The organism is Lentzea sp. NPDC051838 (genome assembly GCF_040681245.1).
Classification (GTDB): domain Bacteria; phylum Actinomycetota; class Actinomycetes; order Mycobacteriales; family Pseudonocardiaceae; genus Lentzea.
This window is the reverse complement of sequence record NZ_JBFAYI010000031.1, coordinates 1-55,556: the sequence shown is the minus strand read 5'-3', so window position 1 is coordinate 55,556 and position 55,556 is coordinate 1. Positions and strand designations below refer to the sequence as shown.

The window sequence follows — 55,556 nt, the reverse complement described above, 5'->3', positions numbered from 1 at the left end:
ACTTCGAGGGTGCTGCCGAGGCCGGCTCGATGCTCGGCACGACGGCGCTGCAGATCTTCAACGAGACCGTGTCCGTGCCTTGGGCCGTCATGAAGTGGACGGAGTTCTACAAGCACGAGTCGTGCGGCAAGTGCACGCCGTGCCGCGAGGGCACGTACTGGTTGGTGCAGATCCTGCAGCGGATGGTGGCGGGCAACGGCACGGCGAGCGACATCGACACGTTGCTCGACGTCTGCGACAACATCCTCGGCCGTTCGTTCTGCGCGCTGGGTGACGGTGCCGTCAGCCCGATCACCAGTGGCATCAAGTACTTCAAGGACGAGTTCCTCGCCCTGTGCGACACGAACTCCAAGGTTCTGGCTGGAGCGAACGCATGACCATCGCCCCTGACAAGCCCACCGCCGAGCTCGTCGTACCCGAGGGTCACGTCAAGCTGATCATCGACGGCGTCGAGGTCGTCGCGCCCAAGGGTGAGCTGCTGATCCGCACGGCCGAGCGCCTCGGCACGGAGATCCCGCGCTTCTGCGACCACCCGCTGCTGGAGCCCGCGGGCGCCTGCCGCCAGTGCCTCGTCGAGGTCGAGATGGGCGGCCGGCCGATGCCGAAGCCGCAGGCCTCCTGCACGATGACGGTCGCGGACGGCATGGTCGTGAAGACCCAGCTGACGTCGCCGGTCGCGGACAAGGCCCAGCAGGGTGTGATGGAGCTGCTGCTCATCAACCACCCGCTGGACTGCCCGATCTGCGACAAGGGCGGTGAGTGCCCCCTGCAGAACCAGGCGCTCGCCCACGGCCGCAGCGACTCCCGCTTCCACGAGCACAAGCGGACGTTCCCGAAGCCGATCAACATCTCCACGCAGGTGCTGCTCGACCGCGAACGCTGCGTGCTCTGCCAGCGCTGCACCCGGTTCTCCGCGCAGATCGCCGGCGACCCGTTCATCGAGCTGCTCGAACGCGGTGCGCACCAGCAGATCGGCATTGCCGAGGAGAAGCCGTTCCAGAGCTACTTCTCCGGCAACACGATCCAGATCTGCCCGGTCGGCGCGCTGACGTCGGCGGCTTACCGCTTCCGCGCCCGGCCGTTCGACCTCGTGTCGACGCCGAGCGTGTGCGAGCACTGCTCCTCCGGTTGCGCCGAGCGCACCGACTGGCGGCGCGGCAAGGTGCAGCGCAAGCTCGCCGGTGACGACCCGCAGGTCAACGAGGAGTGGATCTGCGACAAGGGCCGGTTCGCCTTCCGCTACGCCACCGCTGACGACCGCATCACGCGGCCGTTGGTGCGCGACGCCGAGACCGGTGAGCTGCGCGAGTCCTCGTGGACCGAGGCGCTGCAGGTCGCGGCGGCTGGTCTGACGGCGGCGCGCGACGCGAACGGCGTCGGCGTGCTGACCGGTGGCCGGCTGACCGTCGAGGACGCCTACGCGTACTCGAAGTTCGCCCGGATCGCGTTGCACACCAACGACATCGACTTCCGCGCCCGGCCGCACAGCGCCGAGGAGCTGGAGTTCCTGTCGAGCACGACGGTGTTCACGAACCCGGACAACGGCGTCACCTTCCAGGGCATCGAGAAGGCACCGGCCGCGTTGCTGGTCGCGTTCGAGCCCGAGGAAGAGGCTCCGATCGTCTTCCTGCGCCTGCGCAAGGCCGCTCGCACCGGCAAGACCAAGGTCTTCCACCTCGGCCAGTTCACCACCCCGGCCGTCGAGAAGACCCTCGGCACGCTGCTCGCCTGCGTGCCCGGTGCCGAGGCGAACGCGCTGAACGCGTTGGCGGAGCACGCTTCCGACGTCGTCGAGCTGCTGGGCAAGCCGGGTGCGGTGATCCTCGTCGGCGAGCGCGCCGCCGAGATCCCCGGCGCGTTCACCGCGGTCGCGAGGCTGGCGGAGCGCACGGGTGCCCAGGTCGCGTGGATCCCGCGCCGTGCCGGTGAGCGCGGTGCGCTCGCGGTCGGTGCCGTCCCGAACCTGCTGCCCGGCGGTCGCCACGTCGCGAACGCGTCGGCGCGCACCGAGGTCGAGCGCACCTGGGGCGTCGAGGAGGGCTCGCTGCCCGCGACGCCCGGCCGCGACACCACCGGAATCCTGGAGGCGGCCGCGAACGGTCAGCTGTCCGGCCTGGTGGTCGGCGGCGTCGACCCGTTCGACCTGCCCGACCCCGCGCTCGCCGAGAAGGCGTTGGCGGAGGCCGGTTTCGTGGTGAGCCTGGAGCTGCGGCCGAGCGCGGTCACCGCGCACGCGGACGTCGTGCTCCCGATCGCCCCGGCGGTCGAGAAGTCCGGCAGCTACCTCAACTGGGAGGGCCGCCGCCGCGACTTCGGCACCACGCTCGAAGGCACCGGCGCGCTGCCGGACTGCCGCGTGCTCGACACCCTCGCGGTGGAGATGGACGCGGACCTGTTCACGCAGACCGCTGCCGCTTCGGCTGCCGACCTGGCCCGTCTCGGAGAAGGCGCACCGAGCGGTTCCTCGCTCAACGTCGCCGCGCCGCTGCAGTCGCCGGCCGGTGCCGGCAAGGCAGTGCTCGCCACGTGGCACCGCCTGATCGGCAACGGCTCGCTGCAGGCCGACGAGCCGCACCTCGCCGGCACGGCTCGCCCGGTCGTCGCCAAGGTCGCGGAGGCCACCGCGCAGCAGTTCGGTCTGAACGGCACGGTCACCGTGTCCACCGACCGCGGCGCGATCACGCTGCCGGTCGAGACCGACGACCTGCCCGAGGGCGTCATCTGGCTGCCCACCAACTCGGGTGACGTGACCGTCCGCGCCACGCTCGGTGCGGGCCACGGCTCGATCGTCTCCGTCAGCGGAGGGAAGTCATGACGTCGTACTTCTTGGCGGACAACGGCGACACCGCCAAGCTCCTCGCGGACGACCCGATCTGGCTGGTCCTGATCAAGGTCGTCGGGATCTTCGCGTTCCTCGTGGTCATGACCCTGTTCATGATCAACTGGGAACGCAAGGTCGTCGCGCGGATGCAGCACCGCCCCGGCCCGAACCGCGTCGGCCCCAACGGCTGGCTGCAGTCGCTCGCGGACGGTCTGAAGCTCGCGTTCAAGGAGGACATCCGCCCGGTCCTCGCGGACAAGTGGGTGTTCTTCCTCGCGCCGGTGATCTCGTGCATCCCCGCGTTCCTCGCGTTCTCGGTGATCCCGCTCGCGGGTGAGGTCAACCTGTTCGGCCAGCAGACCGCGCTGCAGCTCGTCGACCTCCCCGTCGGCGTGCTGGTGGTGCTGGCCTGTTCGTCGCTCGGCGTCTACGGCATCGTGCTGTCCGGCTGGGCCTCCGGCTCGCCGTACCCGCTGCTCGGCGCACTGCGGTCGGCCGCGCAGGTGATCTCCTACGAGATCGCGATGGGCCTGTCGATCGTCGCGGTGATCATGTTCACCGGCTCGATGTCGACCGGTGACATCGTGAACGCGCAGGCGAACATGGTGCTCGGCGGCGCGATTCCCGGCTGGTTCGGCATCCTGCTGTTCCCCAGCTTCGTGATCTACGCGGTGTCGATGGTCGGCGAGACCAACCGCGCCCCGTTCGACCTCCCCGAGGCCGAGTCGGAGCTCGTCGGTGGTTTCCACACGGAGTACAGCTCGCTGAAGTTCGCGCTGTTCTTCCTCGCCGAGTACGTCAACATGGTCACCGTCTCGGCGCTCGCGACCACGCTCTTCCTCGGCGGCTACAAGGCACCGTGGAGCGGCGAGTTCATGAACACCGGCTGGTGGGGCCTGCTCTGGTTCATCGGCAAGACGCTGTTCTTCCTGTTCATCTTCATCTGGCTGCGCGGCACGCTTCCCCGCCTGCGCTACGACCAGTTCATGAAGCTGGGCTGGAAGGTGCTCGTGCCGACCAGCCTCGTGTGGATCATGGCCGTCGCGGTCATCCGCACCGGTGCGATCCAGCAGCTCTCCACGGCACAACGGCTCATCGCGCTCGGCGTGATCGTCGGCCTCGTGCTGCTGGTCTCGTTCCTGCTGCCGGACAAGAAGGTCCAGGACACCAAGGGCGTTCCGCTCGCGGGTTCCGGCTTCCCCGTGCCGCCGCTCGATCTCGCTGTCCCCAAGGCCGCGCCCAAGCGCAAGGTCAAGGTCGCCAACATCCCCAAGGAAACGGCAGCCGTTACCACCGGTAAGGAGGCTGAGTAGGGATGTTCGAGTCCCTCAAAGGCTTCGGCGTCACCTTCGGCACCATGTTCAAGAAGGTGGTGACGGAGGAGTACCCCGAGGTCAAGAAGGTGACCGCGCCGCGGTTCCACGGCCGTCACCAGCTGAACAGGCACCCGGACGGGCTGGAGAAGTGCGTCGGCTGCGAGCTGTGCGCGTGGGCCTGCCCCGCGGACGCGATCTTCGTCGAAGGTGGCAACAACACCGACGAGGAGCGCTACTCGCCCGGTGAGCGGTACGGCGCCGACTACCAGATCAACTACCTGCGCTGCATCGGCTGCGGCCTGTGCATCGAGGCGTGCCCGACCCGTTCGCTCACGATGACGAACGAGTACGAGCTCGCCGACGACAACCGCCAGGACCTGATCTTCACGAAGGAGGACCTGCTCGCTCCACTGCTGCCCGGCATGGAGCAGCCGCCGCACCCGATGCGGCTCGGCGACCACGAGCAGGACTACTACGTGAACGGCCCGCAGCTGGCGAAGGAGGCTCAGCAGTGAGCCTCCTCGTAAGCCTTCTGGCGCAGCAGCCGGAGCCCGTGCAGAAGGTGGTCGACACCGTCACCACCGGCGAGGCCATCGCGTTCTGGGTCCTCGGCCCGCTCGCGCTGGCCGGCGCGCTCGGCATGCTCTTCGCGCGCAACGCGGTCCACTCCGCGCTGTGGCTCGTCGTGACGATGCTCAGCCTCGGTGTGCTGTACATGATCCAGCAGGCGCCGTTCCTCGGCTTCGTGCAGATCATCGTCTACACCGGCGCGATCATGATGCTGTTCCTGTTCGTGCTCATGATGGTCGGCCGCGACAGTTCGGACTCCGTGGTCGAGGTCATTCGCGGGCAACGACTCGCCGCGGCGTTGCTCGGCATCGGGTTCGCCGTCCTCATGGTCGGTTCCGTCGCCCGCGCGCTCACCTCGGTCGAGCCCGCCGGTCTCGCGGAGGCCAACACCACGAACGGCGGCAACGTCGCCAACATCGGCCAGAAGCTCTTCACGGACTACCTGTTCCCGTTCGAGCTCACCTCGGCCCTGCTGATCACCGCCGCCCTCGGCGCGATGATCCTGGCGTTCGTCGGCCGCGACGGGAAGCCCGCCCGCAAGACGCAGAAGGAACTCGTCGAGGAGCGCTTCCAGGAGTTCAAGCGGGTCGGTTCCATCCCCGGCCCCGGCGTCTTCGCCACCGCGAACTCGGTGGCCACCCCCGCACTGCTGCCCGACGGCAGCGTGTCGGAGGAGTCGCTGTTCGAGGTCATCGAGGCGACCGACAAGTCCGTGCTCTCGGACGACGTCGCCGAGGTCGCGGGCACCGCGCACGAGGCCGACGCGCACGCGCTCAAGGGAAGTGAGTCGTGACTCCCACGTACTACCTGCTGCTGTCGGCACTGCTGTTCAGCATCGGCGCCGTTGGTGTTCTCGTGCGCCGCAACGCGATCGTGGTCTTCATGTGCGTCGAGCTCATGCTCAACGCGGTCAACCTGAGCCTCGTGACGTTCGCGCGGATCAACGGCTCGCTCGACGGTCAGGTGATGGCGTTCTTCGTGATGGTCGTCGCCGCGGCGGAGGTCGTGGTCGGCCTCGCGATCATCATGTCCATCTTCCGCACGCGTCGCTCGGCCTCGGTCGACGACTCGAACCTGCTGAAGTACTGAGGGGTCACCGGTGACGGAACCTGTTGTCGCCAGCGGGGTCGCGAGCTTCGCCTGGTTGTTGTTGGCGCTGCCCGCGTTCGGCGCGGCGGTGCTGCTGGTCGGTGGCAAGCGCACCGACAAGTGGGGCCACCTGCTCGGCTGCGCGACGCTCCTGGCGTCGTTCGGCTACGGACTCGCGCTGTTCTTCTCGACCCTCGGCCACTCGAACGCCGAGGAGCGGGTGCAGAACCTGCACCTGTTCAACTGGGTCGACATCAACGCGCTGACCGTCGAGTTCGGACTGCGGATCGACCCGCTGTCGCTGACGTTCGTGCTGCTGATCACCGGTGTGGGCTCGCTGATCCACATCTACTCGATCGGCTACATGGCGCACGAGGAAGGCAGGCGGAAGTTCTTCGCCTACCTGAACCTCTTCGTCGCGGCGATGCTCCTGCTGGTGCTGGGCAACGGTTTCGTGACCCTGTACTTCGGCTGGGAGGGCGTCGGTCTCGCCTCGTACCTGCTGATCGGCTGGTACCAGTACAAGCCGGAAGCGGCGTCGGCGGCCAAGAAGGCCTTCCTGATGAACCGCGTCGGTGACCTGGGCCTCGCCATCGCGATCTTCCTGATGTTCAACCGGCTCGGGACCACGCAGTACACCGAGGTCTTCAGCCGGGTCGGCGAGTTCTCGGGTGCCGAGGTCCTCGCGATCACGCTGCTGCTGCTCCTGGGTGCCTGCGGCAAGTCCGGTCAGTTCCCGCTGCAGGCCTGGTTGCCGGACGCCATGGCCGGCCCGACCCCGGTGTCCGCCCTGATTCACGCGGCAACGATGGTCACGGCGGGCGTGTACCTGATCGCCCGCTCCAACCCGCTGTACAACCTCAGCGCGGACGGCCGCCTGGTCGTGATGATCATCGGTGGCGTCACGCTGCTGATCGGTTGCATCATCGGTTGCGCCTACGACGACTTCAAGAAAGTCCTGGCGTACTCGACGGTCTCGCAGATCGGTTACATGATCCTCGCGGTGGGCCTCGGCCCGGTCGGCTACGCGCTCGGCATCATGCACCTGCTGACGCACGGTTTCTTCAAGGCAGGGCTCTTCCTCGGTGCCGGTTCGGTCATGCACGGCATGAACGACGAGGGCAACATCCGGCGGATGGGCGGCCTGGCGAAGTACCTGCCGGTCACGTTCGTCACCTGGACGCTCGGCTACCTCGCGCTGATCGGCATCCCGCCGTTCGCGGGCTACTTCTCGAAGGACGCCATCATCGCGGCGGCGTTCACCGGTGAGGGCTGGCGGCCGTACGTCTTCGGCGGTGTCGCACTGCTCGGTGCCGCGCTGACCGCGTTCTACATGACGCGCCTGCTGATCCTCGTCTTCCTGGGCAAGCCCCGCTGGAAGGAGCTCAAGTCCGAGGACGGCCGCGAGTACCACCCGCACGAGTCCCCGCTGTCGATGACCATCCCGATGATCATCCTGGCGGTCGGCTCGATCGGTGGCGGCTGGTTCCTCTCGTCCGGTGGGCGTCTGGCCGGCTGGCTGGAGCCCTCGCTGGGTGAGCTCAAGGAAGAGCACGGCGTCGTTTCGCACGGCATGGTCGGCATCCTGACCGTGGCTCTCGCGGTGGTTGGTGCAGGCCTCGCGTTCCTGCTCTTCGCTCGCGGCAAGCAGCCGGTCGAGCGGCCGCTGCGGGTGTCGTTCCCGGTGCGCGCCGCCCGTGCGGACCTCTACGGCAACGCACTCAACGAGGCCCTCTTCGCGCGGCCGGGCACATGGCTCACCCGCGCGCTGGTGTTCCTCGACCTGAAGGGCGTCGACGGTGCCGTCAACGGCATGGCGGCGCTGCTCGGTGGTAGCTCCGGCCGGTTGCGCAGGCTGCAGACCGGGTTCGTCCGCTCCTACGCACTGTCCATGCTGCTGGGCTCGATCTTCGTGCTCGGGGCGCTCCTGGTGGTGAGGTTCTCGTGACCTGGGTTCTGATCGCACTGCTGGTGGTGCCGCTGGTCGGCGCGCTCGCGGTGACGTTCCTGCGCAAGGACGACGCGAAGGCCAAGCTCGTCGCACTGGCGTTCTCGGTCGTCGAGCTCGTGCTCGCCGTTCTGCTGTGGACTGCTTACAAGCCTTCTGGCGACCGGATCCAGCTCGCGTTCGGTGTGGACTGGATTCCGGCGTTCGGTGTTCGCCTGTCGTTCGGCATCGACGGCATCGCGCTCGTGATGATCGCGGTGATCGCGCTGCTGATCCCGCTGGTGATCGGTGCCGGCTGGACGGAGAAGCTGCCCGCCGGCCGTTCGCAGGGCGGGTACCTCGCGCTGATCCTGGTGCAGGAGGCCGTGACGGTCGCGGTGTTCGCCGCCACCGACGTCTTCCTGTTCTACGTGCTGTTCGAGGTCATGCTGATCCCGATGTACTTCCTGATCGGCGGCTACGGCGGCGCGCGCAGGCAGTACGCGGCGGTCAAGTTCTTCCTCTACTCGTTCCTCGGCGGCCTGATCATGCTGGCCTCCGCGATCGGCGCCTACGCGATGGCGTCGGACGAGCTGGGCAAGGGCACGTTCGACTGGGCGACCCTGGTGAAGGTGGTCAGCGACGCCGACGCGACGACGCAGACCTGGCTGTTCCTCGGCTTCTTCCTGGCGTTCGCGATCAAGGCGCCACTCGTGCCGTTCCACACCTGGCTGCCCGACGCGGCCGCCGAGGCGCCCATCGGCGTCACGGTGATCGTCGTCGGCATCCTGGACAAGGTCGGCACGTTCGGCATGCTGCGCTACCTGCTGCCGATGTTCCCGACGGCGTCCAAGAACCTGGCGCCGCTCGTGCTCGTGCTCGCGGTAGCCGGTGTCCTTTATGGATCGCTGCTCGCCACGGGCCAGCGGGACATGAAGCGGTTCCTGGCCTACGTCTCGATCGCCCACTTCGGCTTCATCGCGCTCGGCATCTTCTCGTTCACGTCGCAGGCAGGCGTGGGCTCGGTGTCGTACATGCTCAACCACTCGATCTCGACCGGCATGCTGATCCTGGTGATCGGCATGGTGATCGCGCGCGGTGGTTCGTCGCAGATCTCCGACTACGGCGGCATGTCGAAGGTGGCGCCGCTGCTCGCCGGCATGCTGCTGCTGTCCGGTCTGACCACGCTGTCGCTGCCGGGCACGAACTCGTTCGTCTCCGAGTTCCTGGTGCTGATCGGCTCGTTCCCGACGCAGCCGGTCGCAACGATCCTCGCGACGGTCGGCATGGTGCTCGCGGCGCTCTACGTGCTGTGGCTCTACCAGCGGATGATGACCGGCCCGCTGCGTGGCGACGCCCTCGTCGGCGCCGCCTCCGGTCCGGGTGCCGTGGGCGACCCGGAGACGAAGACCACGATCGGCGACCTGAACAAGCGCGAGATCGCGGTCCTCGCACCGCTCGTTGTCATCGTGCTGGCGCTCGGGTTCTACCCGCAGCCGGTGCTCGACGTCATCACCCCGACTGTCGGGGCGACGCTGACCGAGGTCGGCGTGACCGACCCGGTCTCCGTGCAGGAAGGCAAGTGACGTGAACCTTCTCGTCGCTCAGGCGCAGCAGTTCGAGGCGCCGGAGATCCTCTACGGTGCGATCGCGCCGGTGCTGATCGTGCTCGGCGCGGCCTGCGTCAGCGTGTTGCTGGAAGCGTTGCTGCCCAAGCACCAGCGGTGGGCGGTGCAGCTCGTGCTGTCGCTCGTCACGCTGGTCGCGGCGACCGCGGCGCTGATCTTCTACGCCACGTCGGATCGCCCGGAGCAGGGCGTGGCGACGCTGGCGGGGACGATCGCGGTCGACTCGCCGTCGCTGTTCCTGTGGGCCACGTTGCTGGTGCTGGCGTTCGGGTCGATCCTGCTGATCGCGGACCGCTCGGTGGAGCCGGGTGGCGTGTTCGTGGCCCAGGCCGCGATCCGTCCGGGCACCATCCAGGACCGCGCTCAGGCGACGAAGACCGGCATGCAGACCGAGGTCTTCCCGCTCACGCTGTTCGCGCTCGGCGGCATGATGACGTTCGTCGCGTCGAACGACCTGCTGACGATGTTCATCGCGCTGGAAGTCCTGTCGCTGCCGCTGTACCTGCTGTGCGGCCTGGCTCGCCGCCGTCGCCTGCTCTCGCAGGAAGCGGCCGTGAAGTACTTCCTGCTCGGTGCGTTCGCCTCCGCGTTCTTCCTGTACGGCATCGCCCTGCTGTACGGCTACGCGGGCTCGGTGAAGCTCTCGGCGATCGCCTCCGCGGCCGCCGGCACGGACCGCTCGGACACGCTGCTGTTCGCGGGCTTCGGCCTGCTGGTGGTGGGTCTGCTGTTCAAGGCCGCGGTCGGCCCGTTCCACGCCTGGACCCCGGACGTGTACCAGGGCGCGCCGACGCCGGTGACGGCGTTCATGGCAGCGTGCACCAAGGTCGCCGCGTTCGGCGGCATCCTGCGCGTGCTCACGGTGGCGTTCGAGAACACGCAGTGGGAGTGGCGCGGTGTGCTCTACGGCGTCGCGGTCGTGTCGATGGTGATCGGCGCGATCCTGGGTCTCACGCAGACCGACGTGAAGCGCATGATCGCGTACTCGTCGGTGGCGCACGCGGGCTTCCTGCTGATCGGTTCGATCGCGCTGGTGCCTGGTGGCGCCGGCGTGAGCGCGACCATGTTCTACCTGCTGGCGTACGGCTTCACCACGATCGCCGCGTTCGGCATCGTGTCGCTGGTCCGCAACTCGGACGGCGAGGCGACGCACCTGTCGCAGTGGGCCGGTCTCGCGAAGCGGTCGCCGATCGTGGCGGGCGTCTTCACGTTCCTGCTGCTGGCGCTGGCCGGCATCCCGCTGACGTCCGGCTTCATCGGCAAGTTCGTCGTGTTCAGCGCGGCGATCGAGGCCGGTCTGACGCCGCTCGTGGTGATCGCCCTGGTGGCCTCGGCCGTCGCGGCGTTCTTCTACCTGCGGGTGATCGTGCTGATGTACTTCAGCGACCCGGCGCCGGACGGCCCGACCGTCAGCGTGCCCGGCGCGTTCACCACGATCGCGATCACGTTGGGTGCCGTCGTGACCCTGGTGCTGGGGTTGTGGCCCACGTTCGTGCTCGATTGGGCGGGTACCGGCACCTTCCTCAGCTAGGTGTACGTAGTCTGCTGGTGTGACCAGTAGCGAGCATGAGGGACCGGGGTTCGCGTTGGTGGACCCCGTGCTCAACCAGCTAGTCCAGGACGGCCTGGCCGAGGTGGAGCGCAACCTGCACGACGTCGTGCAGAGCGAGTTCGCCCCGGTGACGGAAACCTCGCTTCACCTTGTGGAGGCGGGCGGAAAGCGGATCCGCCCGCTCTTCACACTGCTCGCCTCCCAGTTCGGTGAGGACTGGGACCGCGAGAAGGTCATCAAGGCCGCCACTGTGGTCGAGCTCACACACCTCGCCACGCTGTACCACGACGACGTCATGGACGAGGCGACCATGCGGCGCGGCGCGGCCTCCGCGAACGCCAAGTGGGACAACAGCATCGCGATCCTGACGGGTGACTTCCTGTTCGCCCACGCGTCGCGGCTGACCGCGGATCTGGGGACCGACGCGGCGCGGATCATCGCGGAGACCTTCTCGGTCCTGGTGACCGGCCAGATGCGCGAGACCGTCGGCCCGAAGCCCGGCGAGGACCCGATCTCCCACTACCTCAAGGTGATCGAGGAGAAGACGGGCGTGCTGATCGCCACCGCGGCGCGGTTCGGCGGCATGTTCTCCGACGCCACCGAGGAGCAGACGGACGCCCTGCGCCGGTACGCCGACGTGATCGGCGCGGCGTTCCAGATCTCCGACGACGTCATCGACATCGCCTCGCCGTCGATCGAGTCCGGCAAGACGCCGGGCACGGACCTGCGCGAGGGCGTGAAGACGCTGCCGATGCTCTACGCGCTCGCGGACCCGTCCGAGACGCGGCTGGCCGAGCTGCTCGCAGGCCCGATCTCCGACGACGAGCTGGTGGACGAGGCGCTGACGTTGCTGCGCAAGTCCGTGGGCATCGAGCGTTCGCGCGAGACGCTCGACGAGTACGTCGACAGGGCTCGCACGGAGCTCGGGAAGCTGCCGCCGTGCGGTGCCCGTGACGCCCTCGAAGAGCTCGCCGTCTACGTGGTGGCGCGGTCTCACTGAGCCAGTTGGACCGGCGCGAGCACCTGCTTGCGCCGGTACCGCAGCGCGTCGGTGACGAAGATCGCCAGCGCCAGCCAGACGAGCCCGAACCCGATCCACCTGCTGGGTGGCATGGGTTCGTGCACGACGAACACGCCCCAGAGGAACTGCAGGACCGGTGCGAGGTACTGCAGCATGCCCATGGTGGTCAGCGGAATCCGTTGTGCCCCAGCGCCGAACAGCAACAGCGGCACCACCGTGATGATGCCCGTGCTGAGGATCAGCAGCGTGTGGCCGGTGCCTGCCGTCGTGAACGTGTTCGCGCTGCCGAGTGTGAGCAGGTACACGAGCGCGATCGGGGCGATCACCATGTTCTCCGCGGTGAGGCTGGAGATCGCGTCGAGCGGGACTTTCTTCTTCAGCAGCCCGTAAAAGCCGAACGACACGGCCAGGATCAGCGAGATCACCGGCAGCCGTCCGTAGTCGACGGTGAGCACGATCACAGCCGCGACGACGACGCCGATCGCGATCACCTGACCGAGACGCAATCGTTCCTTGAGGAAGATCATGCCCAGTGCCACGCTCACCAACGGGTTGATGAAGTAGCCCAGCGCCGCCTCGACGACGTGCTTGGTGTTGACGGCGTAGATGTAGGTGCCCCAGTTCACCGTGATCAACACCGCCGCGGCGGTAACGATGAGCCAGCCTTTTCCTGATAAATCAAGGAAAGGACGCCACCGCCTGAGGATCACGACGGCGATGGCGAGCGTCACGAACGACCAGACGATCCGGTGTGCGAGCACCTCGACCGGCTGGGCGGGTACGAGGAGTGGCCAGTACGCCGGGAACAGGCCCCAAAGGACGTAGGCGAGTACGCCGTAGGTGACGCCTCGCCCCTGGGTGTGAACTTCTGGCGAAGAGAGCGAAGAAGTCGTCAGAGGCGGCACAAAATGCCACTCTACGCTGGCGTTTCCTCCGGATATTTGCGCCGAACGGCGTAGTGACGGAGCATCATCAAAGGCACTGTAGTTTGGCCGTGCTCACCCTTCCGAGTGAGTAGGGACCGAGTGTGGTCGTAGAAGGGGCTTACCCGTGAATGTCTTCGGGCAGGTCTGGCTGTGGAGTCTGCTGGCGTTCGCCGCGGGAGTCGGGCTCACGTGGCTGGTGTGGGTCCGACCCGCACGCAAGCAGGTAGCCGACCTCGAAGATCAACTTCTGGACGCACGCCGGTCCGCCCCGCCCATCGCGACGGTGACCCGCGACGACGACTTCGAGGTCGACGAGTGGGACGACACCCCGCCGCGGTCGTTGAGCGACGAGGTGCTGCACCCGCCGACGCCCGCGCCGTTCCCCGTTCCGGCGCCCACGCCCGCACCCGCGCCGTACTCGGAGCCTCCTGCCTACTTCGGTGAGCCGGTCGCACCCGTCGTGGCCGAAGAGCCCGAGCCGGAACCCGAGCCCGTCGTCGAAGAGCCCGTCGTGCAGGAGCCGGTCACGCCGGTCCGCCAGTACATGGAGGCGGACGAGGCGCAGCGCCGGTTCGAGGAGCAGCTCGCCGAGCAGCGCGCGCTCGCCGAGGCCGACGACGACCGCCCGCGTTCCCTCTTCGAGCGCCTGACTCCGGAGGACGTGCCGGAGGAGACCCCGGCCGAGATGACGACGGTGCTGTCGCAGTCCGGCCTGGAGGCCGCCGACTTCGACGACGAGCCCGAGCTCCCGGCCGAGCAGACGGGCGTCCTGCCCGCCATCGTGGAGCCGGTCGCCGAGGTGGCGCCGCCCGTCGTCGAGCCGACCGCGCCCGCCGAGGTCGACGAGCACGGCGACTTCATCTACCAGCCGCGCGAGGTCTGGGCGGAACAGGAGCAGGAAGCCTTCCTCGACGAGGCCGCCGAGCAGGAGGACGAGCCCACCCGCTCCGAGCAGACCACGTTCATCGCGGTCGAGCAGAGCTCCTGGCCCGCCAACGACCTCACCGGCGAGTACCCCGGCCTGCGCGACGAGATCTCAGGCCAGCTGGACGGTTTCGTCGAACCGGAGTCGCCCGCCGAGCAGACCATGGTCGAGCCGCTCGACCTGGACGCCCCGCACGTCCGCAACGGCGTCTTCGAGAGCACGCTCGCCGAGGAGCAGGGCTTCACCGAGCCCGAACCCGCCTCCGAGCCCGCGCACGCCCGTCGTGAGCCGCTCGAGCCCGAGGTCTTCGACCAGGACGACTACGCCGAGCAGGCCGAGTACGTCGAGACTCACGAAGAGCACGCCGAGTACGCCGAGCCCGAGGTCCACGCCGAAACCGCCGGTTACGCCCAGCCTGTCGAGTACGCCGAGCCCGAGCCCGCCGACCACCCGGCGCCCTCTGGCCGTCCCGACTTCGACGGCTACGCCGAGCCCGCCCGCCCCGAGTACTCCCAGCCCGTCGGGTACGTCGAGCCCTTCAGCACCCCCGGCGCCCCCGCACCGGCTCCCTTCTCCGCGTTCGGCGCCCCGCCCGAGACGGAGCTGGAGACCACGGGCCGCCAGCCCCGTGCCGTAGCCGGCGCGTTCCACCACGCCGTGGAGACGCCCGAAGCACCCAAGCCCGAGCCGGTCGCCGACCGCCCGCGCTCCCTCTTCGAGCCGCTCCTGGACGCCGACGAGCCGTTGCCCGCACTGGGCCAGACCCGCCAGCTCCCGGACACGACCAACGACCAGCCGTTCGTGCCGAAGTTCGTGCCGAGCGACGAGCCGTTGCTGGCCGCACCGCCGGAGCCCGAGCCGGAGATCTTCGAGCCGGTCCAGGCCGACCTGCCTGCGCGGGTGACCGAGGCCGGCCTGCCGATCCGCGAGGCCCGCCGCACCACCCAGCAGCGCCAGCAGAGCTTCAGCGCGTTCGCCGCCTTCGAACAGCCGAAGGAAGCCCCACCCGCCCCCGCCCCGGCCGCAGCCCTCCCGTCCCGCCCGCGTCCTGTCGGATTTTCGCCGTCCACGGGCGGCCGTCCCAACGGCGCAGCGGCTCCGGGATCGTCGAGGTTCCAGCAGCCTGAGGGCTTCAACCCGCGCTCCCCGTTCGGTCCCGGCTCGGTGCTGCCCAAGTCGGACGGCCACGCACCGGCCGCGGACTTCGCGGTGAAGGCCACGCTGACCGGCCGCCGCTATTACACGGAAGGTTCGGCCAATTTCGGCGAAACACGCGCCGATGTCTGGTTCCGCACCGAAGCCGACGCCGAAAAAGCGGGGTTCCGACCGGCACCATGACCGGGAAGACCGGGAATCGTGCCCAAATGGAACGCTGTTCTGGCGGGGTCTGACCAGCGGCGATAGCGTCGGCTCATGTCTTCCGAGCTGGCGAAATCGCAGATCTCATCGACCATTGTGGATTCGATCGAGAATCTGAAGGGCACCCACCACGGCTTCCGTCGCGCCCACGCCCGAGGCTTCGTGTACGAAGCCGTCTTCACGCCGAGCGGGGCCGCGGCACCGTTCACGACGGCCCCGCACCTGCAGGGCGAACCGGTGCGCGCCACCGTCCGGTTCTCGCACACCGACGCCAACCCGCACGCGGCGGACGCCGACCGCGCGGTGCGAGGCTTCGCGACCAAGTTCCACCTCGCCGACGGCACCAACACCGACCTGGTGATGGTGAGCGTGGAGCGCTTCGTAGCCGCCACCCCCGAGGAGTTCGTGGAGTTCATCAAGGCGGCCAAAGCGGACACCGACGCCCAAGACCCGTCCGTCCCGCACATCAAGTCGTTCGTAGGAGCCCATCCCTCCGTGGGCCCCGCGCTGGTAGCGGCCAAGACCATCGCCATCCCGGTCTCGTACGCCACGACGCAGTACTGGGCGATCCACGCCTTCCTGTGGCGGGACGCCTCAGGTGTCGTGCGTCCGATCCGCTACTCGTGGATCCCGGAAGCGGGCATCGTCAACGCCGACGACTCCGCCTCGTGGACCCCGCACCACCTGACCGAGGAACTGCGCGACCGCCTGCCCATCGCCTTCACACTCCAGGTGACGTTCGGCGAGCCAGGCGACCCGACCCACGACTCGACCGTCGCCTGGCCGGCCGACCGCAAGACGATCGACGCCGGCCGCATCGAGATCACCAAGGAGTCGCCGGACCAGGACCACTGGCAGTCCCAGGTGTTCGACCCGACCTCGCTGGTGGACGGCATCGAGCCGTCGGACGACCCGGTCCTGGCCGCGCGCAGCACGATCTACGCGGTCTCCTACGACCGCCGCTCGCACCAGCGCTGACGCCAAAGGCTGCAGACACGGTCATGTGAAGGAGCCCCCCGGGCGATGTTCTCGCCGCCGGGGGCCTCTTCTCGTTCCACATATGTTCCAGAGGCAGCCGCAGACGGTCGCAGTCAGTGACCTGTCGATGAACCTGACACATCCTTCGCGAAGGCGGAATCCTTACCCGCAATCAGCGGTGGGCCGCTGACTGAAACTGTGCCATTACGCGCGAGGGTTCCGTCCTCGTCCTCGGTATTCGATGATGTCGAACGTGTCCGACTGAGTCGAAACCACGACCCCCGAACACCGAGAAAGTCGCTGAACAGGCGGAGAAAATCTGGAGTCAGGTAAGAAACGGTAACAACAAGGGCGGATAGAAATAGTGCCGCGAAGAAGCTTGAGGTAAAGTCGTTTCCGCGGTCTTTCAACGAGACGACAAGGCTCATGCCTGTGTTTGCGGATATGGCAAATGCGGCAACCTGGAGCAAGCTCTGCTTCCGAACTGCCGCAACCGCAGCGAAGAGTGCGATAACCAAAGCGGCGCAGACACCGTAACCGTGAGCGTTGCTGAGGTTCTCGTTCAGGCGGTAGTAGTAGCCATCACGGTCGACGGTGAACCATCCAGGTCCCGTTGAAGGGGATGGGCTTGCTACAAAATCGGAGACAGACGGCAAGCGGATCATGACATCTTGAAAGATCGGCATGATCCACAGCCCGCCGATCACGGCCCCAAGAATCAGGGAGGCTAGGCAGAATCGAACCAGCGGCATCGTAACGCTTGAGTTCGCGCCAACGGTCATGTTCTCAACGACTACGAGCACAAGCAGGGCAATCAGCGAACCGATCAGCACGATCGGAGCGGATATGGTCAGCAGATCTGAGATCTTGTTGATCGCTATGCCGCCAACCAGGATTGCCATCACCTTGAGCCCGGTTGCCTGCTGTGGGCTCAATCACCTTTTCTCCTGCACCAGGGTCGTCACCTATTTCTAGAGCAAATTAGTCGAGACGCTTCGGTGGCCTGTAGACATGTCCACGCCGCGAGCGACATTCCTCATGGCGTGAACTAGGGGCGTGTCTCCCTTGTTCTCTGGGGCGCTCGACGCGAAGCAGGGACTGTGCAGCACCCTACTTCCTGTCGACGCCTGCCGGCCGTAAGTACTTCGCTGATCTTCTGATGCCGGCGTTGCGTGTCCGCCAGATGTGCCGTGTCCGACCTATGTGTTTCCGAATGGCCGGCAGCCCTGGCCCGACGCCGCTCAGCGCAACGCCGATGCTGTACGTCGTGGCTGCGCCAGCGAGCAAAGAGGTCGCCTACTGCTATGGGGTGTGATGCTGATCTTTGATCAGTGAAACGACTGGCAGAACCTCGTTGGAACCGCCACGAGATATTCCTGGTCATCGTTCCAGGGCTGATTGTCGAGCGATGCTATTGAGAGCCGTTTGTGGTCGACCGGTCGTTCGGTGCTGATCTTGCCGGTTGCGGTGCTTGGGTTTGCGCATCGCACAACCCGTACGGAACCACCGGTGTTCGTCCGGCACGCGTTGCAGCTCAAGGAGTCTCAAACGGCGAAAGGCCCGCCAGCAACGTGCTGGCGGGCCTTTCACGCAAGCGTTCTCTAGCCGACCACGGTCCAGGTGTCCTTGCCGTGCAACAGCTTGCCCAGGTCCGCGGCCTTCGAGGACTTGGCCTCGTTGACCTGCGCCCGCGCGCTGTCGTCGTACGTCGGCCTGTCCGCGCGCCGGAACACACCGGTGACGGTGTGCGAGAGGTCCTGCGTCGACAGCCGCGAGAGCGCGAAGGACAGGTTCAGGTCCGACGCGTCGTGGATGACGATGTCCGAGGCGTCCACGTCCGCGGACTTCGCGACCGCGAGTCCGAAGCCCTCGCGGATCACGCAGTACTCGCCCTCACGACCGAAGCGGATCGGCTCGCCGTCGACGACGTTGATGATGCGGCGAGAAGCCTCGTCCGCGTCCTTCAGCACGTCGAACGCGCCGTCGTTGAAGATCGGGCAGTTCTGGAAGATCTCGACGAGCGCCGAACCGCGGTGCTCGGCCGCTTGGCGCAGCACCGAGGTCAGACCGGCCCTGTCCGAGTCGATCGCGCGACCGACGAACGAGGCCTCCGCGCCCAGTGCCAGCGACACCGGGTTGAACGGGTGGTCCAGCGAGCCGACAGGGGTCGACTTGGTGACCTTGCCTTCCTCGGAGGTCGGCGAGTACTGGCCCTTGGTGAGGCCGTAGATCCGGTTGTTGAACAGCAGGATCTTGAGGTTCACGTTGCGCCGCAACGTGTGGATCAGGTGGTTGCCGCCGATGGACAGCGCGTCGCCGTCACCGGTCACCACCCACACGCTCAGGTCCGGCCGCGACACGGCGAGACCCGTGGCGATGGCCGGCGCACGGCCGTGGATCGAGTGCATGCCGTAGGTGTTCATGTAGTACGGGAAGCGGGACGAGCACCCGATGCCCGAGATGAACACGATGTTCTCGCGCTTGAGACCCAGTGACGGCAGGAACGACTGCACGGCGTTGAGCACCACGTAGTCACCACAACCCGGGCACCAGCGAACTTCCTGGTCCGACTTGTAGTCCTTGGCCGTCTGCTTCTCGTCGGTGGTGGGAACCCCGGTCAGGCCGGGGATTCCGAGGTCGATCGCAGTCACGCCGACACCCCCTTGATCACGTCAGCGAGCACGTCCTGCAGCTCTTCCGCCTTGAACGGCAGGCCCTGCACCTTGGTGTACGACACGGCGTCCACCAGATACTTCGCCCTCAACAGCAACGCCAGCTGGCCCAGGTTCATTTCCGGCACGATCACCTTGTCGTACGACTTGAGCACTTCACCCAGGTTCTTGGGGAACGGGTTGAGGTGCCGCAGGTGCGCGTGCGCGACCGGCAGGCCGAGCTTGCGGACGCGGCGGGCGGCCGCGCCGATCGGGCCGTAGGACGAGCCCCAGCCCACGACCAGCACGCGAGCCTCGCCGCTCGGGTCGTCGACCTCGACGTCGGGGACCTCGATGCCGTCGATCTTCGCCTGGCGCAGGCGGACCATCCGGTCGTGGTTCTCCGGGTCGTACGAGATGTTGCCGGTGATGTCCTGCTTCTCCAGACCGCCGATGCGGTGCTGCAGACCAGGAGTACCGGGCACGGCCCACGGGCGGGCCAGCGTCTCGGGGTCGCGCGAGTACGGCTGGAAGTTCTCCGGGTCCGTCGCGAACTCGACCGTGAGATCGGGCAGCGAGTCGACGTCCGGGATCAGCCACGGCTCGGAACCGTTCGCGACCGCGCCGTCGGAGAGGAACAGCACGGGCGTCCGGTACTTCAGGGCGATCCGGCACGCGTCCATCACGGCGTCGAAGCAGTCCGACGGGGACTGCGGCGCGACGATCGGCACCGGCGACTCGCCGTTGCGGCCGTACATCGCCTGCAGCAGGTCGGCCTGCTCGGTCTTGGTCGGCAGACCGGTGGACGGGCCACCGCGCTGCACGTCGATCACCAGCAGCGGCAGTTCGGTCATCACGGCTAGGCCGATGGTCTCGGACTTCAGCGCGATACCCGGACCCGACGTCGACGTCACGCCGAGCGCACCGCCGTAGGACGCGCCGAGGGCGATGCCGATGCCCGCGATCTCGTCCTCTGCCTGCACCGTGGTGATGTCGAAGTTCTTGTGCTTGCTGAGCTCGTGCAGGATGTCCGACGCCGGCGTGATCGGGTACGTGCCGAGCACGACGGGCAGCTTCGAGCGCTGCGCCGCCGCGACGATGCCGTACGCGGTCGCCGTGTTGCCGGTGATCTGGCGGTAGGTGCCGACGTTGAGCTTCGCGGGCGCCACTTCGTACGTGACGGCGAAGGCCTCGGTCGTCTCGCCGTAGTTCCAGCCGGCGCGGAACGCGAGGACGTTGGCCTCGGCGATGTCCGGCTTCTTCGCGAACTTTTCGCGCAGGAACCGTTCCGTGCCCTCGGTCGGCCGGTGGTACATCCAGGAGAGAAGGCCCAGCGCGAACATGTTCTTCGCGCGCTCGGCGTCCTTCTTGCCGAGTCCGGTCTCCTCCAGCGCGCCGATGGTCAGCGTGGCCATGGCGATCTTGTGGACCTGGAACTTCTCCAGCGACTCGTCCTCGAGCGGGTTCGCGTCGTAGCCGACCTTCGTCAGGTTCCGCTTCGTGAACTCGTCGGTGTTGACGATGAGGATGCCGCCGTCCGGCAGGTCGACGACGTTCGCCTTGAGCGCGGCCGGGTTCATCGCCACGAGCACGTCGGGGCGGTCACCGGGCGTCAGGATGTCGTAGTCGGCGAAGTGGAGCTGGAACGACGAAACGCCGGGGAGGGTGCCCTGGGGTGCGCGGATCTCGGCGGGGAAGTTGGGCTGCGTGGCGAGGTCGTTGCCGAACGCCGCCGCTTCCGACGTGAACCGGTCTCCGGTGAGCTGCATGCCATCACCGGAGTCGCCGGCGAACCGGATCACGACGCGATCCAGCTTGCGGGTCTCAGTGCTCATTCCTACGCCGATACCTCTCTCCAAGGGTGGCTGTGCCCCACATCGAGGGTAGTCGCCAGGACCGCGTGCCAGGCGGGCCGCGTACCACTAGGCGAGACAAACTGTCCCATCTGCCGTACCGGGTCCTTAACTAGACGGTAAGCACAGCACTACCAGCGGATACCCGAATGCGGCACACGTCACCCTCAATACCTGTTACTCAAGGTAACACTTAACGTCCGCTGATCCGAGCCTTCATCTCGGCAAGCCTCGCAGCGAACTCTGGAGTGTCGATCGAAGCGACCTGTGGCCGGAGCTCGGTCTCGACCGCCTCCGCGTGGTCGTGCATTGCATCGGTCGCGCGCATGGTCGCCTTGATGGTCCGCACGAGTGCTCCTGGCGCCTCCGCAGCCGCCTTGGCCAGCTCTTTTGCTACTGCGAGTGGGTCTTCGGCCTTGGCGTAGGCGAGCCCTTTCTCGACCGCTTGGTCGGCGTCCAAGATCTGCCCGAAGAGCGTCATGGCCGTCGCCGTCTGCACGTTGGTGATCTTCTGCAACATCCACGTCATGCCGCCGCCGGGGTGGATTCCGAGCTGTAGGAACCGCGCGTCGAACCGTGCTTTCGGCCCGGCGACCCTGACGTCTGCCGCCAGCGCGAGGTTCAGCCCGGCGCCCACCGCGGCCCCGTTGACGGCCGCGATGGTGGGGATCGTGGCGTTGGCCACGGCGAGGAACCCCCGGTAGATGTTCCTGAGGCCCTCGTCCTTGGAGTTGCCGAGCTGCGTGAGGTCCGCACCGGCGCAGAACGCGGGCGGAGCGCCCGTGATGATCAGCGCGTTGGCGTTCTGCTCCGCCTCCTTGACCTTGTCGTGCAGCTGCTGCGACAGGTCGATCGTCAGTGCGTTGCGCCGGTCCGGATCGTTGATCGTGATCACGGCGACGGAATCGTTGTGCTCCAGCAGAACCTCAGCCATGCGCACTAGGGTGCCAGCGGCCTGTCCAGCAGCCGGGACAGCACCACCGTCGACACCGTCCGGTCGATGATCTCCACCGCCCTCAGTCGTTCCAGTGCCGTCTCCAGATGGTGGATGTCGGCGGCACGGAGATGCACGATCGCGTCCGCGGCCCCAGACACCGTGTAAGCCGCGCTGACCTCGGCCATCGGCTCCAGCCGGTGCTGGATGTCGTGCGGCGCGACGTTGCCCTTGCAGTGCACCTCGACGAACGCCTCGGTGCCCCACCCGAGCGCCTCCGGGTCCACCACCGCCGTGAACCCGCGCAGAACCCCGGTGTCCAGCAGTTTGTCCACCCGCCGCTTCACCGCCGGGGCGCTCAGCCCCACCTCTTTGCCGATCTCCGCGTAGCTGGATCGGGCGTTGGCCATCAGGCACGAAATGATTCGCTGGTCGATGCTGTCCACACGCAACATTCTGCCCTAGTTAACGCAATGTCGCGGCGTTGATCGATGGTCCTCGCGGGATTTACATTTCGATCCATGACCGTATCCATCTCCGGGCCCGGCGAGCCGATCACGCTCGACATCGCCACGCCCCTCGCGCCGACGCGCATGCCGACCACCCGTCGGTACCTCATGTGCCCGCCGACGTACTTCACGGTGGAGTACGCCATCAACCCGTGGATGGATCCCACTCAGCCCACCAGCACCTCGCTGGCGGTGGAGCAGTGGACCGCGTTGAAGGAGACCTACGAGCGCCTGGGCCACGACGTCCAGGTCATCGAACCTGTCGTGGGCTTGCCCGACATGGTCTTCTCGGCCAACAGCGGCACGGTCATCGACGGCCGAGTCCTGGGCTCCCGCTTCCGCGCCGAGCAGCGTTCGGCCGAAGCCGACCACTTCCGCCGCTGGTTCCTGGGCGCCGGCTACAAGTCCGTCGTGATGCCCACCGCGGTGAACGAGGCCGAGGGCGACTTCACCTGGACCGGTCAGTTGCTGTTGGCGGGCACGGGCTTCCGCACCGACCCCGGCGCGCACTCCGAGGCCCAGGAGGTCCTGGGCGTCCCGGTCGTGTCGCTGCAGCTGGTCGACCCGCGCTTCTACCACCTGGACGTCGCGCTCTTCATGCTCGACGACCAGTCCTCCTCGCCTCTGGTGGCCTACTACCCGGAGGCGTTCTCGCCGGGCTCGCAGCAGGTGTTGAGGCGCCTGTTCCCGGACGCCGTGATCGCCAACGACGACGACGCGGTCTGCTTGGGCCTCAACGCAGTGTCCGACGGCAAGCACGTCGTCATGCCGGTCGAAGCGGTGAACCTGGCCGAGCAGGTCGCTCGTCGCGGCTTCGAGCCGGTGTTCGTCGACATCTCAGAACTGCGCAAGTCGGGCGGCGGCCCGAAGTGCTGCACGATGGAACTGCGCGGATAGACCTCGCCCACGCAGTCTGCTTCGAAGGCCCCCGTCAACGACGCCGGGGGCCTTCGTCGTTTTATCCACGTTCCTGCGCGACTACACCCCGCAGGAGGTTCTGGACGAGTTGCGGTCCACCTGGGCCTCACCGAGGAGCGCCCCCAGAAGCCACCTGCCCGGCGGTGACCACGTGGCGTTGCGCCGCCAGTACCGCGGCCACAACCTGCAGGGCGAGCACTTCACCTGGGGGCTGCACGCGCGGCTGTACTGGTTGGACGACGAGTGGGCCGAGATCTACGGGCAGGTCGTCATGCTGCTGGCCCCTCACGTCGAGGAGAACGGCTACGCGGGGCACTTCCGCGAGCAGTTAGACCACCGCCTCACGACGTTGCTCATCGTGGACGGCGAGCCGCAGCTCAGTGAGAAGTAGGCAGCGCCCACCGCACGTACCTCATCTTCGGCTCGAACCCGGCCTTCTCGAAGAACCGAGGTGCTTCGGCCGCGCTCTCCACGCTCAGGCTGGCCCGGTCGTAGCCCTGCACAGCCACGGCAGCGAGCGCGTAACCGATCAGCGCACTCGCGAACCCCTGCTGCCGGTACGAGGGCCGCGTCCCGATGACCATGAAGTGCGCGTCCCGAATCCCCGTGTACGACGTGTCGGCTTCCCAATGCATCGTCACGAGCACGCTGACTGGCGCGCCGCCACCATCCCGGAGCAAAAAGCTGGCCGCGGGCCGGAACGTCTGGTTGGTGATCTTGTTCTGCCAGAGGTCCGCGGGCATCGGCGCGGTGCCCCAGTAGTCCGCGTACGCCTCGTTCCGCACGAAGCGGAAGTCCTCGTCGTTCTCCGCGGTCCACGCCTCGATCCGCAGGTCCTCGGCAACCCGCGGCAACGAGTCGAGCGGGTGCTCCATCCGCTGGTAGTAGCGGACGGGCGCGAAGCCGAGCGACGACGCCAGTTCGGACAGCCCAGCGATCTTCTCGGCCTTCAGCATCTCGACCACGAGCTGCAGACCGGGGTGATGCAGCGCGTGCACCACCTGCGCCGCCGCGATTCCGGCCTCCAGCAGTCGACTGCCGATCCCGCGGCGCCGATAAGAGGGATGCACTCCGCCGTCCACGATGACCCGGTGCACCACTGAGGCCGACGGCTTGTGGCGCACCTTCATGTAGCCCACCATCACGTCGCCGTCGAAGGCGCAGAGGCTCGCGCGCTCAAGGTCCGCGGACGGGTCGACGAGCTCGGTCAGGGTGTCCTCGGCCGTGTAGTTCTCACCGATCTGGTCCACGACCTCGATGGCGTTGAGGAGGTCGGCCGACGCCTGGGCGTCGTCACGGGTCAGCGGCCGCCAGGTGAGCTCACGCATGCGGCCGACCGTATCCACGGGCCGGTGGACTGTCGCCCGGATTTCACGGGCTCACCGCCACAAGAACGCATAGCCTCGGGTGAATGCCAACCATTCTCGCGATCGGCTTCGACCCGCACACCATCCCCGGCTTCGACCCGGCTCCGGTGGCGGCGGGCATCGAGCAGGCCAGCAAGCTCTTCGTCGAGCTCGGCATCGACGAAGACCTGTTCCTTGTCGACTTCGCCGAGCTGGGTGGGACGGCCGAGGCCAAGCTGGTCCAGAAGCTCGAAAGCAGGCAGTACGACGCGGTGCTGGTCGGCGGTGGCATCCGCAAGGGGCCTGGCCTGTTGGAGCTCTTCCAAACGGTGGTCAACCTCGTGCACTGGCACCAGCCGACGGCCGCGATTGCCTTCAACGACAGTCCCAGCGACAGTCCCGACTGGGTGCTGAAGGCGCTCGAGCAGCAGCGGAAGCGTTAGAAGGTGTCCAACGTTCTCCTCATCGGGTTCGCCGCCGAGACCATCCCCGGCTTCGAGCCGGGCGCCGTCCAGGCACAGCTCGACGAAGGCAGCAGGAACTTCGCGCGCCAGGGCCTCACCGAGGACCAGTGCCTGATCAGCTTCGACCCGCCGTACGACACCGCCAAGATCGCCGAGCACCTGCAGCAGCGCGACTACGACTGTGTTGTCGTCGGGGGTGGGATCCGCAAGCCCGCCGAGCTGTTGGAGCTCTTCCAAGCCGTGGTCAACCTTGTGCACTGGCACCAGCCGCACGCTGCCATCTCGTTCAACTCCGGTCCGACCGACAGCGCGGACTGGGTGCTGAAGGCCCTCGAGCAGCAGCGTCAGAACGGCAGGTAGGACCAGAGCCACGTCACGAGCAGGCCGACGGCGAACACGATCGCGAGTGCGATCCAGGCGAACAGCACTTCGAGCGTGCCGCCGCCGACCTCTCGGCCCCACCACTTCAACGAACGCCACATGCGCGCGGGGATCGAGAAGAACCACGAGGCCAGCCGTTTCTGCCACCACGGGCGCTCGGCCTCGAGGCGTGCCTGAAGAACGGCCTCCCGCGCGGCCCGGCGCCGCGCCTCTTGATCACCCACGACTTCGAGTGAACCACGGACAGCGCTGCTCCGTACCCCTCATCAGACTGCAGAAAACGCTGTCCAGCGATCAAGAACGCGCAGGTCAGTGCCACACACCCCAGCAAGACTACGAAGCGTGACGGCATCACTCGATCGCGTGGTCGTGGACGTAACCCATAACGAGAGCCGGGCTCACGCCGAACTAACAGACAGCTCCGCCAGTTCGTCAGGAGGCAACGATGAACTTAAGCAGGATGCACACAGCGAGCTGACTGTCTGTCAGCAACGGCTAGCCCAACTCATCGGAAACGTGACGAGAGTCACCCAACGGGCGCTCAAGCTTGCCTGCGCTCGTGACGCGAGGTTACGTTCTCGCCCGCCGATAACGGTTTGGTCACCGGCAGGACACAGGAACCGCAGTACGCGCAACCAGTGAGTCCGGCCCGGAATCCCCCGCCGAGCAAGTCCGGTGGCCAAGCTCCCCGACGCAGGAGGCTTCCCCTTGGCCCGGCACAGCAAGGCCGCCGGCCGAACCGTGTACACGGTCGTGCCCAACGCAGAACTGAAGATCGGTGCGCACCGCGCCGAGGACGACAAGGTTCCGCTCGCCCACCGCGTGAGCGCCATCGTCGTCGCAGCGGGTGTCGCCGCCGGCACCGCAGCCATCGCCAACGCCGCGACCAGCGGTTCCTCCAGCGAGCTTGCGGCTGGTGCCGAGTTCGGCGCAGTCCCGGACCAGCAGGCGAAGACCATTCAGACGGTGCACGACGTCAACCCCGGCACCCAGGTCGGCCGCCTGCTGCAGTTCCAGCAGATGTACGCGCAGCAGACGTTCGAGCAGGCCACGAAGGTCGCCGCGGACGCTCATGCCCAGCGCGAGGCCGCCGCGAAGGCCGAGGCCGAGCGTCAGATCGAGATGCGCAAGCCCGCGAAGCAGCGCGAGGTCGAGGGCTGGATCAAGGAAGCCATCAAGATCCTGCAGGCCAACGGCACGAACATCGACAACAGCAGCATCGACGAGATCTACACGATCATCATGAAGGAGTCGAACGGCAACCCCAACGCCGTCAACAACTGGGACTCCAACGCGATGCGCGGCACGCCGTCGAAGGGCCTGATGCAGTGCATCGACCCGACGTTCAACGCGTACAAGCTGGCCGGCTACGACAACATCCTCGCGCCGGTCGACAACATCATCGCCGGGGTGCGCTACACCTACGCGCGCTACGGCGGCTTCCACAACCACCCCGGTCTGGTCAGCATCGGCCTGGGTGGCGGGTACCGGGGGTACTAAAGACGCCAATCACGCCGTGTCGGGGTGCGTGAAACCCATCGGCGGGCGATGCTGTCAAACAGGTTCACCCACAAGTATGGCGGCCCTAGCGGGCGCACGCCCGGTAGTGCTCCCATCGAAGCGATTTCCCGAACGCAGGGAGTGGCCGATGAACGAGCAACAGGCACGCGACGACGAGCTGGCGAAGATCCGCTCGGAGGCGACGAGTTGGCTGGCCAAGATGGCCAAAGCCCAGCAACGCCCCAAAGTCGAACAGCGGAGGCCTGAGCACGACGGCATGACACCCGCGAAGAAGTAGGAACTGGGAGCGCCTCGGCTACGGCCGGGGCGCTTCTGCTTTGAAGGCCGACCACAGCAGGTTCAGCGGGTGATCCGCCGGATGCTTCGACAGCTCGTCCGTTCGGGCGAAGACGCCCACAAGCCGCTCCAGCGAGTCATCTGAGAGCTCGACGACGCGCAGGCCCCCTCCCTCCCTCAGCTCGTTGTTCGACGCCACCACGCCCAAGCCAGACGTCACGATCATGGCTCCCTGGACGAGGTTCGAGCGCAGCAGCGAGATGCCGTACTGGATCTCGTCGATCTCGGCCGCGATGTCGAGCCCCTGCTGGTAGTCCGGCCCGAACCAGCCGCGCAGGAACTCCGCGATCAGCCCCGCCCCCGGCACCACCAGCGGGATCGACCGCAGCTGAGGTACCCGCACGCGGTCGCCGACCACCGTCTGGGGCAGGTTCGTCAGCAACGCGAGCCCGCCGCGCCGCCACTCGACCACGTCGAACTCCGGTCGCTCCCACCCCGCGCCGGCCCGCGTCACGACGCTGCCGCACACGACGTCGACCTCCTGCGTCTCCAGCTTCGTCCAGATGTCCTTGGTGCGGATGTGCACGACCTTGAGGTCCACGTCGCGCTCGCGGAACTCGTCGGAGACGTGGTGCCACGCCTTCGCGAGCGTGTCGAGCATGTATCGCGTGGTGCCGACGGTGACGGTCGTGCCGAGCTTGCGGCGGCACTCGTGAATTCCGTCGAGCCACTCCGCGAGCGTCTCCCGCGCCAATTCGACGAGCGACTCACCAGTGGGCGTGAACAGCACGTCTTTTCCGCGCCCCTGCTTCACCACCAGCTGCTCGCCGCACAGTTCCTGGAAGTTCCTGTTCAACGTGTCCAGCTGCTTCTGCACGCTCGACTGCTCGCGCCCCAGCACCCGTGCCGCCCGTAGCGCCGATCGGGTCTCATGCACCGTCAACAGTGTCCTGAGCTGGTCCATCGTGGTATCCAGTAGAGCGCCGGGCATGTTCAGCAGGCGGTGCAGGGAGGTGCTCGTGGGGAGCACCAACTGGGACGAGCCGGACATCGGAACCCTCTCTGGTGTTCTACCGATCAGTTGAACTGAACTTGTCCACATTTCGCAGGGAAATTATCTGCAGATCCTGTCTTCAAATCCCTGGACACCTATAGCGCGGTGTACAAAGCTATCTGCGGCGACCACGCGTGGGAGCCGATTCCGGGGGGGGAATCATGAGGGGGGTGGGGGTCCGCCAGGCGCAAGCTGGTGGGCCCCCAAGTATTACCCTCGCTGGTTGTGACCGTTTCTGCTCGCCTGGACTGGGGTGTCACCTACCAGGTCACCGTCCTCGAACTCGGGCTCGCCTGCTGCGGAGTCGAAGTGATGGCAGCGCTCGACCGCCTTCCCGACCTGGGTGTCACGTTGGCCCAAGGCGCGGGCGAGGCACACGTTCTCGTCGTCTCCGGCACCGTCACGGACGCCATGTTGCCCGCTGTGATCCGCAGTTTCGAGGCCATGCCCGAACCGCGCTACGTGATCTCCGTGGGAGCCTGCAGCAACACCGGCGGTCCGTACTGGGACTCCTACAGCGTCACCAAGGGCATCGACCAGGCTCTGCCGGTCCACGTCGCCGTTCCCGGCTGCCCGCCGCGGCCGGAAGCGCTGCTCGAAGGCCTCAAGGCACTCCACGGGCTGGTGAACGCGTGACGACCCCGAAGACCGCCTTCGGCCAGACGATCCACCACGTCGAGCTGGCGAACTGGCTCGACACCGCGACCGGGCACCACGCCAGCGGTTACGTGATGTTCGATTGGCTCGGCGTCGAGGACGCGGGACGACCGGGCGCGGCAGGACAGCGCCACGCGGTGTTCCTACACGTCATCAACCCGCAGACACGCGAAGGCGTGATGCTGCGGACGGAGGTCTCGGACGCCGACGCACTGCCCAGCGTCGCCCACCTCTGGAAGGGCGCGCGGTGGCACGAACGCGAGGCCGCGGAGATGTTCGGCATCACCGTCGACAGCAAGCCTGAGCACCTGCTGCTGCCCGACAGCTTCGAGGGCCACCCGCTGCGCAAGGACTTCGTGCTGGCCTCGCGGGTTGTACGCCCGTGGCCAGGCGCGCTCGAACCTGGTGAGGACAACACGAGCGCCCCGAGCCGCCGCCGCACCGCACCGCCCGGAGTGCCGGACCCGTCGTGGGGTCCGCGCAGAGAAAATCGCAGCGAGGAGGAGACCCCGTGACCGAGCTTCCTCCGCGCACGAGGGGCGTCATCGCGCTGTTGGACGCCAACTGCACGGTCTGCATGATCTGCGCGCGCGAGTGCCCCGACTGGTGCATCCACATCACGAGCCACACCGAGGTCGAACAGCAACCCGGCAGCGCCCGCCCGCGCAGCCGCAACGTGCTCGACCGGTTCGCGATCGACTACGGCCAGTGCCTCTACTGCGGCATCTGCGTCGAGGTCTGCCCGTTCGACGCCCTGCACTGGGCCCCGGAGTTCGGCTACCCGGGAACGGGCTCGATCGAGGGCGACGGCGCCGTGGCCGAGCTGGTCCACGAACGGGACGTGCTGGCCACGTGGGTGGAGAAGGTGCCGCCGCCACCACCGCTCGACCCTGCCGCCGAGGCCGCCCCGGAAACCTCCACCGGAACCGGACGCAGGCCTGGTTCGTTGAGAGGTAGGACGTAAAACCCGGAGGCGAAAACCGTGCACAAGCACTTCAACGGGTTGAAGACGGCCGTGCTGCTCGGCGGGATGAGCGCGCTGATCATCGTGATCAGCGGGCTGTTCGGCCGGACGGCACTGGTCATCGGCCTGGTGTTGGCCTTGGGCGTGAACGCCTACGCGTACTTCAACTCCGACAAGCTCGCCCTGCGTGCGATGCGCGCCCAGCAGGTGTCGCAGGTGGAACAGCCGCTGCTCTACGCGATCGTGCGTGAGCTGTCGCAGAAGGCGCGCCAGCCCATGCCGAGGCTCTACCTGAGCCCGACCGTCGCACCGAACGCGTTCGCGACGGGCCGCAACCCCCGCAACGCCGCGGTGTGCTGCACCACGGGCATCCTGGACCTGCTGGACGAACGCGAGCTGCGCGCCGTGCTCGGCCACGAGCTCGCCCACGTCTACAACCGCGACATCCTGATCAGCTGCGTGGCCGGTGCGCTCGCGGGCGTGATCACGATGCTCGCGAACCTGGCGCTGTTCGCCGGGATCTTCGGCGGCGATGACGACGACGGTCCCGGACCGCTGGGGCTGTTGCTGATCGCGCTGCTAGGCCCGATCGCGGCCACCGTCGTGCGCCTGGCCGTGAGCCGCTCGCGCGAGTTCCAGGCCGACGCGTCCGGCTCGGAGCTCACCGGCGACCCGCTGGCGCTGGCCAGCGCGTTGCGCAAGATCGAGCTGGGGACGCGGGCGGCGCCTCTCGCACCGGAGCCGGAGGTGGTGTCGCAGAGCCACCTGATGATCGCGAACCCGTTCCGCTCAGGGGAGCAGTTCGCGAAGTGGTTCTCGACCCACCCGCCGATCGCCGACCGCATCCGCCGGCTGGAGGAGATGGCGCGCAGGGCCGGTTAACGGCCGGCGCGCGCCACCGCCATCAGATATTCGCCATAGCCGGACTTGCCGAGCTTCTCGCCGAGCGCGTAGCACTCCTCGGCGGAGATGAAGCCCATGCGCAGCGCGATCTCCTCGGGACACGCGATGCGCACGCCGGTCCGGTGCTCCAGCACCTGCACGAACTGCCCGGCTTCGAGCAACGAGTCGTGCGTGCCGGTGTCGAGCCACGCGAACCCGCGGCTCAGGTCCACCAGCTGCGCCCGGCCCTCGCGCAGGTAGTGCAGGTTGACGTCGGTGATCTCCAGCTCGCCGCGCGGTGACGGCTTGAGCTTCGACGCGACGTCCACCACACCGTTGTCGTAGAAGTAGAGCCCGGTGATCGCCCGGTTCGACTTGGGCTGCGCGGGCTTCTCCTCGATCGACAACAGCTTCCCGGAGGCGTCGACCTCGCCCACGCCGTACCGCTCGGGGTCCTTCACCTGGTACCCGAACAGCACGCAGCCGTCCAAAGTGGACGCGTGGAACTGCAGGGTCGACGAGAAACCCTGGCCGTAGAAGATGTTGTCGCCCAGCACCAGCGCCACGTCGTCGTCCCCGACGAAGTCCGCGCCGATGATGAACGCCTCGGCGAGCCCGTTCGGCGCGGCCTGCTCGGCGTACGAGAAGCTCATGCCCCACTGTGATCCGTCCCCCAGCAGCCGGCGGAACAGCGGTAAGTCCGTCGGCGTGGAGATGATCAGCACCTCGCGAATGCCGGCCAGCATCAGGACCGACAGCGGGTAGTAGATCATCGGCTTGTCGAACACCGGCAGCAGCTGCTTGGAGACGGCCTGCGTGATCGGGTGCAGGCGCGTCCCGCTGCCACCGGCGAGGACGATGCCCTTCACCGGTAGTTGGTGAACTGCAGGGCGATGCCGAAGTCGGAACCCTTCAGCAGGGCGATCACGTCCTGCAGGTGGTCCTTCTTCTTGCCGGACACCCGCAGCTGGTCGCCCTGGATCTGCGCCTGGACGCCCTTGGGCGCCTCGTCACGGATCTTCTTGGCGATCTCCTTGGCCTTCTCCGAGGTGATGCCCTGCACGAGATTTCCCGTGACCTTGAACACCTTCCCGGACACCGCGGGCTCGCCGATCTCGAACGCCTTCATCGAGATGTTGCGTTTGACCAGCTTCTCCTGGAAGACATCGATCGCCGCCTTGCAGCGCTCCTCGGTCTCGGAGGAGAAGGCGATCGCCTCCTCGCCGGCCCAGGCCACTGTGGTGTTGGTCCCGCGGAAGTCGAAGCGCGTGCTCAGCTCCTTGGCCGCCTGGTTGAGCGCGTTGTCGACCTCCTGCCGGTCCACCTTGCTCACCACGTCGAACGACGGGTCCGCCACGACTTCACTCCTCGAACTCGGGGTCACAGCCTGCGTCGATGCTACTGGGGTACCCCGATTTGGGGTCTCCCGAAGGGGTTATGTATTGTTCCGCCTGCACCGTTACGGCGGTGTGGGGCGGGTTGCCCGAGCGGCCAATGGGAGCGGACTGTAAATCCGTCGCGAAAGCTACAGAGGTTCGAATCCTCTACCCGCCACAGCAGTACTGAAGGCCCTGTGACCAGGAAGTTCTGGTCACAGGGCCTTCGTCGTTCTGTCCGGCTGCGTACGGCTCGATCCGGCCCGTTGCTGGTGTCTGTGCCGAATGCGTGCCGAAGTTCGGCACACCCCTAGCTGGATGGTCCGTGGGAGGGGCAGGCACGGGCATCCGGCTCGACATGCGCTTGGATGTAGCGCTTGGGCCTCATGCGGTGATGAGCAGGTGTGAACACACCTACCCCGATATCCGGCGCATCAGAGTCTGAAACGGCCCCCTACCTGGGGGTGCGCCGACACTGCCACCACCGTCTACCTGGAAGCTGATCGCCGCGGTCGCCCGGCCTTATCCTGGTAGACCAAGGCGGCGGCTGCCTTCTGGTGGTCGGGACTGCCGGGTTTAACAGGGAACTCGTGACGGCATGGCTCGACGCTCAGTGGCCGGACCCAGCATTGGCATCGGTGGTGGAGCTCTGACCTCTTTTGATTTAGTGCTAACCAGTGTGGCTGGAAAGGCTAGGTAAACGTGAACGCCAGTAGTAAGCCAGATAGATCCGATCTGCCGCGACTGTTGGCGTTGCGTGCGTTACGACTGCACGGAGGTCGTGGCCTGAGTGAAGCGGAGCGTCCCGATTACTCTGTTGGATCTGGCAGGGCCAGCACATGGCTGCTTATCTACGTGATGGTCTGCATAGTCTTTCTTGCAGTTCGTGAGCTGAAGTGGGGTGTGCCTTCGGCTGTAGGTGCCGTCGTGTTTGTCCTTATCTGTGGCGTGTTTGCTGTCGCCTTCAACAGTTGCACGGCGACCATTCTGTATCTTTCCTACGTGGTTACATGGTTTGCGGGATGGGTTTGGCTGCTTGTCCGGGGGGACGAGAACGCGCTGTTTGCAGTCTATTTTGTCCCGTTGCTTGTGATCTTCGCCGCTAAGTGGGGAATTGCGGCGCTGACACTCGCGGCGACCATTCCTCTGTTCGTTCCTGTTGCCTTTATTGTGGTCCTGGCTCCGCTTCTTACTGAAGACCCGTGGCGGTTGGCGTCAGAAATGGGCGGTGGGCGGATTGCGTTGCTTTCGGTCATCGCCGTGATTCCTCTCGTTGTGCTTGCCGTGCGCCGGGTAGCAAAGAGCTCGACGCGCGATGCCTTGGCTCATGGATTCAGTACTGTAGGCAAAGATGAAAATCCTCACGTCACGGCGGCCGAAATCGCATATAAAGTCAGGGCGTCGGATGAGAAGCCCAAGAAGCAGGAGCTAGAGGCTAGGTACCTCAACGCATTTCGGGTCCCCCTTGATGATGAATGCGTGGACGCCATCGCGGCGACGGTTAAGAAGCGCCTTAAGTGGCGATCATTGCGTCGTGTTTTTGTCCTTGTGTTTGGTATTGCTATCGTCGCTTTTGTGATGATCTACGCTCTCGCAGTCGCCGCGATGCCGTCGCACTTGGCGCGCGATTGGTCCAAGCATGCTGATATCGCCACGCTCGGATTTCAGATTTTCGGTAATCAAATAGACCTTCCTGTTGGCCCCTATTTGTCTGTTGCATTGCTCTTTACCACGCTGGCAACTGTGGGCTTTCTGGCGTTCGCGTCTACTGACGACAAGTACGCCGATGCCATCATTCGTTCAGTTGTGCTGATCCCAGCAGAGCGGCTTGCGTACATGGCGTCAGTCCACCACCACCTCGTGGGACATTCGGGGTGCAAGTCGTCCGGATGACGGCACTCGATGGAGGCTGATTGGCTTATCGGGTTCTTGCAGGGCTTCGACGTTGCTGTCTGCTCGTCAAAGGCCCGTGGCAGGGCGGTCACGCAGCCCTGAACGCCACCGCAGAGCCGCTCAATCCCTCCTGCACGCTCCTAAGGGCTTCTTGCTCACCTCCGTCGATGCACTTCGCGTACTCGCGCAGCAGCACCGCAAGGCTGTGCCCTGCTCACTCGGCGACCCGCTTGGGTTCCTTGACCAGGTTGAGCCAGAACGTCACACAGGCATGCCGCAGGTCGTACGGCCGCTTCGCCAGCGGGCCGGCCGCCACCTCCACCGTGAACACGATCTTGCGAGCGAGATCGCAGATCCGCCCGTAGGTAGAGCTGCCAATGCGCCCACCACGCTCAGCGACGAACAGCAGCCCGCGGCCCAATGCCGAACATATCGATGTGCTCATAGAGGTAGAGAGCCAGCTCCGGGCACATCGGGACTGATCTGCCGAAGCCCCTGTGACGGTGCTTGAGTTCGCGCTCCTCGTGCCGCTTACCGCTGTCCGTCCACTCGGCACCGACTTCGGGAGCCGCTCCCTCAAGGTCGATCACTCCCCACTCGTGGACCTCCCAACGCTGCGCCTCCTCGTTCCACACCTTCGGCGGGAGCCGCAGGTTGTAGAGCCTGAGGTTGGAGGCCTCCTCAGGCCGGAGCGCCGCGAAGAACATCAGCGCGAAGAACGCCACCAACTTGGCGCCCGTGCGCAGGGTCGGGAAAACCCGAGGTCGCCATAGGTCCACCTCATCGCCGGATGTGTCCCCGCCGATGCCCCCGGTGGCCAAACCGGGGGCGCGCATCCGGCGAGGATGTCAGGTGTCGGCGTAACTGTGATCGACTGTGCAGGCCTTGCTCCGTCTGCGTGCTGCAGGACGCGTCGTGTTGACTTAGCAACCTGCCGATTACTCGCCTGCCGAGCCGCTCTCTAGGTCGCCATTTGGACGACGAACCCAGGTCTGATTATTGGCATCGCGAAACGCGACGGTGGCCCCAGACCGAATTACTTCCTTACCTAAGGATCTGGCCTCAACGTACGTTTCTTTGAAGCTTCCATCGGATCTAAAGTAGAGGCCGACGTTTTTGTCTGGATTCCAGCCTTCGCCCATGATGGAGCGGTCAATCTGGCGGGATATAGACTTTTGAGAGCCGCCTATTTCAAGACGTGAGTGCTCTGGATCGATCATGTCGACCCGGTCGAAGGCTTCCTGGCCATGTGGGCCGATGTAGCTTGTGACCACGTCGTAGATTGGAAGTTCGCTCGCGTTTCGTACAATAATGTTTAGTCTGTCGTCGATCACGGCCCATACGCGGGAGGCCTGATGTCGCCTCTCTTGCTGCTTCCGTTCGGCGTTTTCCTGTTCGAGGCTGGCAAGTTGTTTTGCTTGGTTCTGATTTGTTTTCCAGTTGAAGAAGGCCGCGATGGACGCGACAAACAAGGCTCCGATGGCGATTCCGACTGACCACCAGTCAGTGATCTTCGGCTGCTCTCCCGGGCCAGATGTGACGGTGATATCGATCAGTGGTGGTATCTCGGCAAGCATGGAGCGATTTTATCTGGCTGACATGGCAGCCGGTGATTGACTCACCGAGGGCGATAGACATCGCGACGATGGTCCACTGCGATCACTGTGACCAAGTGTTCGGTGTCATTGATGATGTAGAGGGCTCGGTACTCGCCTCGGCGGGTGCTCCATACGCCGTTCAAAGGCTTTTCGAGGAGCTTTCCGAGTTGGTGGGGATTGCTGGCGACGGGGCCCATCAAGTGCTCGATGAGTGCGGCTACTGCTGATTCGGGCAGCTTGGCGAGGCGACGGCGCGCTGCCCGAGAGAACGCGACTGTGTAGGAGGGGCTGTCCATTCGATGGCGGCCTCGCAGCGTTCGGAGTCAGTTCGGGATGGGGCTGACTCTAACTACGGGGCTTGGCATTTCAAGCCGTAGATCGCTTCGGTGAAGATGAACAGCAGGTTAATCACTGCTCTTGCGCCGTGCTGCCAGGTCGGCGATGACGTCCTCAGCCGAGACCACACGGCCGGCTTGAGCGTCGCTCAGCCCCTCGATCAGGTCTCGCACAAGCTCGCTGTCAGACAGGACATCGATGGTCTCGCGCAAGCGGTCCAGCTCTCCTGATGGAACGACGTCGGCGACGTGCTGGCCGCACGCGACGACGGCGACGGTCTCCCCGTGCTCGGCATGGCGGAGGACATCGGCCCAACTCGGCGACTCCTCGGCCGAGACAGTGGTGATGGGCTGTTCGCTCATGGCTTCAGTGTGCCCCGTCCGTTCGGTTCAGCACAGCTCAAACCGAACGCAAGTGAGCAGGGCGACGTGCGCGCTGGGCTCGCTTGGCCAACACCCCTTGCCGAACCGGTTGCCGAAACCGTGCCTGCAGGCTGCAAAGCACAAGGTCAAACGTGGTGGTCGAGGCACTCTGTAAATCCGTCGCGAAAGCTACAGAGGTTCGAATCCTCTACCCGCCACAGCAACACGAAGACCCCGTGACCAGGTGAGACAGGTCACGGGGTCTTCGTGTGTCACCTGGCTGTCCACTCAGGATCTCGAAGCCGCCCGCCGAGCGAGTCCGTAGCCGGTTCAGCAGAACTACCGATGTGCCGGTGGCCCATGACCGGCGACTCTCGTCCGCATTCATTTTCTGGACATCGTTCAGGGAGGCGGAAAATGGGGTCGTTGGGACGATTATCGGTGGTCGCGCTGGCCTTGGTGGCCATGGCGACGCCGGCGGTGGCGGAAGAGCCGGTCGGTGCGGTGCTCAGGGCCGGCGGTGCCACTGCCATCGCCGACAGCTACATCGTGGTCTTCAAGGACAGCGCGGTCGGCCGGGCGGGGGTCGGGTCGTCGGCGACCCGGCTGTCCGGCAGGCACGGAGGGACGGTGGCCAGGACGTTCAGCGCGGCACTGCGGGGTGCCGAGATCCGGATGAACGCGAAGGCGGCGGCGAGGACGGCCGCGGATCCCGCGGTGGCGTTCGTCGAGCAGAACCACGTCGTGTCGGGCTACGACACGCAGGCGTTCCCGCCGTCCTACGGCCTGGACCGGATCGACCAGCGGAACCTGCCGAGGGACAGCTCGTACACGTACCCGAACGCGGCGGGCAACGTGACGGCGTACGTCATCGACAGCGGCATCCGCACCACGCACGCGGACTTCCGCGGCCGGGCGAGCTTCGGCGTCAACACCACCGGCGACGGCATCAACTCCGACTGCAACGGGCACGGCACGCACGTCGCCGGGACGGTCGGCGGGTTCGAGTTCGGTGTCGCCAAGGCGGTGCGCCTGGTGGCCGTCAAGGTTCTGGGCTGCGGCAACACCGGCTCAGTCGCGGGCATCATCGACGGCGTCAACTGGGTCACCTCGAACGCGGTCAGGCCTGCCGTGGCGAACATGAGTCTCGGTGTCCTGGGCGGGAGCAGTGCTCTCGACACCGCGGTCACGAACTCGATCAACTCCGGCATCACGATCGCGGTGGCGGCCGGCAACGAGAACTCCGACGCCTGCAGGCCGTCCCCGGCGCGGAACCCGTTGGCCATCACCGTCGGTGCGGTGGACAGCGGTGACGCGCGCGCGTCGTTCTCCAACATCGGCATGTGCGTGGACATCTTCGCGCCGGGGTCGAACATCCCCTCGCTCGCGAACTCCGACGACACCTCGTCCACGATCATGAGCGGTACGTCGATGTCCAGCCCGCATGCCGCCGGTGCCGCCGCGCTGGTGCTCGGGGCGAACCCGTCGTTCACGCCGCAGCAGGTCAGGGACACCCTGGTCAACAGCGCCACCAACAACGTGATCACCAACGTGGGCAACGCATCCCCGAACAAGCTGCTGTACGTCCGCGAGCTCATCCCGCCGCCCCCGCCGGCGCCAGGTCCGGGCAACTGCACGGTCAGCAACAACGGCAACTCCGCGAGCAGCCTGTGCACCACCGGTGTCGGCCAGCACCGCGTCGTCATGGTGCAGCGGCACTTCGACCCCGCGGTCGGCCTCATCGCGTGCGAGGGGCCGTGGGTCGGCGTGGGTGAGATCTCGTTCACCAGGTGCGCCAGCCATCAGGTCATCAGCGTCCGAGTGGAAACCCGAACCTGACCTGTAGGCTCCGCGACGGGCCTTTTGACCAAGCCGGTCAGGGGCCCGTCGTCGTTGTGGCGGAGGGGAAACGCTGTGCGTACGCAGATGGCTACCGAGGCGGGACGATCCACGGCGCCGAGCGAGGACCGTGCGCTCGTCGGTCCGAACCTGCTCGCCGTGCTCGACGGGGTGACCGCGAAGCCCGAGAACGGCTGCGAGCACAGCGTCGGCTGGTTCGCCGACCAACTGGCCGCCGAGCTGCTGCGGTTCGCGCACCTCGGACCTGCTCCGGCGCTGGCAGAGGCCATCAAGCAGACTCGTGAGCTGCACACCGGGAGCTGCGATCTCGATCATCCCGACAGCCCCAGCGCGACGGTCGGGCTCGTTCAGGTCAAGGACGACGTGCTGCGGTACCTGGTGCTCGGCGACGCCACGGTGGTGGTCGACACCAAGCAGGAACTTCGCGTCGTGAGCGACACGAAGACCAACCGCACGGCCGGTGCGAACGCCGCCGACGTCGAGCATGCGCTGACGGGTGAGATTCCGCTTCAGGACGTCAAGCGCGTCGCGATCCTGTCCGACGGCGCCGCGCGGGCGGTCGATCTGTTCAACCTCTTCGACTGGCGTCAGGCGCTCGAGCTGATGGCCGCGAACGGGCCGGACGATCTGATCCGCAAAATGCGCGCTGTCGAGAAGGAAGACGCCAAGGCCGTCGACTGGCCGCGCAAGAAGGTCTCCGACGACGCGACTGTCGTCTATCTCGACCGATGAGCCTCACCGCGCTCGACGAGGTCCTCCGGAACGCCGCGAGCGTCCGCGTCTCCGAGATCCAGTGGTACGGCGAGATCACCGTCGACCTGTCCCGGCCGGAGGAGCGCGATCGCCTGCGCGCGGCCATGAAGGTCGGCTCGTTGCCGGGCTACGTGTGCGCGTGCCGCGGCCAGGCCAGGCTCGAGTTCTTCGACGCGCAAAGCGAACCTCTCACCGAAGTCGTTCTGCACCACGGGATCTCGCTCGACTGGCAGTGGGAGAGCGGCCACGCGGAGCTCGCGGACGGCGTGGTGCTGTTGCGCTGGCTGGAGGAGCACGGTCTGCCCGGCCTGTTGCTCAGCGATGCGGAACGGCCGGAGCGGCTGGCGTGGATCGCCGCGATGCCTCCCGCGCTGGAGGAGATGGCCGGCGATCTGGTCGGACACTTCGCGACGGCCGACGACTCGAAGCACGTCGTCGAGGCGCGCAAACGCATGCGTGCCGTTGATTCGGTGACGGGCGTGCTCCAGCTGCTGTCCTGGTACGCGTCCGGCATCGGTGGAAGCGTGAAGTCCCCGCCGTACGAGGACGTTCCGGGACTGATCCTGCGCGAGACCCCGATCGCGGAGATCATCGCCGCGCTCGAGGACCCGCGGGCCGACGCTCGCCACGACGCGGCCGCGGCTCGTCTGCTGCTGGTCGGCAACAGCCGGATCAAGCAGCGCCTCGACGTGGCACGGCTGCCCGGCCCGCTGAGGGTGCGCATCAGGGAAGCGGGCTACGCGGTACCGCAGTGGGCGGAACGCCTGCTGCTCAATGCTTAGGCGCGGGCTCCACGCCACGTCGGCGCGCGATCGCCCGCATGTTGTCCTCGCCCCAGTCGCCCAACGGCAGCAGCGCGGTGTTCAGTCGTTGACCGAGCTCCGTCAACGAGTACTCGACGCGTGGCGGCACCTCGTGGAACACCTCGCGGTGCACGATCTCGTCGGCTTCCATCTCGCGCAGCACCTGGATCAGCATCTTCTCGCTGATGCCCGGCAGTTTGCGGCGCAGCTCCCCGGTGCGCAGCGGGCCGTAGTGCAGCTGCCACAGCAGCAGTGCCTTCCAGCGTCCGCCGATCACGTCGACCGCGGCGTCGAGTCCGCACGCATACGTTCGTGGCTTCATCCAGGATCCTTACCAAAAGGTGGGTACCTGACAAAATAGTAGGTACTTGTCGCCATGACAGTGGCGGAACGAGCATTCACGGCATGGGGATCAAGAAAACCGTGAGCGTGCTCGGCCTCGGCCGGATGGGTACCGCGCTCGCCACCGCACTGGCCGGCGACGGCTACGACGTGACCGTGTGGAACCGCACGCCGAAGACCGTTCCCGGCACCAAAACCGTTACCACGCCGGAAGAAGCGTTCGAATCGGACGTCGTGGTGACGTGCCTGCCGACCTACGAGGTCCAGCAACCACTGCTCAGCAAGACCATCAAGACGCTCGTCAACCTCACGTCCGGCACGCCGGAACAGGCCCGCGCGACCGCGGAATGGGCGAAGACCAACGGTGTCGAGTACGTCGACGGCGTGATCATGGCCGTGCCGCAGCAGATCGGCACGAAGCAGGCCCGGATCCTGTTCAGCGGCAACGAGAACCACCACGTCCTGCAAGCGTTCGGCGAGCCCGTCCACCTGGGTGAGGACGCCGGGCTGGCCGCGCTGTACGACCTGGCGCTGCTCGGGATCATGTGGTCGACGTTCGGCGGGTTCCTGCAGGCCCAGGCCCTGATCCAGACCGCGGGAATCATGCCGGACCAGTTCACGCCGCTGGCCACCGACTGGCTCGCCACCGTCGGCACCTTCCTGCCCGAGATGGGCGAACAAACACACAGCAAGCAGTACGAGACCGATGTGTCCGCATTGGACATCAACGTCGAAGGCCTGCGCCTGCTCACCGAGGCGAACGAGGAGCAGGGCCTCGACACCGCGGTGCCACGAGCACTGCACGACCTTTTCCAGCGCGCCCAACGCAACGGCCACGGCGCGCACAGCATCGCGAGCGTCATCGAGGAGATCCGGAAGTGAAGTACCTGGGGCGCAAGGCCGTCGTCACCGGCGGCACGCACGGCATGGGCCGCGCGGTCGTCGACAAGCTGGTCGAAGGAGGCGCCGAAGTCCTGCTCACCGGCCGCACGATCGAGAAGGCCGAGGGCGTCAAGGCCCACGCCATCGCGTCGGACGCGGCGGACCTGAACGACATCGTCAAGCTCAAAACCGAAGTGGCACAACGACTGCAGGACATCGATCTGCTGTTCATCAACGTCGGCTTCTCCACGCTCACCCCGTTCGAAGAGGCCACCGAAGCCGACTACGACCGCACGTTCGACGTGAACACCAAGGGCGCGTTCTTCACGGCACAGCACCTGGCGCCGCTGATCAAGGAAGGCGGCTCGATCGTCTTCACCACCAGCGTCGCGGTGAACCTGGGTTCGCCCGGCCTGAGCGTCTACGCGGGTGCGAAAGCCGCGGTCAGGGCGTTCTCCAGGGGCCTCGCCGCCGAGCTCGCGCCGAAGATCCGGGTCAACGTCGTCAGCCCCGGCTTCATCGACACCCCGTCGATGGGCGTGTCCGGTGTGCCGCAGGAGGTTCTGCGGCAGTTCAAGGACGAGGGCGACCGCATCACGCCGCTCAAGCGCCACGGCACCATGGACGAGGTGGCCGACGCCGTGCTCTTCCTGGCGTTCGACGCCACGTTCACGACCGGCTCCGAGCTTGCCGTCGACGGCGGCCTCGGCCAGGGGATCAGCGCGTAGAAAAAATCTTCGAACCACCTGTCACACATCGGTCGCCCACCGGGTCGAGAGGGCAGAAGACGATGAGGACAAGGAGAACGAAGATGAGGATCGCCAACCCGATCATCTCGGTGCCCGGCGCGATGAAGGCCCTGCTGGACCTGTCCACGGCAGCGGGGAAAACGGGGCTGGACAAGGACTACGTGGAGCTGATCTGCCTGCGCGTCAGCATCATGAACGGCTGCGGCGCGTGCATCGACTACCACACCAAGCTGCTGCGCGAGGCGAAGGTCGCGGACGAGAAGGTCTACGCCGTCGCCGGCTGGCGGGACGTGCCGTACTACACGGACGCGGAGAAGGCGGGGTTCGCGCTCGCCGAGCAGGTCACGCACGTGCACGTGAGCGACGAGGTGTGGGCCGAGGCGGCGAAGCACTACACCGAGGACCAGCTCGCCGGGCTCATGATCGCCATCGGCGCGATCAACCTCTGGAACCGGATGAACGTGGGCACGCAGCAGAAGGTGGCCTGAGAGTCCACAAAGGTTGAAGCCGGCGCGCAAGAGCTTCCTCTCTCTTGCGTGCCGGCTTCAGCGCGCAGCATACCCCATGTCGAACAAATGTTCGATCATCGAGTGGTCAACACGCCGATCAACTGGCGGCGAGTGCCGCCCGGCCGTCGTCGGTCAGCTCCGCGCAGACGCGGCGGCCGAAGCTCGTCGGCTGCGTGGGGCGCAGCAGTCCCGCGTGCACGAGGTCGTGCGTCGCCATCTGGTCGCAGCAGGGCAGCCCGTCGACGTACAGCTCGGGCTCCGTGCCGCCGGTGACCTCGGCACGACCTGCCGCGACAGCTCGCAGCATCGATCTCGCTCTTCCGCTCAGTTCCATCTCGACCCCCCAGGCGTGGTGTCCGAATCCGCTACCCCTTTGTCGAAATAGAGGCCGGATTCGTTCCACAAGTACGGTGTCGTTTGGGTTCTTCGCTTGTGTGAACGGGTAGATCATGCGCCTCTAGGCCGTTCGGGTCACGAAGACACGCCGTGGGAGCTGCGCAGTCACGACCTCAGGGCAGGCCGGCGAACCCAGAGCGTCCAACTCGGCCGGTACCCGTGCGAGTACCAGAACGGCGTCGAGCGCGGGTTCGGCAGAGCGTGGTGGAGCAGCGTCGACGCCACTCCGGAGCGGTCCATCAAGGCGTGCACGTGGGCGACCAACGCGCTGCCCGCACCCGTGCGCCGATCATCGGGCCGTACGCCGAGGTGGCCGAGATACGCGAACGGCCGGGCGCGCGCGTACCGCTCGACCCAGAGCGCGTCCTCCGGCATGTCGACGTAAACCATGCCGACGGGCGTGTCGCCGCGAACCGCGAGCCACATCGACTCGGTGGGGCGGTCCAGCACCTCGCCCAGCGACTTCCTCAGGTGCTCCGCGCTGTTCGGGCGCACGTTGACCATCCCGAACGCCTCGTCGTACCTGATGGTGTCGAGGTTGAGCTTGACCGCGACGTCCAGGTCCGCGTGCGTCGCGGGCCGGATCCGAACATCCGACGGGCGAGCGGCGACGGCGTGCCCCGCGCGGCGTTCGGCGATCACGACCAGCGGCGCGAACCCGTGCCGGACCAGTGGAAGCGCGTCCGCGGTCTCGTGGCTCGGCAGCACCACGATCGCGGCGGTGTCCGGGTCGTCCGCGCCGGTGAGCCGGGTCTCCCACTCGTCGAGCAACGCGGGCAGGTCCCAGCCGGGCTGCCAGTTGAGCCCGTGCGTGCGCAGTGCTCCCCACGTGGGCAGCAGCGAGTCCGGGTCTGATTCGCGGTACGTGAAGAAGTCGGCCACGACCCATCTGAGCATGGGAGGGTCTGGGTGTGGAGATCTACGTGGTGGATTCGTTCACTGACCGGCCCTTCGCGGGCAACCCGGCCGGCGTCGTGCTCCTCACCGAGCCTCGCGACGACGCCTGGATGCAGAACGTCGCAGCCGAGATGAAGCACGCCGAGACTGCGTTCGTCACCCCCGACAACCACCTCCGCTGGTTCACGCCGACGGTGGAGGTCGACCTCTGCGGGCACGCCACGCTCGCCACGGCCCACGTGCTGGGCGGAGAGCAGAAGTTCACCACGCGTAGTGGTGTCCTCACATGCGTGAATGACGATGGATGGATCCGGATGGACTTCCCGGCGGACCCTCCAGAGTTGACTGACCCGCCAATCGGACTAGTAGAAGCGCTGCCACATGCGACGATCAAGTCCGTCTCACGTGGGCGCTTCGACTACCTGATCGAGTTGGGAAGCGCGGCGGAAGTCCGTTCCTTGCGACCTGATGTCCAAGGACTGACACAGATCTCGTCACGCGGAGTAATCGTGACGGCTGTTGGCGACGGTGAAGCTGACGTCGTGAGTCGCTGTTTTTATCCGGCCGCCGGCATCCCGGAGGACCCCGTCACCGGTTCGGCCCACTGCACGCTGGCGTCCTATTGGGTGTCTCGGCTGCAGCGCGCTGACCTGCTGGCGGAGCAGGCGTCACCGCGGGGAGGGTTCGTGCGGACGACCCTCGTCCAAGATCGCGTACTGCTCTCCGGTCAGGCCGTGACAGTGCTCCGCGGGCACCTGAGCGTGTAACCACGTCTGGGTGAATAAGGGTCACTCGGGGTGCTCGACCTGCCATTTCGTCCCCCGAGCGGGGTACATTGGTGCCCCTGGAGGGGTCCTGATCGCCAAGTGCGGGACCCCTCAGTCACGCCTAGAGGTTCCCCCCACCCCAGGCCGACGAGGAGGCTGGATGTCCGACCGAGCGTCGGCCCCCGTGTCGGACTCGGCCGCCTGGTCGGCCAAGTCGACCAACCGCGCGTTCAGCGCGTTCGCCGTCACCCTCCTGGTGGCCGGTGTCGTCTGCGCGGGCATGGTCGCGGCATGGCTTCCGGAGAAGGAGAACACCTCCCTCTTCTGGATCGGCCCCCTTCTCGTCGTCGGCTTCCTGCTGGCGGAACAGCTCGCGATCAACGTCGACGTCCGCAGCGGCGTCGCGTGGACGATCTCCTTCACCGAGATCCCGCTGGTCCTGGGCTTGCTCGTGGCACCGTTCGAGGTCGTGCTCGCCGCGCACGTGGTCGCGGGCGTGGGCACGTTGCTCGGGCGCAGGATCCTCGACCGCGCCGTGTACAACGCCGGACTCATGTTCATGGAGATCTCGGTCGCGTTCGCCGCGGCAGAGGCCGTGAACAGGCTCGTCGGCGCCGGTGGGCCGTTCTGGGCCGGTGCGTTCGTCGGCACCATCACCGTGCCGCTGCTCGCGAGCGTGCTCGGCCTCTGCGCGTTGCGGCTCATGGGCAAGTCGATGCGCGTCGGCAACAGCGTCCGTCTCGTGCTGCAGACGCTCGTCGTGGCGTTGCTGAACACCTCCGCCGGTCTCGTCGGCTACCAGATCGTCGCCACCACCAAATGGGGCGGCCTCCTGATCGTCCTGGTGCTCGCGGGCATCGTGGCCACCTACCTCGCCTACTCGGGCCTGCTGCGGGAACAGCGCGACCTCGAGGCGTTGAGCGAGGTCAGCCTGCGCGTCGCGAGGTCGGGACAGCACGGCACCGGCCCGCGCCAGCCCGACGACGACCTGACCACGGGCGTCGAAGAGGACGAGTGGCAGCTCATCGCGGAACGCATCCGCGAGCAGCTCAACGCGAACAGGGTCGTGCTGCGCCTGCGCACCGACCCGCAGGAAGCCATGATCACTCTCGTCGCCGGCGAACCGCTGCCCGACGAGATGGCCGCCACCGACCCGCGGGCCGTGCGCGAGGACCCGATCCTGCAGCTGCCCGGCACCCACGTCCGCTACTACCGCGTGGCCGACGCCACCGAGGACGTCACCGAGGCCCTGCTGCGCCGTGATGCGCAAGAAGCGCTCGTCGTCCCGTTGCGCGGAGCGACCCAGCTGCTCGGCGCTGTCGAGGCGCACGACCGGCTCTCGCGCTGGCGTGGTTTCGGCAAGGCGGACATCCAGCTGCTGCGCACCCTGGCCTCGCACCTCGCGACGGCCGTCGACAACCGGCGCCTGCTGGCCCGGTTGCGCCACGACGCCTACCACGACCCGCTGACCGGCCTGCTCAACCGGCCGGGCCTGCGCGAGGCGTGCGCCGAACCGTTGCGCGACTCCCAGAAGGGCGTGGTGCTGCGGATCGACCTCGACATCCTGTCGACGGTGTCCGACGCGCTGGGCCAGGCCTGGGGAAACCGCATGGTCGTCGCGGCCGGACGCCGGCTGCGCGATGCTCTCGGCGCCGACGTTCCGTTGGCGCGCTTGGAAGGTGGCGCTTTCGCCGCGTTCCTCGACGACTCACGTGCCGGTGACGCCCACGAGATCGCGGAACGACTGCGCGCCGGGCTTTCCGTGCCGTATCCCGTGGATCGGCTCACGGTCGAGGCTTCCGCCGTCGTCGGATACGCGTCCAAAGCGGACTCCGAGACCGAGGACCCGGACCCCGACGCGTTGCTGCAGCGGGCGGACGTCGCCGTGCGCGCGACGTCGGAGGGCACGCCGGTCAAGGCCTACGCGCCTTCGATGGGCCACCTGTTCCTGCGCCGCTTCCAGCTCGTGACGCAGTTCCGCCAGGCCGTCGAGACCGGCCAGATCTCGGTGCACTACCAGCCGAAGGTCGCCCTGCCGTCCCGTCAGGTCGTCGGCGCGGAAGCGTTGGTGCGCTGGACACATCCGGAGTTCGGCCGCGTCGACCCGGACGAGTTCGTGCCGGCCGTCGAGGCCACCGGTCTCGTGGACGTGCTGACGGACTTCGTGATGGACCGGGCGCTGGAACGCGTGCGCCGCTGGCTCGACCGCGGGCTGCGGATGTCCATCGCGGTCAACCTGTCCGTGCGGACGCTGGGCGACGAGGACTTCCCGAACCGCGTGGAAGCCGCTCTGCAGCGCCACGACGTGCCCTCGGGCCTGCTGACGTTCGAGCTGACCGAGTCGGGCGTCATGGCCGATCCCGAGCGCGCTCTGCCGGTGCTGCGGCGCCTGCACGCCATCGGTGTCGTGCTGGCGGTCGACGACTTCGGCACCGGCTACTCGTCACTGGCGTACCTGCGCCAGCTGCCGGTCGACGAGGTGAAGATCGACAAGTCGTTCGTGCTCGGGATGGGCACGGATCTCGGCGACATGGCCGTGGTCCGGTCGATCGTCGAGCTCGGGCACTCACTCGGTCTCGTCGTGGTGGCCGAGGGCGTGGAGGACGACGCCGCGCGCGACCAGTTGGTCGGCATGGGCTGCGATGTCGCCCAGGGCTACCTGATCTCCCGGCCGCTGTCCGAGGACCGCTTCGAGGCGTGGCTGCGCGCACGAACGGTGCAGGTCAGGGGTGCTCGCGATGAGACGGTGCTCACGCTGGTGCACTAGAGGCACCCCCGGATTTCGTTCTTGGTTGCCGCGTGTTGTAGAGTTCTCCTTGCTCGGCAAGAACGAAAGAGCAAGCCCCTTTAGCTCAGTCGGCAGAGCGTCTCCATGGTAAGGAGAAGGTCTACGGTTCGATTCCGTAAAGGGGCTCCACGACTCGGCCGCGATGTCAGCATCGCGGCTTAAGTTGTGTATAGCGGTGTAGCTCAGTTGGTAGAGCAAGCGGCTCATAATCGCTGTGTCGCCGGTTCAAGTCCGGCCACCGCTACGCGAGTGGGTGGGGTCTGTCGGCGGAAAGCGCCGACCGTCCTCGCTCCGCAATCACATCCCCTGGGGGCTGCACCCCCAGACCCCGCCGGGTGGTAAGCCCACGCCGGTCGCCTCGCAAGAGGCCGGGAACCATGTGCTCTCAGGAAGGCAAGGACCGTGGCTGCAACCGACGTACGCCCGAAGATCACCCTCGCGTGCGAGGAGTGCAAGCACCGGAACTACATCACCAGGAAGAACCGGCGCAACGACCCGGACCGCCTGGAGATCAAGAAGTTCTGCCCGAACTGCAAGACGCACCGCGCGCACAAGGAAACCCGCTGAGCGCGTAGCGAATCTTCGACGAAGCCCGTCCCGCACCTGGGGCGGGCTTCGTCGTTTCTGCGGTGTCCGAGGAGCCCTATAGGCTTCTCGGGTGCCTCTCGACCCCGCCTTCATCGGACGTAGTTATCCGCCGTCGCAGCCGTACGACGTGAGCCGCGAGAAGATCCGCGAGTTCGCCGACGCCATCGGCGCGACCAGCCCGGCCTACCGCGACGCAGAAGCCGCGAAGGCGTTGGGGCACAGGGACGTCATCGCGCCGCCGACGTTCGCGATCGTGGTGTCGATGAAGACCAACGAGACCGTGATGTTCGACCCGGAGCTGAAGCTCGACTACAGCCGCGTCGTGCACGGCGACCAGAACTTCACGCACCACCGTCCCATCACCGCGGGCGACCAGCTCGTGTGCGTGGCGCACATCGACGCCATCACGTCCCGCATGGGCAACGACATGGTCACCGTGCGGACGGAGATCAGCACGATCGAGGGCGAGCTCGTCACGACCGCCAAGTCGATGCTCGTCGTGAGGGGAGAAGACGCGTGACGATCGAGGTTGGTACCGAGCTGCCGGCGCTGTCCGTCCGCCTCAAGCGCGCCGACCTGGTGCGCTACGCGGGGGCCTCGCTGGACTTCAACCCCATCCACTGGAACGAGAAGACCGCGAAGGACGTCAGCCTGCCGGACGTCATCGCGCACGGCATGCTCACGATGGCCGTGGCGTCGCGGATCGTCGCGGAGTGGCTCGGGGATCCCGGCGCGATCGTCGAGTACGGCTGCCGGTTCGGAAGGCCCGTCGTGGTGCCCAACGACGACGAGGGCGCGCTGGTCGACGTCACCGCGAAGGTCACCAAGGACTTCGAAGACGGAACTGTGAAGGTCAACATCAACGCGGCTTTCGACGGCAAGTCGGTCCTGACCGGGGCTTTTGCTCGCGTACGTGTTTCTTGACACACGGGGTCGGGCACAGTTGCCCGACCCTGATTCGTGTTCTCGGCACTCGTATGGGTAGGCTGTGTGACAGGCCGCTCGGCAATAGCTTGGGCGGTCTGGTTGGAGTGGTCCGGGGATGCTCCCGTACACTTCCAATCTTGTGGCCAGGGGGTCTCTGCAAGAGATCTCAAAGGGGTGTAGCTCAACTGGCAGAGCAGCGGTCTCCAAAACCGCAGGTTGCAGGTTCAAGTCCTGTCGCCCCTGCTGTCGAAGCGTCATCGGTCGAGTGGAGGACGGCATGAGCGAGGGCCGCGAGCAGGACCAGCCGGAGGAGCGCGAAGGCGCTGTCCGGCCGTCCACTGCTGCGGCGCGACGTGAACGTCGTGCCTCCTCTCGCCCGGCCGCCCGCAAGGACGGCAGCAGCGCTGAGTCGAAGAAGAGCGACGCCAAGTCCGACGCCTCGGACGAGGAGTCGAAGAAGGGTCGCCCGACCAAGACCCGTGAAGGACAGGAGAAGCGTCCCTCGCTGATCGGGCGGTTCTTCCGCTACATCCGCGAGGTCATCGGCGAACTCCGCAAGGTGATCTGGCCGACGCGCAAGCAGCTCGTCACGTACACGGGCGTTGTCCTCGTGTTCGTGGTGTTCATGGTTGCGCTGGTGTGGGCTCTCGACCTCGGCTTCGGCGCGGCTGTTTTCGAGTTGTTCGGCTGAGCCGGACAGCTGCCGCTGCAATAAGGAAGCGAGATCCACAGTGACCTCCGATCACGGCGTCGACGCCCAGGAGCTGACCGACCTCACCGACGACGAGGTGTCCGAGGACACCGCGGTCGACGAGACGGTCGAGTCGGAGGCCACGGACACCGAGGACGCCGTCGAGGCTGAAGAGGACGTCGACGTTCTCGCCATCGACGAGACCCCGATCGACGAAGAGATCGCCGACCCCGCCGAAGAGCTGCGTCAGGCCCTGCGCCACGCGCCCGGCGACTGGTACGTCGTGCACTCGTACGCCGGTTACGAGAACAAGGTCAAGGCGAACCTCGAGACTCGTATCCACACGCTCGACATGGAGGACTACATCTTCCAGGTCGAGGTGCCGACCGAAGAGGTCACCGAGATCAAGAACGGCCAGCGCAAGCTGGTGCAGCGCAAGGTGCTGCCCGGCTACATCCTGGTCCGCATGGAGCTCACCGACGCGTCCTGGAGCGCCGTCCGCAACACGCCGGGCGTCACCGGGTTCGTCGGAGCCACCTCGAAGCCCTCGCCCCTCACGATCGACGAGGTGCTGAAGTTCCTGCTCCCCCAGGGCGAGCAGAAGCCGGCCGAGGGCAAGAAGGCCGCCGCGTCCGCTGCTCCGAAGCCGACGATCGAGGTCGACTTCGAGGTGGGCGAGTCGGTCACCGTCATGGACGGACCGTTCGCCACGCTGCCCGCGACGATCAGCGAGGTCAACGCGGACGGCCAGAAGCTGAAGGTCCTGGTGTCGATCTTCGGCCGGGAGACGCCGGTCGAGCTGTCGTTCAGCCAGGTCTCCAAGATCTGAGCGGTCTTCCCGCAAGGGGAGACCGATCGGCCACGCTGCGGCTGGCAGGGCCGCGCGCGGACACCGCAATAACAGGAAGTACGGACAATGCCACCCAAGAAGAAGAAGCTGTCAGCGATCATCAAGCTGCAGATCAAGGCTGGTGCCGCCAACCCGGCGCCGCCCGTCGGTCCCGCGCTTGGTCAGCACGGCGTCAACATCATGGAGTTCTGCAAGGCCTACAACGCCGCGACCGAGTCGCAGCGCGGTCAGGTCGTGCCGGTTGAGATCTCCGTGTACGAAGACCGTTCGTTCGACTTCAAGCTGAAGACCCCTCCGGCCGCGCGACTCATCCTCGCCGCCGCTGGTGTCGACAAGGGCAGCGGCGAGCCGCACCGCGTCAAGGTCGCCAAGGTGACCATGGAGCAGGTGCGTCAGATCGCGCAGACCAAGATGGTCGACCTGAACGCGAACGACATCGACCAGGCCGCGAAGATCATCGCCGGCACCGCCCGTTCCATGGGCATCACGGTCGAAGGCTGATCGAGAACTTTCAAGCAAGCGTGGGAGAGCCGAGCGCGGCTCATTCACCACGAACTGATCCACGGTAAGGACAGAGTTATGAAGCGCAGCAAGGCCTACAAGGCCGCCGCCGAGCTGGTGGACCGGGAGCGGCTGTACTCGCCGCTGGAGGCCGCCAAGCTCGCCAAGGAAACGTCCAAGGTGAAGCTGGACTCGACCGTCGAGGTCGCGATTCGCCTCGGCGTCGACCCTCGCAAGGCCGACCAGATGGTCCGCGGCACCGTGAACCTGCCGCACGGTACGGGCAAGACCGCCCGCGTGATCGTCTTCGCAACCGGTGACAAGGCCGCTGAGGCCGAGGCCGCCGGTGCGGACGCCGTTGGCTCCGAGGACCTGATCGAGCGCATCCAGGGTGGCTGGCTCGACTTCGACGCCGCGATCGCGACCCCCGACCAGATGGCGAAGGTCGGCCGCATCGCCCGCATCCTGGGCCCGCGTGGCCTGATGCCGAACCCCAAGACCGGCACCGTGACCCCCGAGGTCGCCAAGGCCGTCAACGACATCAAGGGCGGAAAGATCAACTTCCGCGTTGACAAGCAGGCCAACCTGCACTTCGTCATCGGCAAGGTGTCGTTCGACCCCGAGAAGCTGGTCGAGAACTACGCGGCTGCTCTGGACGAGGTGCTCCGCGCCAAGCCGTCCGCCGCCAAGGGCCGGTACGTCAAGAAGGTCACCGTCTCCACGACGATGGGCCCCGGCATCCCGGTCGACCCGAACCGCACCCGCAACATGCTGGTGGACGAGGCCTGAGCCTCAACGGTTTTAGCTTTGTGAAACGCCCCGGTGCTTCGGCACCGGGGCTTTTTGCTGCCGGTAGTCGGTCGGCGACATCCCCACCTGCTTCAGGAAGTGGTGACGGAGGTTGTTCGCCGTGCCGATGCCGCTCAGTCCCGCGATCCTCTCGACCGACAGGGTCGTGGTCTCCAGCAACGCCTGCGCCCGCGCGATCCGTTCGTTGAGCAGCCACTGCAACGGCGTGGTGCCGGTGGCCTGGAGCTTGCGGTGGAAGGTTCGCGGGCTCATGGCGGCCTTGCGGGCCAGGTCCTCGATCGTCAACGGTTCGTCGAGACGGGTGCGCGCCCAGTCGAGCGCCGACTCCAGGCCCTGATCGTCCGGCGGAACCGGGAGGTCGATCACCTGGCTCCTGCTGCCGGGCCGGTGACCAGGCACGATCATCCGGCGAGCCAGCTGGTTCGCCACGTGCGCGCCCAGGTCGCGGCGCACCAGGTGCAGGCAGAGGTCGAGTCCCGCGGTCATGCCGGCGCTGGTCAGCACGTCACCCTCGTCGACGTAGAGCACCGAGTCGTCGACCTCGATCTTCGGGTACCGCTCGGCCAGCAGCGCGGTGTGCATCCAGTGCGCGGTCGCCCTGCGTCCGTCGAGCAGTCCTGCCTCGGCCAGTGCGTAGGCCCCGACGCACTGCGACACGATGCGCGCGCCGTTGTCGTGGGCGTTGCGCAGGGCTTTCACCAGCTCAGGCGGTACGGGTGCGTTCTCTTCGACGACCTCTTCCGGCACCCAGGAAACAAAGACGGTGTCCGCGTGCACGACGTCGTCGAGTCCGTGCGTGGTGTGCAACGTGAATCCGGGACCGGCGCCTCGTGTGCTGGATCCGGTGCCGCACAACCAGAGTTCGTACCAGGGGTCGGCCAGATCGGGCTGCGGAGTGCCGAAGACGGCCGCGGGAATGCCCAGCTCGTAGAGGTCCACGACGCCGAAGTCGCTGGGCACGATCAGGGCGACGGATCCAGCGCTCATGGTTTCCAGCCTATGGCAGGAATTTGGTGAAAGGGGTCATTCCGGTCACTGGTTGAGTTGATCACGGGTGGCGAAGCTGGATCCATGACATCTGAAGCGATCACCGTGCTAGGCCTCGGAAACCTCGGACGCGCGCTGGCGGAGACGTTCGTGCGGGCCGGCCACCCTGTGACGGTCTGGAACCGTTCTGCCGCAAAGACTCCAGGATTCTCCGCCGCGGCAACGGTGGCCGAGGCGGTGGCCCTCGGCGATCTCGTCGTCGTGGCCGTGCTCGACAACCGAGCGGCACAGCAGGTTCTGTCCGGAGTGGACGTGCGCGGGAAGGCGCTCGTGAACCTCACATCCGGAACTCCCGGCGAGGCACGCGAACTGGCGCGATGGGCTTACGAGAACGGCGCCGAGTACCTGCACGGCGCGGTGTACGCGGTGCCCCAGACGATCGGCACCGCAGAATCGTCCATCAACTACAGCGGCTCCCCGCTCGTGCACGAACGCTGGCAGAACGTGTTGGCGCTGCTGGGAAAGGTCACGTTCCTGGGAGAGGACGCCGGTCGCGCGTCCGGGTACGACGCGGCGATCCTCTCCGGGATGTACGGGTTGCTCGGCGGGTTCCTGCACGCGGCGGCGTTGGCGCGGGCAGGCGGCATCAAGGCCGCCGATCTCACGCCGATGCTGTTGTCCTGGCTGACGGACATGCAGCCGGCGCTGCACACGTTCGCCGAGGAGATCGACAGCGGCAGCTACACCGGCGGGGAGTCGAGCCTCGCGATGAACCAGTCGGGCTTGGCGCTGCTCATCCGGGCCACCGAAGCGCAGGGCGTTCCGTTCGGGGCGCTCTCCGAGCTGAAAGCCCTGGTGGACCAGCAGGTTCTCGACGGCCGTGGCGAGGAGAGCCTGGCCCGCGCCGTCGAGTCATTCGCGCGCGGCTAGCGCCGATGCGCAGCAGTCCGCCGGGCTTGTGGACTCGGTGGAGCTCGGCCTGGACCGCGGCCGCAGCCACGTCGTGCATGTACGCGACCTCGTCAGGGCTGGGCACCCCCAGTGCGTTTGCCATGCACCCCGATCAACCACAGGTGCTGGGGGACCAGTCGGTGATGACCCAGCCGGAACCGACCTTCTCGACGACGAAGGTGCCGAGTCGCGGGCCGCCTTCCACGGTCAGCTCGCACGAGTTGATGGTGACCTTGGTGGTGGTCGGTGTCTTGAGCATGTCCGGCGGGAACATCACCTGCTGGTACTTGTCGACGCTCGTGACCTTGGTCTTCAGGTCCTTGACGGCGGCGGCGCAATCGCTTGCGTTGAAGCCGTTGGCGAACTTCTGACGGGTGTCGTCGCGCAGGAAGAGGGTGCAGGCGCGGGTCGTGTCCGCGAACGAGACGTGCTTGTAGAACATGCCGACAGTGCCCTGCAGACCTGCCGGGGCGGAGAGTCCCTGAGCCGGGCCCGTCACGCCGCCGCTGTCGGACGCGACGTCGCCCGGCTCGTCGGCGCCGAAGAAGTGGTTGTAGGCCCAGATGGCGGAAACCACGACGACGAGGAACGTCAGGAGCCGCCAGAAGACAGGGCTGAGCAGCACGATGAGCCACCACGCCCTGCCGGTGCGCGCGGACTTCGGCGCCTGCGGAGCCTGGCCCGTGGCCTCCTGGTAGCGCTGGAACTCCTGGAACCGTTGGAACTCCTGGAACTGCTTGAGCTGCTCCGGGTCCATCGGAGGTGCAGGGGGCTGCGGCTGGCGGGGCGCGAGGTCCTTGCCGGGCTCGTCGGTCACAGGTCACATCATGCCGATTTGGATCGGCGGACACGACTCGCGTAGTCTCATCGGTGGTTCTACCGAAGACCGCTGGTTTTCTCCGCGAGGAGAACGAAGGCCCCGTTGCAACACGGGCGGCCCGCGCAGGGAGGACGAGGCTCGTTCGTGACGCCCCGTGCTGCTTGTGCGCGTGGGCGTTTTTGTTGTTTCGGAGCCTTCTCTGATCGGCGGTCTAACCCAGCCCAGAGAGGAGGCGATCATGGCGAAGCCCACGAAGGTTACGGCGGTCGCTGAGCTCGCGGATTCGTTCCGCAGCAGCTCGGCAGCGGTTGTCACTGAGTACCGTGGCCTCTCCATGGCGCAGCTCACCACGCTGCGTCGCGCTCTCGGCGCGGGCACCAAGTACACCGTCGCGAAGAACACGCTGGTCAAGCTGGCCGCTGCGGACGCCGGCGTGGAGGGCCTCGAGGCCCTTCTTTCCGGTCCGACCGCCATCGCGTTCGTCGAGGGCGAGCCCGTCGACGCCGCCAAGGCGATCCGCGACTTCGCGAAGGACAACAAGGCCCTGGTCATCAAGGGCGGCTACATGGATGGCCGCCCGCTCTCGGTCGAAGAGGTCACTGCGATTGCAGACCTCGAAAGCCGTGAGGTGCTGCTCGCGAAGCTCGCGGGCGCGATGAAGGGCAACCTGGCCAAGGCCGCGGGTCTGTTCAACGCCCCGGCTTCCCAGGTCGCTCGCCTGGCTGCTGCCCTGCAGGAGAAGAAGGCCGCTGCGGCACCCGCCGCCGAGGCCGACGCTCCCGCCGAAAGCTGATCACCCGAAGACACACCCGACGCTTTCGCGCGGGAGATAGAAAGGAACGCCGATCATGGCGAAGCTCAGCACCGAAGAGCTGCTCGACGCTTTCAAGGAGATGACCCTCCTGGAGCTGTCCGAGTTCGTGAAGCAGTTCGAGGAGACCTTCGAGGTCACCGCCGCGGCTCCGGTCGCCGCTGTCGTTGCGGGCCCCGCGGGTGCCGCTCCGGCCGCCGAGGAGGAGAAGGACGAGTTCACCGTCGTTCTCGAGGGCGCCGGCGACAAGAAGATCCAGGTCATCAAGGTCGTCCGCGAGGTCGTCTCGGGCCTGGGCCTGAAGGAGGCCAAGGAGCTCGTCGAGGCTGCTCCGAAGCCGCTGCTCGAGAACGTCGCGAAGGACGTTGCCGAGGCCGCCAAGGAGAAGCTCGAGGCTGCCGGCGCCAAGATCTCGCTCAAGTGATCTTGGCCCCAGTTGGGGCTTTTGTTCTGCCTTAACGGGCGTGCACCTTTCAACGGGGGTGCACGCCCGTTTTGTTGTTTCTGGGGGCGCGTCGGTTGCCGTTTCCCTTGTTGCGTTGGCGGGTTCCGGTTTGTTGTTCGTAGCGTTCCCCAGTTGCGTAGGTCTCTGGCTGTTGCGTGCTTCCCCTTGGGAGCTCTGCCCCAAACCCCGCCAATCTGATCAGGGGTCCAGCGCTGTGGGTGGGTTGATGGCACGCCTGTTGCTTACAGCGGCTGCCTGTTGCGTAGGTGGTGCGGTCCGGCGGGCCCCGTCACGAGTCGTACCGGAGCGAGCCACAGCCGGGAAGGGGTGTCAACTCGACGA

Annotated in this window: 60 protein-coding genes, 4 tRNA genes and 1 pseudogene (1 of these 65 running past the window's edge); 45 read left to right on the top strand and 20 right to left on the bottom strand. The window is 66.6% G+C overall.

Annotated elements, in window-relative coordinates:
* The 10 genes in view from nuoF to AB0M24_RS39400 are tightly spaced (at most 55 nt apart) and all read left to right on the top strand, a layout consistent with a single transcriptional unit that may run on beyond the window.
* Positions 1-377 carry the final stretch of an NADH-quinone oxidoreductase subunit NuoF gene (gene nuoF / locus AB0M24_RS39445; protein ID WP_363778704.1) on the top strand. 904 nt of this gene lie to the left of the window's left edge, so 377 of the gene's 1,281 nt are visible here — the last part of the coding sequence; its start codon lies beyond the left edge, outside the window; it ends in the stop codon at positions 375-377.
* Positions 374-2,815, top strand: coding sequence for an NADH-quinone oxidoreductase subunit G (locus AB0M24_RS39440; RefSeq protein ID WP_363778702.1), 2,442 nt, complete (start codon positions 374-376; stop codon positions 2,813-2,815). Before nuoF ends, AB0M24_RS39440 begins: the two co-directional genes overlap by 4 nt.
* Entirely contained in the window at positions 2,812-4,134 is a 1,323-nt protein-coding gene (nuoH, locus tag AB0M24_RS39435; protein WP_363778700.1) for an NADH-quinone oxidoreductase subunit NuoH, read from the top strand. The genes AB0M24_RS39440 and nuoH overlap by 4 nt, the downstream gene beginning before the upstream one ends.
* Positions 4,135-4,136: 2 nt before the next feature.
* Positions 4,137-4,652, top strand: coding sequence for an NADH-quinone oxidoreductase subunit NuoI (nuoI, locus tag AB0M24_RS39430; protein ID WP_363778698.1), 516 nt, complete (start codon positions 4,137-4,139; stop codon positions 4,650-4,652).
* Between the two features lie 17 nt (positions 4,653-4,669).
* Positions 4,670-5,500: an NADH-quinone oxidoreductase subunit J gene (locus tag AB0M24_RS39425; protein ID WP_363778794.1), complete on the top strand. Its 831-nt coding sequence runs from the start codon at positions 4,670-4,672 to the stop codon at positions 5,498-5,500.
* Entirely contained in the window at positions 5,497-5,796 is a 300-nt protein-coding gene (nuoK, locus tag AB0M24_RS39420; protein ID WP_030473209.1) for an NADH-quinone oxidoreductase subunit NuoK, read from the top strand. The genes AB0M24_RS39425 and nuoK overlap by 4 nt, the downstream gene beginning before the upstream one ends.
* A gap of 10 nt (positions 5,797-5,806) precedes the next feature.
* Positions 5,807-7,744: an NADH-quinone oxidoreductase subunit L gene (gene nuoL, locus AB0M24_RS39415; protein WP_363778695.1), complete on the top strand. Its 1,938-nt coding sequence runs from the start codon at positions 5,807-5,809 to the stop codon at positions 7,742-7,744.
* Complete coding sequence (locus tag AB0M24_RS39410; protein WP_363778693.1) at positions 7,741-9,309, top strand: NADH-quinone oxidoreductase subunit M; 1,569 nt, start codon at positions 7,741-7,743, stop codon at positions 9,307-9,309. The genes nuoL and AB0M24_RS39410 overlap by 4 nt, the downstream gene beginning before the upstream one ends.
* Before the next feature lies 1 nt (position 9,310).
* Complete coding sequence (gene nuoN / locus AB0M24_RS39405) at positions 9,311-10,882, top strand: NADH-quinone oxidoreductase subunit NuoN (RefSeq protein WP_363778691.1); 1,572 nt, start codon at positions 9,311-9,313, stop codon at positions 10,880-10,882.
* Positions 10,883-10,937: 55 nt separating this feature from the next.
* Complete coding sequence (locus AB0M24_RS39400) at positions 10,938-11,903, top strand: polyprenyl synthetase family protein (RefSeq protein WP_363778792.1); 966 nt, start codon at positions 10,938-10,940, stop codon at positions 11,901-11,903.
* Here the strand turns inward: AB0M24_RS39400 and rarD are convergent.
* The gene (gene rarD / locus AB0M24_RS39395; RefSeq protein WP_363778689.1) at positions 11,897-12,829 is read right to left on the bottom strand and encodes an EamA family transporter RarD; all 933 of its coding nucleotides are present in this window, start codon (positions 12,827-12,829) and stop codon (positions 11,897-11,899) included. The genes AB0M24_RS39400 and rarD overlap by 7 nt on opposite strands.
* Positions 12,830-12,974: 145 nt before the next feature.
* On the opposite strand from rarD, the gene AB0M24_RS39390 reads away from it, so the two are divergent.
* Together AB0M24_RS39390 and AB0M24_RS39385 are read left to right on the top strand one after the other, a co-directional pair.
* Positions 12,975-15,113 carry a hypothetical protein gene (locus AB0M24_RS39390; RefSeq protein WP_363778687.1) on the top strand — a complete coding sequence of 713 codons (2,139 nt, stop codon included), beginning with the start codon at positions 12,975-12,977 and terminating at the stop codon, positions 15,111-15,113.
* Between the two features lie 75 nt (positions 15,114-15,188).
* Positions 15,189-16,112, top strand: coding sequence for a catalase family peroxidase (locus tag AB0M24_RS39385; RefSeq protein ID WP_363778685.1), 924 nt, complete (start codon positions 15,189-15,191; stop codon positions 16,110-16,112).
* 113 nt (positions 16,113-16,225) lie between these two features.
* Here the strand turns inward: AB0M24_RS39385 and AB0M24_RS39380 are convergent, their stop codons facing one another.
* The 5 genes from AB0M24_RS39380 to AB0M24_RS39360 all read right to left on the bottom strand — a co-directional run bounded on the left by AB0M24_RS39380 (position 16,226) and on the right by AB0M24_RS39360 (position 21,996).
* The gene (locus AB0M24_RS39380) at positions 16,226-17,014 is read right to left on the bottom strand and encodes a hypothetical protein (RefSeq protein WP_363778683.1); all 789 of its coding nucleotides are present in this window, start codon (positions 17,012-17,014) and stop codon (positions 16,226-16,228) included.
* Between the two features lie 699 nt (positions 17,015-17,713).
* A complete protein-coding gene (locus tag AB0M24_RS39375) occupies positions 17,714-18,763 on the bottom strand; it encodes a 2-oxoacid:ferredoxin oxidoreductase subunit beta (protein ID WP_363778681.1) in 1,050 nt (349 codons plus the stop codon).
* Positions 18,760-20,598 carry a 2-oxoacid:acceptor oxidoreductase subunit alpha gene (locus AB0M24_RS39370; RefSeq protein WP_363778679.1) on the bottom strand — a complete coding sequence of 613 codons (1,839 nt, stop codon included), beginning with the start codon at positions 20,596-20,598 and terminating at the stop codon, positions 18,760-18,762. The genes AB0M24_RS39375 and AB0M24_RS39370 overlap by 4 nt, the downstream gene beginning before the upstream one ends.
* 211 nt (positions 20,599-20,809) lie before the next feature.
* Positions 20,810-21,550, bottom strand: coding sequence for an enoyl-CoA hydratase (locus AB0M24_RS39365; protein WP_363778677.1), 741 nt, complete (start codon positions 21,548-21,550; stop codon positions 20,810-20,812).
* Between the two features lie 5 nt (positions 21,551-21,555).
* Complete coding sequence (locus tag AB0M24_RS39360; protein WP_035913697.1) at positions 21,556-21,996, bottom strand: Lrp/AsnC family transcriptional regulator; 441 nt, start codon at positions 21,994-21,996, stop codon at positions 21,556-21,558.
* A 147-nt stretch (positions 21,997-22,143) separates the two neighbouring features.
* Between AB0M24_RS39360 and ddaH the strand changes: the two genes are divergently transcribed.
* The gene (gene ddaH, locus AB0M24_RS39355; RefSeq protein WP_363778790.1) at positions 22,144-22,956 is read left to right on the top strand and encodes a dimethylargininase; all 813 of its coding nucleotides are present in this window, start codon (positions 22,144-22,146) and stop codon (positions 22,954-22,956) included.
* A gap of 172 nt (positions 22,957-23,128) precedes the next feature.
* Entirely contained in the window at positions 23,129-23,368 is a 240-nt protein-coding gene (locus tag AB0M24_RS39350; protein ID WP_363778674.1) for a hypothetical protein, read from the top strand.
* Here AB0M24_RS39350 and AB0M24_RS39345 read toward each other — a convergent pair.
* Positions 23,355-24,305, bottom strand: coding sequence for a GNAT family N-acetyltransferase (locus AB0M24_RS39345; protein ID WP_363778672.1), 951 nt, complete (start codon positions 24,303-24,305; stop codon positions 23,355-23,357). The genes AB0M24_RS39350 and AB0M24_RS39345 overlap by 14 nt on opposite strands.
* A gap of 83 nt (positions 24,306-24,388) precedes the next feature.
* Here AB0M24_RS39345 and AB0M24_RS39340 point away from each other — a divergent pair, with 83 nt between their 5' ends.
* Complete coding sequence (locus AB0M24_RS39340; RefSeq protein WP_363778670.1) at positions 24,389-24,766, top strand: hypothetical protein; 378 nt, start codon at positions 24,389-24,391, stop codon at positions 24,764-24,766.
* Positions 24,767-24,769: 3 nt separating this feature from the next.
* Complete coding sequence (locus AB0M24_RS39335) at positions 24,770-25,147, top strand: hypothetical protein (RefSeq protein WP_363778668.1); 378 nt, start codon at positions 24,770-24,772, stop codon at positions 25,145-25,147.
* On the opposite strand, the gene AB0M24_RS39330 is transcribed toward AB0M24_RS39335, so the two are convergent.
* Positions 25,132-25,392, bottom strand: a complete 261-nt coding sequence (locus AB0M24_RS39330) for a hypothetical protein (RefSeq protein ID WP_363778666.1) — start codon at positions 25,390-25,392, stop codon at positions 25,132-25,134. The two genes, AB0M24_RS39335 and AB0M24_RS39330, sit on opposite strands and share 16 nt — an antisense overlap.
* A gap of 925 nt (positions 25,393-26,317) precedes the next feature.
* On the opposite strand from AB0M24_RS39330, the pseudogene AB0M24_RS39325 reads away from it, so the two are divergent.
* Both AB0M24_RS39325 and AB0M24_RS39320 read left to right on the top strand, forming a co-directional pair.
* A pseudogene (locus tag AB0M24_RS39325) lies at positions 26,318-26,668 on the top strand (transglycosylase SLT domain-containing protein); the annotation flags it as partial.
* A gap of 148 nt (positions 26,669-26,816) precedes the next feature.
* Positions 26,817-26,966 carry a hypothetical protein gene (locus tag AB0M24_RS39320; protein WP_363778664.1) on the top strand — a complete coding sequence of 50 codons (150 nt, stop codon included), beginning with the start codon at positions 26,817-26,819 and terminating at the stop codon, positions 26,964-26,966.
* An 18-nt stretch (positions 26,967-26,984) separates the two neighbouring features.
* Here the strand turns inward: AB0M24_RS39320 and AB0M24_RS39315 are convergent, their stop codons facing one another.
* Positions 26,985-27,929 carry a LysR family transcriptional regulator gene (locus tag AB0M24_RS39315; RefSeq protein WP_363778788.1) on the bottom strand — a complete coding sequence of 315 codons (945 nt, stop codon included), beginning with the start codon at positions 27,927-27,929 and terminating at the stop codon, positions 26,985-26,987.
* A 315-nt stretch (positions 27,930-28,244) separates the two neighbouring features.
* On the opposite strand from AB0M24_RS39315, the gene nuoB reads away from it, so the two are divergent.
* Genes nuoB through htpX form a run of 4 tightly spaced genes read left to right on the top strand, consistent with a single transcriptional unit; the run spans position 28,245 to position 30,522 of the window.
* Positions 28,245-28,655: an NADH-quinone oxidoreductase subunit NuoB gene (gene nuoB, locus AB0M24_RS39310; protein WP_363778662.1), complete on the top strand. Its 411-nt coding sequence runs from the start codon at positions 28,245-28,247 to the stop codon at positions 28,653-28,655.
* Positions 28,652-29,191, top strand: a complete 540-nt coding sequence (locus AB0M24_RS39305; protein WP_363778660.1) for an NADH-quinone oxidoreductase subunit C — start codon at positions 28,652-28,654, stop codon at positions 29,189-29,191. The genes nuoB and AB0M24_RS39305 overlap by 4 nt, the downstream gene beginning before the upstream one ends.
* Positions 29,188-29,640, top strand: coding sequence for a 4Fe-4S binding protein (locus AB0M24_RS39300; RefSeq protein WP_363778658.1), 453 nt, complete (start codon positions 29,188-29,190; stop codon positions 29,638-29,640). The genes AB0M24_RS39305 and AB0M24_RS39300 overlap by 4 nt, the downstream gene beginning before the upstream one ends.
* Before the next feature lie 18 nt (positions 29,641-29,658).
* A complete protein-coding gene (htpX, locus tag AB0M24_RS39295; RefSeq protein ID WP_363778656.1) occupies positions 29,659-30,522 on the top strand; it encodes a zinc metalloprotease HtpX in 864 nt (287 codons plus the stop codon).
* Here the strand turns inward: htpX and rfbA are convergent.
* Together rfbA and AB0M24_RS39285 are read right to left on the bottom strand one after the other, a co-directional pair.
* Complete coding sequence (gene rfbA / locus AB0M24_RS39290; protein WP_363778654.1) at positions 30,519-31,391, bottom strand: glucose-1-phosphate thymidylyltransferase RfbA; 873 nt, start codon at positions 31,389-31,391, stop codon at positions 30,519-30,521. The genes htpX and rfbA overlap by 4 nt on opposite strands.
* Entirely contained in the window at positions 31,388-31,879 is a 492-nt protein-coding gene (locus AB0M24_RS39285) for a YajQ family cyclic di-GMP-binding protein (protein WP_319971329.1), read from the bottom strand. The genes rfbA and AB0M24_RS39285 overlap by 4 nt, the downstream gene beginning before the upstream one ends.
* Positions 31,880-31,995: 116 nt before the next feature.
* Between AB0M24_RS39285 and AB0M24_RS39280 the strand changes: the two genes are divergently transcribed.
* Positions 31,996-32,076, top strand: a tRNA-Tyr gene (locus AB0M24_RS39280).
* A gap of 749 nt (positions 32,077-32,825) precedes the next feature.
* The gene (locus AB0M24_RS39275; protein WP_363778651.1) at positions 32,826-33,791 is read left to right on the top strand and encodes a hypothetical protein; all 966 of its coding nucleotides are present in this window, start codon (positions 32,826-32,828) and stop codon (positions 33,789-33,791) included.
* Positions 33,792-34,183: 392 nt separating this feature from the next.
* Here AB0M24_RS39275 and AB0M24_RS39270 read toward each other — a convergent pair whose 3' ends face one another.
* The 4 genes from AB0M24_RS39270 to AB0M24_RS39255 all read right to left on the bottom strand — a co-directional run bounded on the left by AB0M24_RS39270 (position 34,184) and on the right by AB0M24_RS39255 (position 36,087).
* On the bottom strand, positions 34,184-34,627 hold the full coding sequence (locus AB0M24_RS39270) for a hypothetical protein (RefSeq protein WP_363778649.1): 444 nt from the start codon (positions 34,625-34,627) through the stop codon (positions 34,184-34,186).
* Between the two features lie 102 nt (positions 34,628-34,729).
* A complete protein-coding gene (locus AB0M24_RS39265; RefSeq protein ID WP_363778647.1) occupies positions 34,730-35,368 on the bottom strand; it encodes a hypothetical protein in 639 nt (212 codons plus the stop codon).
* Between the two features lie 41 nt (positions 35,369-35,409).
* Positions 35,410-35,685: a type II toxin-antitoxin system RelE/ParE family toxin gene (locus AB0M24_RS39260; RefSeq protein WP_363778645.1), complete on the bottom strand. Its 276-nt coding sequence runs from the start codon at positions 35,683-35,685 to the stop codon at positions 35,410-35,412.
* Between the two features lie 108 nt (positions 35,686-35,793).
* On the bottom strand, positions 35,794-36,087 hold the full coding sequence (locus AB0M24_RS39255) for a hypothetical protein (protein WP_363778643.1): 294 nt from the start codon (positions 36,085-36,087) through the stop codon (positions 35,794-35,796).
* A 417-nt stretch (positions 36,088-36,504) separates the two neighbouring features.
* Here AB0M24_RS39255 and AB0M24_RS39250 point away from each other — a divergent pair, with 417 nt between their 5' ends.
* The 3 genes from AB0M24_RS39250 (at position 36,505) to AB0M24_RS39240 (ending at position 39,482) form a co-directional block, all read left to right on the top strand.
* Positions 36,505-37,926 carry a S8 family peptidase gene (locus tag AB0M24_RS39250; RefSeq protein ID WP_363778641.1) on the top strand — a complete coding sequence of 474 codons (1,422 nt, stop codon included), beginning with the start codon at positions 36,505-36,507 and terminating at the stop codon, positions 37,924-37,926.
* Positions 37,927-38,001: 75 nt separating this feature from the next.
* Positions 38,002-38,679 carry a protein phosphatase 2C domain-containing protein gene (locus AB0M24_RS39245; RefSeq protein WP_363778639.1) on the top strand — a complete coding sequence of 226 codons (678 nt, stop codon included), beginning with the start codon at positions 38,002-38,004 and terminating at the stop codon, positions 38,677-38,679.
* The gene (locus tag AB0M24_RS39240; RefSeq protein WP_363778637.1) at positions 38,676-39,482 is read left to right on the top strand and encodes a hypothetical protein; all 807 of its coding nucleotides are present in this window, start codon (positions 38,676-38,678) and stop codon (positions 39,480-39,482) included. The genes AB0M24_RS39245 and AB0M24_RS39240 overlap by 4 nt, the downstream gene beginning before the upstream one ends.
* Here AB0M24_RS39240 and AB0M24_RS39235 read toward each other — a convergent pair.
* Positions 39,472-39,825 (bottom strand): helix-turn-helix domain-containing protein, encoded by a 354-nt coding sequence (locus tag AB0M24_RS39235; RefSeq protein ID WP_363778635.1) that lies wholly within the window; start codon positions 39,823-39,825, stop codon positions 39,472-39,474. The genes AB0M24_RS39240 and AB0M24_RS39235 overlap by 11 nt on opposite strands.
* Before the next feature lie 83 nt (positions 39,826-39,908).
* Between AB0M24_RS39235 and AB0M24_RS39230 the strand changes: the two genes are divergently transcribed.
* From AB0M24_RS39230 to AB0M24_RS39220, 3 genes are all read left to right on the top strand, one after another.
* Complete coding sequence (locus tag AB0M24_RS39230; protein ID WP_363778633.1) at positions 39,909-40,727, top strand: NAD(P)-binding domain-containing protein; 819 nt, start codon at positions 39,909-39,911, stop codon at positions 40,725-40,727.
* Positions 40,724-41,455 (top strand): SDR family oxidoreductase, encoded by a 732-nt coding sequence (locus AB0M24_RS39225; protein ID WP_363778631.1) that lies wholly within the window; start codon positions 40,724-40,726, stop codon positions 41,453-41,455. Before AB0M24_RS39230 ends, AB0M24_RS39225 begins: the two co-directional genes overlap by 4 nt.
* 83 nt (positions 41,456-41,538) lie before the next feature.
* Positions 41,539-41,964 carry a carboxymuconolactone decarboxylase family protein gene (locus AB0M24_RS39220; RefSeq protein WP_363778629.1) on the top strand — a complete coding sequence of 142 codons (426 nt, stop codon included), beginning with the start codon at positions 41,539-41,541 and terminating at the stop codon, positions 41,962-41,964.
* Positions 41,965-42,082: 118 nt separating this feature from the next.
* Here AB0M24_RS39220 and AB0M24_RS39215 read toward each other — a convergent pair whose 3' ends face one another.
* Both AB0M24_RS39215 and AB0M24_RS39210 read right to left on the bottom strand, forming a co-directional pair.
* Positions 42,083-42,292, bottom strand: coding sequence for a hypothetical protein (locus tag AB0M24_RS39215; RefSeq protein ID WP_239567185.1), 210 nt, complete (start codon positions 42,290-42,292; stop codon positions 42,083-42,085).
* Positions 42,293-42,486: 194 nt separating this feature from the next.
* The gene (locus AB0M24_RS39210) at positions 42,487-43,278 is read right to left on the bottom strand and encodes a GNAT family N-acetyltransferase (protein ID WP_363778627.1); all 792 of its coding nucleotides are present in this window, start codon (positions 43,276-43,278) and stop codon (positions 42,487-42,489) included.
* 14 nt (positions 43,279-43,292) lie between these two features.
* Here AB0M24_RS39210 and AB0M24_RS39205 point away from each other — a divergent pair, with 14 nt between their 5' ends.
* From AB0M24_RS39205 to rplA, 12 genes are all read left to right on the top strand, one after another.
* Positions 43,293-44,045: a PhzF family phenazine biosynthesis protein gene (locus AB0M24_RS39205; RefSeq protein WP_363778625.1), complete on the top strand. Its 753-nt coding sequence runs from the start codon at positions 43,293-43,295 to the stop codon at positions 44,043-44,045.
* 160 nt (positions 44,046-44,205) lie between these two features.
* A complete protein-coding gene (locus AB0M24_RS39200; RefSeq protein WP_363778623.1) occupies positions 44,206-46,812 on the top strand; it encodes an EAL domain-containing protein in 2,607 nt (868 codons plus the stop codon).
* Positions 46,813-46,886: 74 nt separating this feature from the next.
* Positions 46,887-46,962, top strand: a tRNA-Thr gene (locus tag AB0M24_RS39195).
* A 42-nt stretch (positions 46,963-47,004) separates the two neighbouring features.
* Positions 47,005-47,077 (top strand) — tRNA-Met (locus AB0M24_RS39190).
* A gap of 158 nt (positions 47,078-47,235) precedes the next feature.
* Positions 47,236-47,400: a 50S ribosomal protein L33 gene (rpmG, locus tag AB0M24_RS39185; RefSeq protein ID WP_015105301.1), complete on the top strand. Its 165-nt coding sequence runs from the start codon at positions 47,236-47,238 to the stop codon at positions 47,398-47,400.
* 91 nt (positions 47,401-47,491) lie between these two features.
* Entirely contained in the window at positions 47,492-47,941 is a 450-nt protein-coding gene (locus AB0M24_RS39180) for a MaoC family dehydratase N-terminal domain-containing protein (RefSeq protein WP_363778621.1), read from the top strand.
* Positions 47,942-47,943: 2 nt separating this feature from the next.
* Entirely contained in the window at positions 47,944-48,345 is a 402-nt protein-coding gene (locus AB0M24_RS39175) for a MaoC/PaaZ C-terminal domain-containing protein (protein WP_363778786.1), read from the top strand.
* Positions 48,346-48,518: 173 nt separating this feature from the next.
* A tRNA-Trp gene (locus tag AB0M24_RS39170) sits at positions 48,519-48,591 on the top strand.
* 34 nt (positions 48,592-48,625) lie between these two features.
* Complete coding sequence (secE, locus tag AB0M24_RS39165) at positions 48,626-49,039, top strand: preprotein translocase subunit SecE (protein ID WP_363778619.1); 414 nt, start codon at positions 48,626-48,628, stop codon at positions 49,037-49,039.
* Positions 49,040-49,079: 40 nt separating this feature from the next.
* A complete protein-coding gene (gene nusG, locus AB0M24_RS39160; RefSeq protein WP_363778617.1) occupies positions 49,080-49,868 on the top strand; it encodes a transcription termination/antitermination protein NusG in 789 nt (262 codons plus the stop codon).
* Between the two features lie 87 nt (positions 49,869-49,955).
* Entirely contained in the window at positions 49,956-50,390 is a 435-nt protein-coding gene (gene rplK, locus AB0M24_RS39155) for a 50S ribosomal protein L11 (protein ID WP_065915943.1), read from the top strand.
* 78 nt (positions 50,391-50,468) lie between these two features.
* Positions 50,469-51,179, top strand: a complete 711-nt coding sequence (gene rplA, locus AB0M24_RS39150; RefSeq protein WP_030473499.1) for a 50S ribosomal protein L1 — start codon at positions 50,469-50,471, stop codon at positions 51,177-51,179.
* Positions 51,180-51,191: 12 nt separating this feature from the next.
* On the opposite strand, the gene AB0M24_RS39145 is transcribed toward rplA, so the two are convergent.
* The gene (locus AB0M24_RS39145; RefSeq protein WP_363778614.1) at positions 51,192-52,187 is read right to left on the bottom strand and encodes a helix-turn-helix domain-containing protein; all 996 of its coding nucleotides are present in this window, start codon (positions 52,185-52,187) and stop codon (positions 51,192-51,194) included.
* 84 nt (positions 52,188-52,271) lie between these two features.
* On the opposite strand from AB0M24_RS39145, the gene AB0M24_RS39140 reads away from it, so the two are divergent.
* Positions 52,272-53,117: an NAD(P)-binding domain-containing protein gene (locus tag AB0M24_RS39140; protein WP_363778612.1), complete on the top strand. Its 846-nt coding sequence runs from the start codon at positions 52,272-52,274 to the stop codon at positions 53,115-53,117.
* 133 nt (positions 53,118-53,250) lie between these two features.
* Here the strand turns inward: AB0M24_RS39140 and AB0M24_RS39135 are convergent, their stop codons facing one another.
* A complete protein-coding gene (locus tag AB0M24_RS39135) occupies positions 53,251-53,955 on the bottom strand; it encodes a hypothetical protein (RefSeq protein WP_363778610.1) in 705 nt (234 codons plus the stop codon).
* Positions 53,956-54,196: 241 nt separating this feature from the next.
* Here AB0M24_RS39135 and rplJ point away from each other — a divergent pair, with 241 nt between their 5' ends.
* Both rplJ and rplL read left to right on the top strand, forming a co-directional pair.
* Complete coding sequence (rplJ, locus tag AB0M24_RS39130) at positions 54,197-54,751, top strand: 50S ribosomal protein L10 (protein WP_363778608.1); 555 nt, start codon at positions 54,197-54,199, stop codon at positions 54,749-54,751.
* Between the two features lie 55 nt (positions 54,752-54,806).
* Positions 54,807-55,193: a 50S ribosomal protein L7/L12 gene (gene rplL / locus AB0M24_RS39125; RefSeq protein ID WP_363778606.1), complete on the top strand. Its 387-nt coding sequence runs from the start codon at positions 54,807-54,809 to the stop codon at positions 55,191-55,193.
* Positions 55,194-55,556: the final 363 nt, after the last annotated feature.

Bases quoted from the DNA above. Each gene is read 5' to 3' on its own strand.
- AB0M24_RS39440 (WP_363778702.1), top strand. From the start codon at position 374: ATGACCATCGCCCCTGACAAGCCCACCGCCGAGCTCGTCGTACCCGAG.
- nuoH (WP_363778700.1), top strand. From the start codon at position 2,812: ATGACGTCGTACTTCTTGGCGGACAACGGCGACACCGCCAAGCTCCTC.
- nuoI (WP_363778698.1), top strand. From the start codon at position 4,137: ATGTTCGAGTCCCTCAAAGGCTTCGGCGTCACCTTCGGCACCATGTTC.
- AB0M24_RS39385 (WP_363778685.1), top strand. From the start codon at position 15,189: ATGTCTTCCGAGCTGGCGAAATCGCAGATCTCATCGACCATTGTGGAT.
- AB0M24_RS39380 (WP_363778683.1), bottom strand. From the start codon at position 17,014: ATGGCAATCCTGGTTGGCGGCATAGCGATCAACAAGATCTCAGATCTG.
- AB0M24_RS39370 (WP_363778679.1), bottom strand. From the start codon at position 20,598: ATGAGCACTGAGACCCGCAAGCTGGATCGCGTCGTGATCCGGTTCGCC.
- AB0M24_RS39365 (WP_363778677.1), bottom strand. From the start codon at position 21,550: ATGGCTGAGGTTCTGCTGGAGCACAACGATTCCGTCGCCGTGATCACG.
- ddaH (WP_363778790.1), top strand. From the start codon at position 22,144: ATGCCGACCACCCGTCGGTACCTCATGTGCCCGCCGACGTACTTCACG.
- AB0M24_RS39345 (WP_363778672.1), bottom strand. From the start codon at position 24,305: ATGCGTGAGCTCACCTGGCGGCCGCTGACCCGTGACGACGCCCAGGCG.
- AB0M24_RS39340 (WP_363778670.1), top strand. From the start codon at position 24,389: ATGCCAACCATTCTCGCGATCGGCTTCGACCCGCACACCATCCCCGGC.
- AB0M24_RS39320 (WP_363778664.1), top strand. From the start codon at position 26,817: ATGAACGAGCAACAGGCACGCGACGACGAGCTGGCGAAGATCCGCTCG.
- AB0M24_RS39315 (WP_363778788.1), bottom strand. From the start codon at position 27,929: ATGGACCAGCTCAGGACACTGTTGACGGTGCATGAGACCCGATCGGCG.
- AB0M24_RS39270 (WP_363778649.1), bottom strand. From the start codon at position 34,627: ATGCGCGCCCCCGGTTTGGCCACCGGGGGCATCGGCGGGGACACATCC.
- AB0M24_RS39265 (WP_363778647.1), bottom strand. From the start codon at position 35,368: ATGCTTGCCGAGATACCACCACTGATCGATATCACCGTCACATCTGGC.
- AB0M24_RS39260 (WP_363778645.1), bottom strand. From the start codon at position 35,685: ATGGACAGCCCCTCCTACACAGTCGCGTTCTCTCGGGCAGCGCGCCGT.
- AB0M24_RS39255 (WP_363778643.1), bottom strand. From the start codon at position 36,087: ATGAGCGAACAGCCCATCACCACTGTCTCGGCCGAGGAGTCGCCGAGT.
- AB0M24_RS39250 (WP_363778641.1), top strand. From the start codon at position 36,505: ATGGGGTCGTTGGGACGATTATCGGTGGTCGCGCTGGCCTTGGTGGCC.
- AB0M24_RS39240 (WP_363778637.1), top strand. From the start codon at position 38,676: ATGAGCCTCACCGCGCTCGACGAGGTCCTCCGGAACGCCGCGAGCGTC.
- AB0M24_RS39235 (WP_363778635.1), bottom strand. From the start codon at position 39,825: ATGAAGCCACGAACGTATGCGTGCGGACTCGACGCCGCGGTCGACGTG.
- AB0M24_RS39230 (WP_363778633.1), top strand. From the start codon at position 39,909: ATGGGGATCAAGAAAACCGTGAGCGTGCTCGGCCTCGGCCGGATGGGT.
- AB0M24_RS39220 (WP_363778629.1), top strand. From the start codon at position 41,539: ATGAGGATCGCCAACCCGATCATCTCGGTGCCCGGCGCGATGAAGGCC.
- AB0M24_RS39215 (WP_239567185.1), bottom strand. From the start codon at position 42,292: ATGCTGCGAGCTGTCGCGGCAGGTCGTGCCGAGGTCACCGGCGGCACG.
- AB0M24_RS39210 (WP_363778627.1), bottom strand. From the start codon at position 43,278: ATGCTCAGATGGGTCGTGGCCGACTTCTTCACGTACCGCGAATCAGAC.
- AB0M24_RS39200 (WP_363778623.1), top strand. From the start codon at position 44,206: ATGTCCGACCGAGCGTCGGCCCCCGTGTCGGACTCGGCCGCCTGGTCG.
- secE (WP_363778619.1), top strand. From the start codon at position 48,626: ATGAGCGAGGGCCGCGAGCAGGACCAGCCGGAGGAGCGCGAAGGCGCT.
- rplK (WP_065915943.1), top strand. From the start codon at position 49,956: ATGCCACCCAAGAAGAAGAAGCTGTCAGCGATCATCAAGCTGCAGATC.
- rplA (WP_030473499.1), top strand. From the start codon at position 50,469: ATGAAGCGCAGCAAGGCCTACAAGGCCGCCGCCGAGCTGGTGGACCGG.
- AB0M24_RS39145 (WP_363778614.1), bottom strand. From the start codon at position 52,187: ATGAGCGCTGGATCCGTCGCCCTGATCGTGCCCAGCGACTTCGGCGTC.
- AB0M24_RS39140 (WP_363778612.1), top strand. From the start codon at position 52,272: ATGACATCTGAAGCGATCACCGTGCTAGGCCTCGGAAACCTCGGACGC.
- rplJ (WP_363778608.1), top strand. From the start codon at position 54,197: ATGGCGAAGCCCACGAAGGTTACGGCGGTCGCTGAGCTCGCGGATTCG.
- rplL (WP_363778606.1), top strand. From the start codon at position 54,807: ATGGCGAAGCTCAGCACCGAAGAGCTGCTCGACGCTTTCAAGGAGATG.